The sequence below is a fragment of the Halomonas sp. MMSF_3323 genome (assembly GCF_030733595.1).
In the GTDB taxonomy this organism is placed as follows: domain Bacteria; phylum Pseudomonadota; class Gammaproteobacteria; order Pseudomonadales; family Halomonadaceae; genus Halomonas; species Halomonas litopenaei.
This window is the reverse complement of sequence record NZ_JASHIT010000037.1, coordinates 1-56,727: the sequence shown is the minus strand read 5'-3', so window position 1 is coordinate 56,727 and position 56,727 is coordinate 1. Positions and strand designations below refer to the sequence as shown.

Below are 56,727 nucleotides of genomic sequence, written 5' to 3'. Positions count from 1 at the left end.
CCTCGCCACCCCTCGGCGAGCCTCCAAGCCTGGGCGCTGACGTGGATCTCCCTTCGTCTATCTGCAACTGCCGAGCCCCATGTTTCACGTGAAACATGGCGGCTCGCATTCTTCGTATATCAACGTCCAAACAATAGCTTAGCGCGCGGGAAAACTCTTGCGACTTACCCGCCGGGGGAGGTCTCATGGTGCTCAATTATCGGCCTTTTCGTGATGACTACGAGTGCAATGTATAGAGCCCCCTTCAGTATCACAGAGCCCCCCGGACAGGTTCCCGCACGTTCCATATACCGCGACAACCAAGGCATCCAGTCTGAAGCGTGAGACTCCTCGAGTCCAAATAGCAGGAGGCGGAACACCTGACGTGGATAACAAGACGCAGGTAACAAGATCCAGGCAGCAAGACACAGATGGCAAGACGCGGATCGCAAGATGCGGATAGCCAGACACGGTCCCAGCCTTGGAATCTCAGGCCTGATGCCGTGATGTTTCACGTGAAACGTTGCGGAGGAGCGAGGCCACGGACGCAGCTCGATTATGGCTTGCCGTACGCTCTCGTCTGCTCCCCCTTCCCACCATCCCTTCCCCCCCCGTACCAACAGCTCCTTCCAACAACACCTCCATTCCTCCCTTTCTGATTCCCTCCTTCCATCCCCTTCTTTGAGATGACGCCAGGAGTATCGATACGCCGCCTTTTCGACCACTTCACATGTCAGCACGCAAGCCAGATACCTTCCTCCGAGTATCTGCCTGAAGCTCGGGTACTCCCCGTACTCGGCACGAATGCTGATATCGACCAGACATTTGATATCAAAGAGGCGTGAGTCCTGGCTTGAGCAGCTGACCTTATATCGCCAGATGTTTCACGTGAAACGTGCAGGCAGCGCCGCGATGTCCTCAAGCTCCTGCCCACCATACGATCGCCATGGTGACACCGCGCCTTCGTCTTTCCTCTACTGACATCCAGCTACGTCCACTGACTTCCATTGCCGACACACCGCGCCCACTCACCACCCACTCACCGCGTTCGCCAGCAGAATCGGACGACCACAGCCCATGGCGTGCGGTCAGATGTGTATCTGCTCATTCGCGATACACCCTCGCCGGATGGCAATAGAAGCCTGGTGCACCCCGCCCTCTCATAGCGGGCCTTTCAAGAAACCAGCCACCCAGCCATCCAACCATCCGGCCGCTGGCAAACTACTGATACTAAAAAAGAAAAAACCCCGATCCTGAAGATCGGGGTTTTGTCGCGTGATGTTTCACGTGAAACATCGAGGCCATGGGCCTGGGACTTCCTGCTGCACTAGATGTCCAGATTGGCCACCAGAGCGTTGCGCTCGATAAAGTCACGACGCGGTTCGACTTCATCACCCATCAGGGTGTTGAACATCATGTCGGCGGCAACGGCATCTTCGATGGAAACCCGCAGCATACGCCGCGTATTGGGATCCATGGTGGTTTCCCACAACTGCTCCGGGTTCATCTCGCCCAGGCCCTTGTAGCGCTGGATCGACAGACCACGCTGTGCCTCGTTCATCAGCCAATCCAGCGCCTCATAGAAGGTCTTGACCGGCTTCTTGCGCTCACCACGGGCGATATAGGCGCTCTCTTCCAGCAGCCCATCCAGTGTCTCACCGAGGCCAGCGATGGCGCGATAGTCGGCGCTGGTGAAGAAGTCCAGGCCCCAGACGTAGTCGGTGGTCACGCCATGGGCAATCAAGGTTACCGCCGGCAGGAAGAACCCGCGTTCATTGTCTTCCTGCAACGAGAAGGTGTAACGCGGTCCACCCTCGTAGGCCACCAGATCGTCCATTTCCTTCTGCAGGAACTCGATCCAGTTCTGCATGGTGCCGCGATCACGGAGGCTGTTTTCGCCGTCAAGATGTGCCGCATGGACGATCTTGCGCAGCACCTCGCTGGGATAGACCCGCGACAGACGATCGATGCGCTTCATCACATCACGGTACTGGTTCACCAGAGTCTCGAGCTGAGCCCCGCTGATTCCAGGCGCATCTTCACTGACGCACAACCGCGCCCCGTCCAGGGCGGTGGTGGTCAGGTAGTCGATCATCGCCTGCTCGTCCTTGAGGTAGAGCTCCTGCTTGCCACGCTTGATCTTGTACAGCGGCGGCTGGGCGATAAACACATGCCCGCGTTCGATCAACTCCGCCATCTGACGGAAGAAGAACGTCAGCAGCAGGGTCCGAATATGCGAACCGTCCACGTCCGCATCGGTCATTATGATGATCGAGTGATAGCGCAGCTTGTCCGGATTGAACTCCTCACGGCCAATGCCACAGCCCAGGGCAGTGATGAGCGTCCCGACTTCCGCAGACGACAGCATCTTGTCGAAGCGTGCCTTCTCGACGTTGAGTATCTTGCCCTTGAGCGGCAGGATAGCCTGGGTACGCCGATCACGCCCCTGCTTGGCACTACCCCCGGCCGAGTCACCCTCGACCAGGTAGAGTTCGGACAGACCGGGGTCCTTTTCCTGACAGTCGGCCAGTTTGCCGGGCAGCCCTGCGATGTCCAGGGCGCCCTTGCGGCGGGTCATATCGCGCGCCTTGCGCGCCGCCTCGCGGGCCCTGGCAGCGTCCAGCATCTTGTTGACGATGGCCTTGGCTTCGTTGGGCTTCTCTACCAGATACTCCGAGAAAGACCGCCCAAGCTCCTGTTCTACCGCAGTTTTTACCTCGGAAGAGACCAGCTTGTCCTTGGTCTGGGAGGAAAACTTCGGGTCCGGCACCTTGACCGAGATGATCGCGGTCAGGCCCTCACGGGCGTCGTCACCGGAGGTGTTCACCTTGGTCTTCTTCAGCAACCCTTCCGCTTCAATATAATGATTGAGCGTACGAGTCAGTGAAGCGCGGAAACCGGCCAGGTGGGTACCGCCATCCCGCTGAGGGATGTTGTTGGTGTAGCAGAAGATGTTCTCGGCGAAGGTATCGTTCCACTGCATCGCCACCTCGACCGCCACGCCATCTTCCCGCTCCACATTGAAGTGGAAGACGGGGTTGAGAACGGTCTTGTTGGTGTTGAGGTGGTCGACGAAGGCCTTCAGGCCACCTTCATAGTGAAACAGCTCTTCCTTGCCGCTACGCTCGTCCAGCAGGCGGATAGCCACACCAGAATTCAGAAACGACAGCTCACGCAGACGCTTGGCCAGAATATCGTAGTGAAACTCGATATTGGCGAAGGTCTCGGGAGACGGACGGAAGTGCACCCGCGAACCGGTCTGCTCGGTCTGCCCCACCACAGCCAGCGGCGACTCGGGGACACCGTGACGATAGATCTGCTCGTGGACCTTGCCGGCACGCCAGATGGTCAGCTTGAGCTCTTCAGACAGCGCATTGACCACCGAGACACCGACGCCGTGCAGGCCGCCAGATACCTTGTAGGAGTTGTCATCGAACTTACCGCCCGCGTGCAACACCGTCATGATCACTTCGGCCGCCGATACGCCTTCCTCTTCATGAATATCGGTCGGAATGCCACGGCCATTGTCACTGACGGTGATCGACTCATCCGGATGGATGATCACCCTGATCTCGCTACAGTGGCCGGCCAGCGCTTCGTCGATGGAGTTGTCCACCAGCTCGAACACCATGTGATGCAGGCCGGTACCATCATCGGTATCGCCGATGTACATCCCGGGCCGCTTGCGTACGGCATCCAGGCCTTTCAGTACCTTGATGCTCGATGAGTCGTAAGCATGTTCGCTCATTGACCACTCCGTCGTGAAGTCTGTCTGTCTATGGCCTGCAGCTGGCCGAAGCCGTCAGCGTCTTGTTTCACGTGAAACATTGCCATCGGCGTATCGGGTTGCCACAGGTCGGCCAGTACCTCGTGATCCACGCTGGTGATGAAGGCCTGGCAGCGCATCCGCTCCAGCCACTGGCAAAAGATCCTTCGGTGGTTCTGGTCCAGTTCGGCGGGCAGATCGTCGATCAAGTAGAGACAGGTCCTGCCTGTCATCTTCTCGAGTAACCGTCCCTGGGCAAGCTTCAGTGCGCTCACGACGAGTTTCTGTTGTCCTCGTGAAAGCACTTCGACCGCTGGTCGTTTGCCGAGTCGAATCGCCAGATCCGCTCGCTGGGGCCCCTGCTGGGTAAATCCCATCTGACGATCGGTGTCGCGTCCCTGCTCGAGCACCTCGGCCAGATCTCGCTGTCGATCCCAGCCACGGCTATAGCGCAGCGTCAGCGATGGCAGTGAAATCAGCCCTTCCAGCGTTTCCTCGAATACCGGAATAAAGGTATCGATCCATTCCCTGCGCAGGATGTCCATGCGCTCGCCCGAAAGCGCCAGCTCATGCTCCCACACTGACAGGGATTGAGGCTCCATTCTACCATGCCTGAGCAGGGCATTCCGATGTTTCAGGGCGCGACGGAAACGCTGCCAGGCCTGCAGAAAGTCATGTTTCACGTGAAACACTCCCCAATCCAGGAACTCCCTCCTGCCGGCGGGAGATCCCTCCAGCAGGCGGAAGGCGTCGGGGTTGATCAACTGCAGGGGCAGGGTCTCCACCAGACGAGACACCCTGTCGAGTCGTTCACCGCCAATGCGCAGCGTCAATTCGCGCTCCTGACGCAGGCGGCGCAAGCCGATCGATACAGGGGGATCACCGGCAAGGCGGCCATGCAGGACAAGGGCGTCAGCATCGTGGTGGAGCACCTGGGACAGCCGACGCGCCCGAAAGGACCGCCCCATGCCCAGCAGGTGGATACCTTCGAGCAGGCTGGTCTTGCCGCTGCCGTTGCTTCCAGTGATCAGGTTGATCCCGGAAGATGGTGAAATATCAAAGGCCTGCAAGTTTCGCAGGCCTTGAAACATCAAGCGGTCTAGCGCCATGGAAAGGCCTTGCTGGCAACGAATACCGTCACAGGCGCATCGGCATCACGACATAGAGGGCATCGCCGCCACCGGGTTCTTCCATCAGCGCACTGCTGTTGGGATCGCCCAGCGTCATCTGCACGCGATCCTCACCCACGGCGTTGAGCACGTCGATCAGATAGCCGACGTTGAAGCCGATCTCCATGGCCGGCCCGCTGTATTCGATGGCGATGTTTTCCTCGGCCTCTTCCTGCTCCGGGTTGTTGGCCATCACCCTCAGGTTGCCCTCTTCCAGATTCAGCCGCACCCCACGGTACTTCTCGTTGGAGAGGATGGCGGTACGCGACAGCACCTGACGCAACTCCGAACGTTCGGCGATGAAGACCTTGTCGCCGCCCTTGGGCACGACCCGCTCGTAGTCCGGGAACTTGCCGTCCACCAGCTTGGAGGTGAAGGTGAAGTCCCCGGTGTGAGCACGGATATGGGTAGAGCCCAGGGTCAGGCTGACAGGCTCTTCAGAATCGTCGAGCAGTCGCACCAGTTCGAGTACACCCTTGCGCGGAACGATCAGCTTCTGGGCCGACTCAATGTTGATCTCCACGGGGCGAGAGCTGACCGCCAGGCGGTGGCCGTCGGTAGCCACGGTGCGGACCAGGTTCGGGGCGAACTCCAGCAGCAGACCATTCAGATAGTAGCGAACGTCCTGCTGCGCCATGGCGAACGAGGTGGCGTCGATCAGCTGCTTGAGGGTCCCCCGCGGCAACGCCAGTTCGACACTGCTCTGACCATCTTCAATATTCGGAAACTCGGCGACCGGAAGCGTGGACAGGGTAAAGCGTGAACGGCCACTGCGCAGCACAGCCCGCCCGTCCTCGATGGACAGCTCCAGCTCGGACTGGTCTGGCAAGGACTTGCAGATGTCCATCAGCTTGCGCGCGGGCACCGTGATGGCGCCAGGCTCATCCACCTGGCTGGCCACGGTGCGGCCGACCAGTTCGACTTCCAGGTCGGTGCCGGTCAAGGCGACCTCGTCCTGTTCGACCTGGATCAGCACGTTGGAGAGCACCGGTAACGTCTGACGGCGCTCGACCACACCGGCCACCAGCGTCAGCGGGCGCAGCAGCGCTTCGCGGGAGATGGAAAATTTCATGTCGGCTCCACTTCTTGTCCGGGAGAGTGAGACGGTCACGCGGTTGATGACGTAGAGACGTTAACTGGTCAAAAGCCGCAACAGATTCTTGTAGTCTTCACGAATATCGGCGCTTTCTTCCTGCAGCGCCTGCACCTTGCGACAGGCATGTAGCACGGTGGTGTGGTCTCGGCCGCCGAAGGCGTCGCCGATTTCCGGAAGACTGTGATTGGTCAGTTCCTTGGCCAGGGCCATGGCGACCTGTCGCGGGCGCGCCACGGAGCGTGAACGCCGCTTGGACAGCAGGTCCGCCAGCTTGATCTTGTAGTACTCCGCCACGGTACGCTGGATGTTGTCCACGCCTACCTGCTTGTCCTGCAGAGCGAGCAGATCCTTGAGCGATTCGCGGATGAAGTCCTGGGTGATCGACTTGCCCATGAAGTGGGAATCGGCGATGACCTTCTTCAGCGCCCCTTCCAGTTCACGCACGTTGGAGCGAATCTTCTGGGCAATGAAGAAAGCCGCATCATGGGGTAGATCCACCTTGGCCTGGTCGGCCTTCTTCATCAGGATCGCCACCCGAGTCTCGAGCTCAGGCGGCTCTATCGCCACCGTCAGCCCCCAGCCAAAACGGGACTTGAGGCGCTCCTCGACGCCGCTGATTTCCTTCGGGTAGCGATCCGAGGTCAGGATCATCTGCTGGCCACCCTCAAGCAAGGCATTGAAGGTATGGAAGAACTCCTCCTGGGAGCGCTCCTTGCCGGCGAAGAACTGGATGTCATCGATCAACAGCGCGTCGACGCTGCGATAGAAGCGCTTGAAGTCATTGATGGCGTTGAGCTGAAGGGCCTTGACCATATCGGCGACGAAGCGCTCCGAGTGAAGATACACCACCCGAGCGTTCTCGCGACGCCCCGCCAGGGCATTGCCCACCGCATGCATCAGGTGGGTCTTACCGAGGCCGACGCCACCATACAGAAACAGCGGGTTGTAGGCTCCCCCTGGGTTCTCCGACACCTGGCGGGATGCCGCCCTGGCAAGCTGGTTGGACTTGCCCTCGACAAACGTCTCGAAGGTGAAGTTGGGATTCAGGCCACTGGAGTGCTTGAGACTGCCCTCGACCTGGACCTGACGTTCACCGCCAGGTGGACGCGTGACCGGCGCCTCACCGCCTTCGTCGCGCAGGCGGTCGACCTCGCGCTCATCCCCCACATCGCCGCGGGAGCTGGTGTGCACGGCCGCCGAGCGGGCCGGAGCGGCGGAGACAGGATCGCCGAGTTCGCGAGTCTGGGGTGGGGCCGGCGCAGCGCGACGACTGCCCACCGTCAGCATCACCTTGGGCGGCTTGGCCGGCGCCAACTCCCGCATCAGTTCACTGATACGCTTGGCGTACTTGTCACTGACCCAATCGCGCACAAAGCGGTTGGGTGCCAGCAGCCTGAGCTGATTGGACTCCCCTTCTTCCGCCTGCAGAGGGCGAATCCAGGTGTTGAACTGCTGCGAGCTCAGTTCATCCTGAAGGGTTTGTAGACACTGTTGCCAGAGAGCGAGCGACACGCGAGCTACCTTGGTTGAAGAACGACCGCACATTGTAGCCTTGTCACCACGAGTTATCCACACGAGAACGGCACCGAAACCTAGCTGTGGAAAACCCTTGTACGCCATTCGGAGTTGTGCTTGAACAACTTGCTGGCGAACTAGCCCCTGTGGACAATCTCATCATTGATCCACCGGAACCACACCGCTCCTCCCCGCGGTCTCAACGTTTTCTCCACACTTTTATATGCAACGCAACATGTTGAAATTTCATACGAGAACACGCTTATCCACAAATACTATCCCCAGTAGTAATAACAACATCAGTCAAGAACTTCTCTTTATTGTTATGTAGGCAGTGGGTCATGTCGCGAGGCCGGTCCTAGGTGGCTTGTTCACCCGCCGGTTCGGCTCGAGCAAGAGTTATCCCCAGCCGTCTGGTCCGGACTGGCAGGGGCGAACACCCTGAAACCTGCTTTCTGGCCCGCGAAAAGATTGCACCCAGGGCTTGAAATCACTAAAATATCCGGTCTTGAGCCGAATACCCCCGGGGGCCCGAGCGGATTCCGGGAGCCTCTGGATGTCTATCCGTTCCAAAAAACCACTGTGGGATTAACGAGTTATGAAGCGCACATTTCAACCGAGCGTTCTCAAGCGCAAGCGCGCGCACGGCTTCCGTGCTCGCATGGCCACCAAAAACGGCCGCGCCGTTCTGGCACGTCGCCGTGCCAAGGGCCGCAAGCGCCTGAGCGCCTAAGCGCAGGTCCTTCGTGGCCTGTCTGACCTTTCCCCGGCAATGCCGCTTGCTGACTGCCGGGGACTACCGCCAGGTGTTCGATGGGGCGGTCTACAAGGTTCACGGCAAGGGCCTGATGGCGTTGGCGATTCCCAATGACTTGGGACACCCTCGCCTGGGCCTGGTCTTCAGCAAGAAGAACGTACGCCGGGCCGTCGATCGCAATCGACTGAAACGACTGGCTCGTGAGTCCGTTCGGCATGCACAGCATCGACTTCCCGCCGTGGATATCGTCTTGCTGGCCAGGCGTGGCGTCAACGAGGTCGACAACGACACCGTGCTGCGCCAGCTGTTCGGCATGTGGCGTCGTCTCGAGCGCGAGGCCGAGAAGTCGACTCGTCCCTCGCGGACATCGACGACACCTCGCCACGCGAGTGACACCCGGGGTGACACTCGGTCACAGCCGAAGCAAAGCCGTAACTAGCAGCAAGAGGCTCTTCAATGCCGAACACACTTCGTCCGAGCATGAACGAGTCCCTCTTCCGGCCCCTTGACATCACCTCTCGCGACGCGGAACGTTTCCGTACGAATACTGGCCTGCCTCCGGCAGGCTTTCGTGTATCTCATGTAGGCGTCTCGCGTGGCGCCATCGGCATGTTCACTTCCCTTCGGGCAGACCCTTCATGGACGTAAAACGACTACTCCTGCTGATCCCCCTGGCGGTGCTCGCCTACCTGATCATGGTGCAGTGGAACCAGGACTACGGTCAGCCGCCCAGCACCCCGGATGCTCCGGCGATCACCAGCAACGCGACCTCAAACGGTGCCGACGCCTCCACGTCGGAAGGCCTGGCGGCACCCAGCTCGGCCAATGATGTCGGCAGCGAGCTGCCCGGCAGCAGCGAGCCCGCTGCCAACAGTCGAGATCTCATTGCGGTCATCACCGACGTCCTCGACGTGCGTATCGACCCCCAGGGTGGCGACATCGTCTACGCCGCCCTCCCCCAGCATCTGATGAGCCAGGATGGGGATCGGCCCTACGTGCTGCTGTCCAATAACAGCACTCTGAGCTACGTCGCTCGCTCTGGACTGCAGCTTGACGGCAACAGCGGTCGTATCGCCTTCTCGCCCGAGAAGACCGAGTACCGCCTGGCCGACGGCCAGGACAGCCTGCAGGTAGATATGACCGCCACCGTCAATGGCGTCGACATCGTCAAGCGTTTCACCTTCAGTCGTGACGACTACGCAGTCGACGTCAGCTACCTGCTTGCCAACGCTGGCGAGGAGCCGGTCAGCGCACGCTTCATCGGCCAACTGGCCCGCGACAACAACCCGGATCCGTCCACTGGCCCCAAGATGGGCATGCGCTCCTTCCTCGGCGCGGCGTACTCCTCACCGGAGAACCGCTACGAGAAGATCGACTTCGAGGACATCCAGGCAGGCAACTTCCAGAACCGCGAGGTCGAGGGCGGCTGGGTCGCGATCATCCAGCACTACTTCACCTCCGCCTGGGTACCGCCGCAGCAGCAGGACAACCTGTTCTACGCCGCCACCGACAGTCAGGACCGCAACGTTGCCGCCTTCGCCGGCCAGGCCCAGACCCTGGCGCCGGGAGCCGACGCCACCCTGGGTGCCACCCTCTACATGGGCCCCAAGGTGCAGGAGCGGCTTGAGGCCGTGGCACCGAACCTGGAGCTGACCGTCGACTTCGGCTGGCTGTGGTTCATCGCCAATCCGCTGTTCTGGCTGCTCGATCACATCCACGATCTGATCGGCAACTGGGGCTGGTCCATCGTCATCCTGACCATCATGGTCAAGGCTGCACTGTGGCCGCTGTCTGCCAAGGCCTACAAGTCCATGGCACGCATGCGCAAGCTGGGCCCGGAAATGCAGCGTCTCAAGGAACGCTTCGGCGACGACCGCCAGAAGATGTCCCAGGAGATGATGAAGTTCTACCAGAAGGAAAAGATCAATCCGCTGGGCGGCTGTCTGCCGATCCTGATACAGATGCCGGTATTCATCGCGCTGTACTGGATGCTGCTGGAGTCCGTGGAACTGCGTCACGCGCCCTTCATGCTGTGGATCCAGGACCTGTCGGTGAAGGACCCCTACTTCGTCCTGCCGATCCTGATGGGCGCCTCCATGTTCGTTCAGCAGATGCTCAACCCGACGCCTCCGGACCCGATGCAGGCGAAGATCATGAAGATGCTGCCGATCGTCTTCACCTTCTTCTTCCTGTGGTTCCCGGCCGGTCTGGTCATCTACTGGGTGTGCAACAACTGCATCTCGATCATTCAGCAGTACGTGATCACCCGCAAGATCGAGGAAGACCCCAGCGTCGGCAAGGGCATGAACACCAAGTAAGTCCTCATGCATGACGCTTCCAGACCCCCGCTTCGGCGGGGGTCTGGCGTTTCAGGGCCCGCACCTCTGGCAACAGCCGTTGGCCACACCAGCCGGACTGGCAAAGCCAGGCGCTGCGCCTGACAATACGCCCGATCATCAAGGAGTCTGACCATGACCACGCCTCTCTACACCCAGGACAGCATCTGCGCCCTCGCCACGCCGCCGGGTCGGGGCGGCGTCGGCATCATACGCGTCTCGGGGCCTGCCTGTGGCGCGATTGCCAGCGCCATGCTGGGCCAGGTACCGGACGCGCGCCAGGCCTTCTACGGACCGTTCAGGGGCGATAACGGGGTAATCGATGAAGGCATCGCGCTGTTTTTCGAAGGGCCACACTCCTTCACCGGCGAAGACGTGCTGGAACTTCAGGGTCACGGCGGCCCGGTGATCATGGACATGCTGCTCGAGCGCTGTGTGGCGCTGGGGGCGCGACTGGCCCGCCCGGGCGAGTTCTCCGAGCGCGCCTTTCTCAATGACAAGCTCGACCTGGCCCAGGCCGAGGCCATCGCCGACCTGATCGACGCCAGCTCCCGTGGCGCCGCCGAAAATGCCTTGCGCTCCTTGCAGGGCGAGTTCTCCACCCGCGTGCAGTCGCTGGTCCAGGGCCTGATCGAGCTGCGCATGTACGTCGAGGCGGCCATCGACTTCCCCGAGGAGGAGATCGACTTCCTCGCCGATGGCCATGTCGCGGCCAAGCTTGGCGCGCTCATGACGGAGCTCGCCGAGGTGCGTCGCAGTGCCGGCCAGGGCGCACTGATGCGCGAGGGCATGAGCGTGGTCATCGCCGGACGGCCCAATGCCGGCAAGTCGAGCCTGCTCAATGCGCTGACCGAACAGGACACGGCCATCGTCACCGATATCGAGGGCACCACCCGGGACGTGTTGCGAGAACATATCCATCTGGACGGCATGCCGCTGCACATCATCGACACCGCCGGCCTGCGCGATACCCCCGACGCGGTGGAAAAGATCGGCGTGGCCCGCGCCTGGAGCGAAATCGAGAAGGCCGACCGGGTCCTGCTGCTGGTGGACGCCACCACCACCGAGGCCACCGACCCCATGGCCATCTGGCCGGAATTCGTCGAGCGCCTGCCGGACGCCTCACGCTTGACCCTGGTGCGCAACAAGGTGGACCAGAGCGGTGAAGCACCGGGACTCGATTTATCCACAACACCTCCTACGCTGCGGCTCTCCGCCAGATCACGTCAGGGTGTGGATAACCTCAAGTCTCACCTCAAGGAGATCATGGGCTTTCAGTCCACCACCGAAGGCCGCTTCTCGGCTCGGCGTCGTCACCTGGACGCCCTTGACCGCGCTCGCGCGGCCCTCGACAACGGCCATGCACAACTCGAAGGCTATGGCGCGGGCGAGCTGCTGGCCGAGGACCTGCGTGATGCCCAGCAGGCGCTGGGGGAGATCACCGGCGAGTTCAGCGCCGACGATCTGTTGGGTGAGATCTTCGGCAGCTTCTGTATCGGCAAGTGAATGCCTGAAAATGCACAAAAGCCTTTAAAGCAGACGCTCCACCAATAGCGAGCACTTACCCACGTTCATGCGCCAGCGATCGCCTCGCCACCCCTTCAGAGATGGCGAAGCCACGCCTGGCGCCGACATGGGGCGCCTGAGGCGTCCGCCATCACTGGTGCCAGGCATCCGCCCCCCGGCCGGCCGGACCGAGGGTTCGTCCAGGGCATCTGTCATACCCGCTACACTGTGGGCAGTGCCCCCTTGCCCACAGGAGTCCCCATGAAAGCTCTTCCCCTGGTTGTCGCAATGGCGCTAGGCAGCGTCTCGCTTTCCGCCCTGGCGGACTGGCAGCTGTCCGGTGACGATTCACGCCTGTGGTTCGGCTCGGTGAAAAACCAGAGCATAGGTGAGACCCACCACCTGGACGGTCTGTCCGGCGGTATCGACGATAGCGGCAAGGTCACCATCGAGGTGGCCACAGAATCGCTGGACACGGGCATCGATATCCGTGACGAACGGATGCTCGAGCACCTGCTGGCCGCGGCCAGCTTCGCGATCTCGGCCCAGGTCGATACCTCCAGCTTCGATTCACTTGGCGTAGGCGAGACCCTGGCGACCAGTATCCCGGTCGATATCAGTCTCGGCTCGGCGTCGACCGAGCAGGAGGCCCAGGTACTGGTGGCAAGACTCGCCGACACACGCTGGCTGGTGGTATCGGATCAGCCGGTATGGCTAAGCGCAGAATCGCTGGGCTTCGAGGACGGCATCGCCGCCTTGCAGGAAATCGCCGGCCTCTCATCCATCGACCGAACCTCACCGGTGGGCTTTCGCTTGATGTTCGAGGCACCATGACCCGATTGACGTCTGGCCAGATCACCGACGACCAGGCGCTACTCTTCGACCCACCAGCGCTGCTCGTGGCGCGCTGCGTCACCGAGCAGCGGCAACCAGTCAGCGATGGCGGCCTGCATGCTGTCGCTGACACCCCAGGGCGGGTTGGCCACCAGCATCCCGCTGCCGTACATGCCGTGACTCGCCCCACCCGGGGGGTGCAGGATCACCTCGCTGCGCCATAGTTTGCGCACGCCGCTGGCTCTCAGCCTGTCCAACAGCTCCTGGTGGCGCCCGGCGGGCAGCAGTGGATACCACAACAGCAGCACCGCGTGGCGGACCTTGCCGAGGGCATGAATCATGGTCTCGGCGACCTCCTGGTACTCCGACTTGCGCTCGAAACTCGGGTCGACCAGCACGCACAGCCGCGGTGTCTTTACCGGGAGCAGTGACCTGAGCCCGGCCAGGCCGTCGCCATGCACGCGTCGAATATTCGCCTGCTGCCCTTCACCTGCCAGTGACTGCCGGGCCAGGTGACCGTGCTCACCCGGGTGCAACTCGAACAGGGTCAATCGGTCCTGATCACGCAGCCGATGACCCAGCCACCAGGGCGAGCCCGGGTAGTGGGTCAATTGCTGTGGCCGCGGCTGAACGGAGTCGATCGCCTCAAGCCAGGTCGTCAGCAGTGGGGTCTGCGCCCCCGCCTTGCCCGTCTCGGTGCGGCTGTCCCACAAGCGCTTGACGCCCGTCTGGTACTCCTTGAGCCGCGCGGTTTCTTCAGCCGCCAACGGATAGCTTCCTCGCCCGGCGTGAGTGTCTATAAACGTAATAGCGCTATTTTTACGTAATAGATGATCGATCGTGGCGTAAAGCCATAAGTGTTTATGAACGTCGGCGAAATTGCCGGCATGATAGACGTGCTGATAGGAAAGCATGGATGGTAGGACCTGGTCGTGGGGCGAAAAACGTTCGCCGAGTCGATGGCTTTACGATAACAGCAAGTAGGGGTCTGCGTGCAGACGTATGGACTCATGACAGACATTGGGCTTTGTCCGAGTAGGTACGCTGTACCCCCACGAACCCGAGCCGTTGAACATCATGGAGCCATCGCCAGTTATCGCTGTGACCAAGGTTGAGGCAGCAGCAGGGCTTGGGCGAGACCAGGCCAGACCAGGAGAAATCTAGCGAGTCCTGGAGAGATCTAGGCGCTGTCCGAAAAGTCGACGAGCGAAGGTTAGACAAGGCAAAAATCGGTGAGAAAGCGCAGTTTACGGGGTGTAAATGAGCATTTTGATCCGATTTTTAACGCCGTATTACCGAGCGCAGGCACTTTTCAGACAAGCCCTAGCGGGTCCTGGAGAGACCGGGCAGGAATGAAGAGAAAGGCAGGTATCGAAAAGGCCCGCGCCTCTGTCGAGAGGTGCGGGCCTTGCCGTTGCAGTCGCTGCAACGTCGCGACTTCAGCTACGGGCTATCGACGCAAGCGAGAGAACCCCATCGAGGTGGGCCTCCCTCATACAGGCAGCCGAGTCGCCTTACCCCTGCTGGCCGGTCGGCGTCAGGGTAATCTCGACGCGACGGTTCTGGGCACGACCTTCTTCGGTGTTGTTGCTGGCGATCGGCTGGTTTTCACCGTAGCCGCTCACATACAGACGACCGGAGGCGACACCCTGCCCCTGGAGGTAGCTACCCACCGACTGAGCACGACGCTCGGACAGACGCTGATTGTAGCTGGCGTCGCCGGTAGAGTCGGTGTGGCCGGCGATATTGACGCGGGTTTCCGGATACTGGGTCAGCACGTTGGCCACGTCGTTGAGGGCGCTAGTGGCGCCGCCGGTCAGGTCGGCGGAGTCGAAGCCGAAGGTCACGCTACTCGGCATGTTGAGCACGATGTTGTCACCCTGGCGCTCCACGTCGATCCCGGTACCCTGCATGCTCTGACGCAGCTGTTCTTCCTGGCGATCCATATAGACACCGATGCCACCGCCCACGGCGGCGCCCGCAGCGGCGCCAATCAAGGCACGGTCACGCTTGCTGGTGCTGCCGTCGCCACTGATGGCACCGGCAGCGGCACCGACGGCGGCACCCACAGCGGCGCCAATGCCGGTGTTGTTGCGATCGGTCTGGCCAGTGTAAGGATCCGTTGTGGAGCAGCCAGCCAGAATCACGGCGGCTGCCAGCGGGGCGATCAGTCGAGTCTTGCTGCTCATGGCGTCAACGTCTCCTTCCATGTGGTACATCATCCCTTTCAGTCTTCGCTGAACAGGGTCAAAAGGTCGTTCAAGAATAATAGACCTTGCGCAGAAGCTTGAACCCTGGCGGCGTCTTGCACAATAAGTCCCTTTTCACGCGCCTTGTCGATCTTTGGCGACAACTCTGCCACAGAGCGTCCTGTGTGTGCACACCAGGTATCCAGCGATACCCCGTCGACCAGTCTCAGTGCGTTCATCGCGAATTCCAGCGCCACCTCGTCGGGCTTCACCCGCCGGTGACCGGCCACGAAACCCCGTGGGTCCTGATGTCGCCGCAGGTAAGCCTCGGGCTGGCGAGTCTTCCAGCGACGCTCGATGTGGAAGCCCGACTCGCCCGGCTGGCTGATCTTGCCGTGGGCACCGGCGCCGATCCCCAGATAGTCGCCGAAGCGCCAGTAGTTGAGGTTGTGACGCGCCCGACGCCCGGGCTTCGAGTAGGCCGAGATCTCATAGCGTTGAAACCCTGCCGCCTCGAGACGCTCGTGGCCCAGGTCCTGGATATCCCACAGCACCTCTTCTTCCGGTAGCCGCGGTGGCTTGGCATGAAACTCGGTATTGGGCTCCAGCGTCAGCTGATACCAGGACAGGTGTTCCGGCGCCAGCGTGATGGCCCTCTCCAGGTCGGCAAGCGCGAGCTCCGGGGTCTGCCCCGGCAAGCCATGCATCAAGTCCAGATTGAGATTGTCGAATCCGGCTCGGCGAGCCTCATCGAAGGCGCGCTCGGCGTCCTCGCCGCCATGGATACGACCCAGCGCCGAGAGCTGTTCGTCGTGAAAACTCTGCACGCCAAGCGACAGCCGGTTGATGCCGGCACGGCGATAGTCGGCAAAGCGGCCACGCTCCAGCGTCCCCGGGTTGGCTTCCAGCGTAATTTCGATATCCGAGGCGAAAGGCACCAGCTGGCTCGCCGTATCCAGCAATCGGCGATAGAAATCTCCAGACATCAGACTCGGGGTGCCGCCGCCGATGAAGATGCTGACCAGCTCGCGTCCGTCGGCAAGCCTGGCATCGCTGCGCAGGTCGTCGATCAAAGCCGCCAGATAGGCCTGTTCGGGGAGTTCGGCGCCGCGCCCGACACCGTGGGAATTGAAGTCACAGTAGGGACACTTGCGCACGCACCAGGGCACATGGACATACAGCGCCAGCGGCGGAAGACGAGACACCATCACGAACTCGACCGACGCTCGAGTTCGAGCAGCAGTGCCGAGAGGGCGCGACCGCGATGACTCAGTCGGTTCTTCTCCGCCGCGCCGAGTTCGGCGGCGCTGGCGCCCTGATCCGGCAGCCAGAACAGTGGGTCATAGCCAAAGCCGCCCTCACCGCGCGGATGGGCCAGGATCTCGCCACGCCAGTCGGCCTGGACAATCAGTGGCACTGGATCCTCGGGATGCTCGAGCAGCACCAGCACGCACCAGTAGCTGGCACCACGACTCCCTTCGGGCACCTCGGCCATGGCCTCGAGCAACTTGTCGTTATTGCGACCGTCGTCCTTGGGTTCACCGGCAAAGCGGGCGGAATAGATACCGGGGCGACCATCGAGTGCATCCACGGCGAGCCCGGAGTCGTCGGCGAGCGCCGGCAGGCCGCTGATACGGCTGGCTTCCCTCGCCTTGAGCAGGGCATTTTCGACAAAGGTCAGTCCCGTTTCCTCGACCTCGGGAACGGCAAACTCCGACTGGGCGTGAACCTTGATGCCCAGTGGCGCCAGCAGCGCGCCCAGTTCCTTGAGCTTGCCGGCGTTTCCACTGGCCAGCACCAGTTCGGTAAGTTGACTCATGGCGTCGCTCTTGATGGGTAGTTCGATAGAAGACACGTCGGCACTATGCCGGCATGTTTGCCTATACTCTATCATGCGCGGTTTGAATGCCGTTTAAGCACAAAGTTGGAAAAAAGATTCAAAAAATACCGGGAAACTGTCCGAAAATTCGCTATTTTCTAGGACCAAGGTATGAAATATTTCGGTACAACCGTGTATCAAGCCTAACTTTACTGTGCAGTAGTTACAGAACCTTACAAAATGAATGAAATAGGCCCATAATGGTCACCACTTACTAGTCATACCCATCCCTGTCAGCAGGCGTCTGCGGGTGCACGGAGACACGACGATGAGCAACAACACAGGACAGATAGTGCTGGTGACTGACCACAACCCTCAGTCACTGCTCTTCATCAACTATATCAAGGACCAATTCCACTGCCCTGTCTCCATCGCCGCCCCCGCCGACACCATCGAGATCGATGACAGTCAGCAGGTGCTGGTACTGATGGACGCCGACCACGTCGACGACGCCGCCATGCAGCATTGGCAGGATGTCAGTGCACGCCACAGCGGCCTGTTGCTCACCGCCTTCAACCTGCGTGACGAAGAACATGCGCTGGAGGTGCTGTCCTTCATGCATCTGCGAGGGGTCTTCTATCGTCAGGACAGCCTCGACAGTATCTGCAAGGGCATCGCCAAGCTGTTCGAGACCGACGATCTGTGGATGTCGCGCTCACTGATGACTCGCCTGATCGAGTTCTCCCGCCGCCAGCAGCTCAATGCCTATCGACCGGCCTGTGGCCTGACCCAGCGCGAGATGGAGATCATCGGCCTGCTGGGCTCCGGCGCCTCCAACATGGAAATTGCCGAACGCCTGTGCGTCAGCGAACACACCGTAAAGTCTCACCTGTACAACGTGTTCAAGAAGATTCGCGTCAGCAATCGCCTGCAGGCGGTCAACTGGGCACGCCAGAATCTCGGCGCGCCGCCACCTCGACGCTCCACTGCGACACGCTAAGGCTCGACGACCGAGCCCTGGAACGACGGGGGCACAGACGCCTTTCGGCCGAGATCGAGCAACGGAATGAAGCGACTGCATCGACAACACAGGTGCAGCCAACAAGGACGCCGGCATCGCCGGCGTCCTTGTTGGTGGAGAAAGATACCTGGCTGCTCTCTTACAGCACGCGTATGTGCTCTTCGATCAGGCTGGCCAAGGTCTCCGCCGCGTTGTCGGCCGTGCTGTCCAGCCGCACCAGGTGCAGGCGTTCCTCGTCGGTGAAGTCTTCGAAGGCGTCCTGCTGCGCCGCCAGCACCGCCAGGCTCAACGATTCGTCTCGCTCATTGCGCACCGCACGTTTGCTGATGCGACGTCTTAGCGTCTCGTCGTCGGCCTCGAAGCTTACCAGCAGCACTGGCAGTCCCCGGGCCTCGGCCTGCCAGCGCAACAGCTCGCGCTGCTTGCGCTCGAGGAAGGTGCCGTCGACACAGACCATGTAACCGGCGTCCAGCAGAATCCCGGCGCAGGCGGCCAGGCGCTGGTAGGTCTTGTCGGTGGCCTCGCGGGTATAGATATCCACAGGCAGATCGTCACTACCCTGTTGTGGATTGAATCCATGCAGCACCAGGCGCTGAACATCAGAGCTCAGTCGCACCGCCCCCTGGCGTCCCACCAGGGTACGGGTGAAGCGGCTCTTGCCGCTGCCCGACACCCCGACGCCGATCACCAGCGGCGGAAAGCGGAACTCCGCGTGGCGCTCCGCCAGGGTCAGGTAGCGGCGGAAACTGTTCATGGTCTCGGCCATCAGCGACGGACGCTCCTGGCCGCTCACCTGGCGACGCTGCAGCGCACGGCGCATGCCCGCCATGGACTCGATGACCTGCAACAGTGACAGGATCCGTGCCAGCTCGTAGTCGCCACTGCGACGTAGATAGCCATCCAGAGCCTGATGGGAGAGCGTCATCTCGCCACGCAGTTCGAGTTCCACCCTGAGACTCGCCAGGTCATGGCCGGGATCTGCCATCTCGGGATAGTCGAAGGGCTTGGGATCCTGGGCGGCACTCTGGGCGACTACCAGACGCCCGTTGTCACACAGACGTACATCGGAGTACTCCATGTACCAACGGCTGGGACGCAGGCGATCCTTGCGCACCTCGATGATCGGAGCGAGACGATCGAATTCCTGATCCAGCCACACCTTGAGGGCGTCCAGGCGCTCGACGTCCTCGTCCCCGGTCAGCAGGGATCGACAGGCCGAGAACTCGGCCTCGCTGCGGTGCTTGAGCACCGTCAGCGGTTCCGGCAAATCGCTCTCCGGCGGCAACGGCTCGGCGTGAAACTCGGCCAGCGCGTCCAGCAGTTCTTCCAGGGTAAATGGCTCCAGCGCGGTGTCCGGCGAAGCGGCGTCATTGCCAGTCATGGTCGGCTCCTGTCAGGCCTGGGTCGTCATCTGGGCGAAGGCTTTCTCGGCAGCGTCCAGGGTCACCTGGATATCCTCCGGCGTGTGTGCACTGGACATGAAGCCAGCCTCGTAGGCCGACGGCGCCAGGTAGACTCCCTGCTCGAGCATGGCGGTGAAGAAACGGCGGAAGGCATCGGCGTCACAGGCGGTGGCCTGGGCAAAGTTCTCGACGCTGCTCTGGGCGGTGAAGAATACCCCGAACATCCCTCCCACGCGCTGGGTGATCATGTCGATACCAGCCTCGCGTGCCCGGCTTTCAAGCCCGTTGCACAGGGTCTCGACACGCTGCGCCAGGGCCTTGTGAAAGCCCGGCTCTTTCAGCTTGGTCAGCAGTGCCACCCCCGCCGCCATGGCCAGCGGATTACCGGCCAGGGTGCCGGCCTGGTACACCGGTCCCAGCGGCGATAGTTCGCTCATGATCTCGCGGCTGCCACCGAAGGCACCCACCGGCATGCCGCCACCGACGATCTTGCCGAGACAGGTCAGATCCGGGGTCACGCCAAAGTGTGCCTGGGCGCCGCCCAGGGCGACACGGAAACCGGTCATCACCTCGTCGAAGATCAGTACGCTCTGGTGGCGGTCACAGACCTGGCGCAGGGTCTTGAGGAAGTCGGCACTCGGCGGGATGCAGTTCATGTTGCCGGCCACCGGCTCGACGATGATGCAGGCGATCTGACTGCCGATCTCCTCGAAACAGCGCTCCACCTCGTCGATGTCATTGTAGGACAGCGTGATGGTATGTTCGGCCAGAGCGGCAGGCACCCCGGGAGAACTGGGCTCACCGTGAGTCAGCGCGCCGGACCCCGCCTTGACCAGCAGCGAATCGCTGTGACCATGGTAGTTGCCCTCGAACTTGACGATCTTGTCCCGCCCGGTGAAGCCACGGGCCAGGCGAATCGCCGACATGGTCGCCTCGGTGCCCGAGTTGGTCATGCGCACCATCTCGATGCTCGGAATGATCTCGCAGATCAGCTCCGCCATGGTGGTCTCGACCGCAGTCGGGGTACCGAAGGACAGGCCCTTGTCGAGGCGCTCGCGCACCGCGCCCAGCACGTCGGGATCGGCATGGCCGGTGATCATCGGTCCCCAGGAGCCCACGTAGTCGACGTAGCGCTTGCCTTCGACATCGAAAAGGTAGGCGCCCTTTGCGCTCTCCATGAACACCGGCGGACGATGCAGCCCCTTGAACGCGCGCACCGGTGAGTTGACGCCACCGGGAATGTGCCGACAGGCCTGTTCGAAGAGCTCAGCGGATGTGGTCATGGCAACCTCTTTGCCCAAAAGTGAAATTCAATCATCGATGCCACAGACATCGATTCAGCGCGACACCGCCTGTGGATAACCCTGTGGAGGGCATGGGATAACCCGGTGAATTGGGCGCCAATACCTTCCAACAGGGGCTGATCGGGGTCTCTCATGCCGACTGCCGTGTCGCCATCATACCTTGACCTCGTCCGGCGAAAAGCGCGGCGTCGGCATTTTCCACAGCCGGCGAGGCAACGACTGCCCCTGGCCGGGCGTCCAGCCATGGGCCAGCGCCTGCCAGGCAAACACCTGAGCCTGCTCACAAGCCTGCACCAGACTTTCTCCCGCCGCCAGTCGCGTAGCCACGGCAGCGGCCAGGGTACAACCGGAACCATGGAAGGTCGCCGGCAAGCGGGGCCAGGTCCACTGACGATCGCTGTCCGGAGTATGCAGGGTATGGGCGACACGCCCCTTGGCCGTCTGGCCCTGGGGATCATCGGTGCCGGTCACCAGCACCGCCTGACAGCCCTGGTGCATCAGACTGACACAGCGCTCGGTATCATCCTGGTAGTCGAGCCCGGCCAGGCGTGCCAGTTCGCCGCGATTGGGGGTCAGGATATCGACCCTCGGCAGCAGACGCTCGAAGTAGGCGTCGATCAGCTCCTGGGTCGCAAGCGGTGATCCGCCCCCCGCCTTAAGCACCGGATCGGCAACCACCGGCACACCGGGCCGGCGGCGCACCAAATCGACCACCGCGTCCAGCGCCTCGAGGTCGGCGATCAAACCGATCTTGATCGCCGCGATCGGCAGGCTCTCCAGCGCTGCGGCCGCCTGGCGAATGGTCGAGGCCGGCACCGGGTGCACCGCCTGGACGTCGACGAGGTCCTGTACCGTCAGTGCGGTAGGCACGGTCAGCGCCCAGCCTCCGCAGGCGGCCACGCTCTCGGCGTCGGCCACCAGGCCGGCACCGCCGGTCGGGTCATGCCCGGCCAGCACCAGCACCATCGGCAGGTGGGGCGAAGTCGAAGGACTCAGGCTATTCAAAAGGGTTTCACCACGGCCAGGATCACGATAGCCACCAGTGCCAGCACCGGCAGTTCATTGAACACACGAAAGAAGGTGGCACTGCGACGGCAACGATCCTCGGCCAGCTGCTTCAGGTAGATCAGGCAGACATGGTGATAGGCCACCAGCGCCACCACCAGCGCCAGCTTGGCGTGCAGCCAGCCCTGGCTCATCAGGGCCGGGTTCAACCACACCAGCAGGGCCCCCAGCAGCAATACCGCCACCATCGAAGGTGTCATGATGCCGCGATAGAGCTTGCGTTCCATCACCATGAAGGTATCCATGCTGGCGTACTCGCCCTTGTCCCGGGCCATGGCGTGGTACACGTAGAGCCGTGGCAGATAGAACATGGCGGCGAACCAGGTCACGATCGACATCAGGTGAAAGGCTTTTATCCACAGATACATGGCGACTCCTCAGGCTGTGGATGGATCAGACAGGCGGTAGTACCGCTCAATGGCATCCCGGGTGATGATACCGGAAATTCGCTTCTGCTTCGGTCGATAGCCGTGTTCCACGTAGAGTCCATCCACCTTGCTTTCGTTCAGCACGTTCAGCGCCTCGGTCAGGGTCGCCTGCAGGTGGATGGCCACCAGGTCCAGTCGCTGGCCGGGGATTTCCAGTAGGTCCAGCAACGCCTCCTTGTCTTCATCGGGGCTGGCCGCCGCTGGTGACACCGGCGGTGGCGAGCGATCGACGTTCTTGCCCGCGATAACATCCGCCTGGCCACCGGGGGCGCCCCCCTTGTCCATCAACACCTCCATGGCGGCATTGTCGTCGCTGGCTTCGCGTTGATCTTCCGGCGCCGCCTTGGGTTCCTGTTTCTCCCGCTGTCCCTGCTGCTGCTCCTGCTCCTGCTGCTCGAGCAGATAACGCGCCAGGTCGGCCGCCTTCAGCGCCAGGGTCGGCTTGTCGTCGGTGGAACGTTCGATGATGATCCACACCGGTTTGGCCTCGAGCAATGCCCGAGCCTGGGTCTCCGAGATCCGTCGCCTGGTGCGCACCAGGCTGCGCTCCATCACCGCCGGCACCGACACCCGCGACAACGCCTGCATCAACGGTTGCTGAAGGGGGTGCAGACCATGGCGCTTGACGCTGATAAAGAAGCCGTCACAGCGACACAGCTGGCGCGCGGTCAGGCAGGACACCACCACCGCCAGCATGCCCGGCAACAGAATATGCGGCATATGGGTCAGTTCGAGCAGCGCCATCAGCGCCGCCAGCGGCGCCTGCAGCACCGCCCCCATCATCGCCGCCATGCCGATCATCGCGAATAGCCCAGGGTCTGCCGCCTTGTCCGGCCACATCCAACCCCCGGCAATGCCGAACAGCGCCCCGGCGGCCGCGCCGACCACCAGCACCGGGCCGATGATGCTCACCGGCACCCCGCAGCCTACCGCGAAGGCAGTCAGCAGCAGCTTGCCCAGCACCAGCGCCATCAGAATATCCAGCGTCAAACGATTGAACAGCGCATCGGACAGGCTGTCGTAGCCGATGCCCTGGACCTGGGGGTAGCACCAGGCCAGTAGCGCCGCCAGGGCACCGACCAGTGCCAGGCGCCACCACAGCGGCAGACTGGCGATGCGCTCCGAGCGCGAGACATGGATGAACAGCCCCGCCAGCAGACCGATACCGAAGGCCATGGCAGCGATCCAGTAGATATTGAACAGCGAGCCCATCGACAGATCGGGAACCGCGAAGGCAGGATCGGCGCCATAGACCAGCTGGGAGACCAGGGCTCCCATGCAGGCCGCCAGGATGACCGGCATGAAGCCAACGATGGTGTATTCCATCATCACCACCTCCATGGCGAAGATGACCCCGGCGATGGGCGTATTGAAGGAGGCGGCGATACCTGCCGCGGTGCCGCAGGCCACCAGCACCCGCAGGCTGTTGTGGGGCAGGCGCAGCAGTTGGCCGAGGCCACTGGAGGCGGCGGCGCCCAGGTGGATCGCCGGGCCTTCGCGCCCGGCAGATAGCCCCCCGACCACCGACACCACCCCCACCCACCACTGGTTCAACCAGTTGCGCAGCGGAAAGCGGCCCTGGTGATAGGTCAGGCGTTCGATCACATGGCTGACGCCGATCTTGCGGGCAGCCAGTGGCTGACGCCACAGCAGCACACCAATCACCGTCACCGCGATGATCGGCAGCACCATGCGCAGGCCGGTAGACAACTGCTCGAAGGCTTCGGGATCGTCGTAGGGCATCACCAGCATGGCGCCGACCATCAACGCCAGCCGGAAGACCACCATCAGACTGCCGGTGATCAGCCCCGTCACCACCCCCAGCACGCACAGTTGCGGCAGGGCGTCGACGCTCGCCAGCTGGCGACGGAAGGCATCAAGACTGAGATCGGGCAGGCGCATGGAGGTGTGGGTCGCTTCCTTGAGAGCGAAGGGTCGAGTCCCTGACGCAAGATGAAAGGCAGGCTTACCTTAGGTGACTATCTCTTGTGTATCATAGAACGTGACTTGGCACCCAGGCCGCCGTCATCGTCGTCTCTCGGAACCCCCATCGCCTGGCCCGAGAATCTCCAGGCAGGCCTGTGGCCAGGCCATTCGGCTCGCCTTGCGGGCGGCCACATTTCCATGGCAATGCGCTGAAACAGCAAAGTGCAAAGGAGCGTTACGTGATCAAGGTTGGAATCGTCGGCGGCACCGGTTACACCGGCGTCGAACTGCTCAGGCTGCTGGCGCGCCACCCCGAGGTGGAGGTGGACGCGATCACCTCACGAAGCGAAGCCGGCCTCGGCGTGGCCGAACTCTATCCCAACCTGCGAGGTCACTACGACGAGCTGCGCTTTTCCGAGCCTGACCCGGAGCGCCTGGCGCGCTGCGATGCGGTGTTCTTCGCCACGCCCCACGGCGTCGCCCACGCGCTGGCCGGCGACCTGCTGGAGCGAGGCACCCGGGTGATCGATCTGTCAGCCGATTTCCGCCTGCGCGACGCCGGCGTCTGGGCCGACTGGTACGGCCAGCCTCACGGCGCCCCGGGTCTGCTCGAGGAAGCCGTCTACGGCCTGCCCGAGGTCAGCCGCGATCAGATTCGCCAGGCCCGCCTGATCGCCGTCCCCGGCTGCTATCCCACCGCGGTGCAGCTTGGCTTTCTGCCGCTGCTGGAAGCCGGGCTGATCGACGCCGACCACCTGATCGCCGACTGCAAGTCCGGCGTCACCGGTGCCGGCCGTGGCGCCAAGGTGCCCTCGCTGCTCGCCGAGGCCAGTGAATCGATGAAGGCCTACGGCGCCTCCGGCCATCGTCATCTGCCGGAAATTCGCCAGGGGCTCGGCGACGCCGCCGGGGGTGAGGTCGGGCTGACCTTCGTGCCCCACCTGACGCCGATGATCCGCGGCATCCATGCCACCCTGTACGGGCGCCTGACCGGCGACCCCGGTGATCTCCAGCGTCTGTTCGAAGACCGCTTCGCCAACGAGCCCTTCGTCGACGTGATGCCCGCCGGCAGCCACCCCGAGACCCGTAGCGTCAAGGGCGCCAACCTTTGCCGCATCGCCGTACATCGCCCCGGCAACAGCGACACCGTGGTGGTGCTGGCCGTCATCGACAACCTGGTCAAGGGTGCCTCCGGCCAGGCCATCCACGCCCTCAATCTGATGTTCGACTTCGACGAGACCGCTGGTCTCGACGCCCCGGCGATGATGCCCTGAGGTCTATCCCCCCGCTTGCTGCGGGGGGATGTCGACGTACCAGGCGCCTTACCTCCGAGGAAAAGTTGACCCTTTTACTCTGGCTTGGGGATAATGACCGATGCGGTCGACGTCGGCTGATCGGCGACATCGACCGCTTTGACCCTGTTTCTCGACCCCGGGAGCTCTCATGAGCGGTGCCGAATCCTTTGTCCCCACCCCGCTACTGCTGTCCGACAACGCCCAGCGCCGACTCAAGGCACTGATGGCCGAAGACGGCGCCAGCAACATCGCCCTGCGCGTCTATGTCACGGGAGGCGGCTGCTCGGGATTTCAGTACGGCTTCGACGTGGCCGACGGCGTCAACGACGACGACACCGAGATTTCCTTCGGCGATGTCTCGCTGGTGGTCGACCCGCTGTCCTACCAGTACCTGGTCGGCTCCACCATCGACTATGAGGAAGGCCTGGCCGGCGCACGCTTTCTGGTGCAGAACCCCAACGCCACCACCACCTGTGGTTGCGGCGCCTCCTTTATGGTGTAGCGACCTTGCTGCGCGTCAGCCGACGCGACAGCAACACGCCTTTCCAGATAGCGCTTGATGCAGCCCTTGATGCCACCCTCGACGCAGCCTCCCGGCTGCGTCTTGCATTGTGTTGTGGCGCCGCCAGCGTTGGCCCAGCGGATTCTCCCCCAACTTGACCCCTTCCCCGCAACTCGCCATGGTAGTTGAGGATTTCACAATAACGTCAACTGGGGAAAATCATGAAAACCGCCCTTACTTCTGCCGCTCTTACCTCCGCCCTGCTCACCTTCGGTGTCATCGGCAGCGCTCAGGCCGAGACCCTGAACGTGGCCACCGACCCGAGCTTCGTGCCGTTCGAGATGATGGACCAGGAATCCGGCGAAATGGTCGGCTTCGACATGGACATCATTGCCGAGCTGGCCGAGCGTGCCGGTTTCGAATACGAACTGCGCACCATGGACTTCAACGGCATCATTCCCGCCGTCCAGACCGGTAACGTCGACATCGCCATCGCCGGTATCACCATCACCGACGAACGTGCCGAGATCGTCGACTTCTCCGACCCCTACTACGACAGCGGTCTGAAGATCCTGGTCAACGCCGACGAAGAAGGCGTCAGCGAGATCGATGACCTGTCCGGTATGCGTATCGGCACCAAGATCGGCTCCACCAGCTATGACTTCCTCCAGGAAAACCTGGGCGAGGACGCCGAGATCACCCCCTATCCGGGCACCAGCGACATGTACATGGCCCTGCTCGGCGGCAGCGTCGATGCCGCCTTCTACGACGCCCCCAACGTCGGCTACTTCTCCCAGACCCGTGGCGAAGGCAAGGTCAAGGTCGTTGGTCCGCTGTACGAAGGCCAGCAGTACGGCATCGTCTTCGTCAAGGGCAGCGAGTGGGTAGAGCCGGTCAACGAGGCCCTGGCGGCGATGAAGGAAGACGGCACCTACGACGAGATCCACGCCAAGTGGTTTGGTTCCACCAGCGAGTGATCGCAGTCCATAGCGACCTGGGCAACCGACCTGGGATTCATGGGGGCCGGTACACGACCGGCCCCCTTGGTGTTACCCGGACGTCACCCCGAGGCACTGTCTCGACCCCGGCATCAAGGCCTTTCGCCTTGTCCTGATTTCACGTGCATGACGGAGACCCACTCGTGGACGTCAACTTCCAATTCGACTGGTCGGCGGCGCTGTCCTCCATCCCCCAGCTGCTGACCGGCATCCCCTATACCCTGCTGATTTCCTTCGGCGGTCTGGCCATCGGCTTTGTCATCGGCATCATCTTCGGCCTGTTGCGCATTTCCCCGAGCGCCTGGCTGCGTGTTCCCGCCGTGGCCTACATCGAAATCTTCCGCGGCACCCCGGTACTGGTACAGGTGCTGTTCATCTTCTATGGCCTGCCGAGCATCCTTGGTGGCCCCATCGATGCGGTCACCGCAGGTATCGCTGCCATCGCCGTCAACTCCGGCGCCTACATCTCGGAGATCGTGCGCGGTGGTGTGCAGTCCATCGAGCGCGGCCAGCGCGAGGCCGGCCTGTCGCTGGGCCTGTCCCGCCGCCAGACCTTCCGCTACATCATCTGGCCCCAGTCCTTCCGCCGCATGATCCCGGCGCTGGGCAACCAGGCCATCATCAGCATCAAGGACACCTCGCTGTTCGCCGTCATCGGCGTTGGCGAGCTGGTGCGCCAGGGCCAGATCTACATCGCCACCACCTTCACCGCCCTGGAGGTCTATCTGATGGTGGCGCTGCTCTATCTTGCCATCACCCTTTCCTTGTCCTTCGCCCTGCGCATGCTCGAGCGCAAGGGCCTGGTGGGCCAGTGAGGTGCAACATCCCATGGAAAATTCCGACATGAACCCAGCCTCTCACGCCCAGGGCGAGCCCATCGTCCGTATCGACAAACTCAACAAGCACTTCGGCTCGCTGCACGTGCTCAAGAACATCGACCTTGAGGTGGCCCAGGGCGAAGTGGTGGTCGTCATCGGCGCCAGTGGCTCCGGCAAGTCGACCCTCATCCGCTGCGTCAATGGCCTGGAAGAATTCCAGCAGGGCGCCCTCAGGGTCGACGGCAACGACCTCAAGCCCGACGGCAAGGCCAGCCAGGCGCTGCAGACCATCCGCACCGAGGTCGGCATGGTGTTCCAGCAGTTCAACCTGTTCCCTCACCTCAGCGTGCGTGACAACGTCACCCTGGCCCCGATGAAGGTGCGCGGCGAAAGCCGTGACAAGGCCGAGGCCACCGCGGAACGGCTGCTCGATCGGGTCGGCATCAAGGACCAGGCCGACAAGTACCCGACCCAGCTCTCCGGCGGTCAGCAGCAGCGCGTGGCGCTGGCCCGCGCACTGGCCATGGAGCCCCGTCTGATGCTGTTCGACGAGCCCACCTCGGCGCTGGACCCGGAGATGATCGGTGAGGTGCTCGACGCCATGCGTGAGCTCGCCAGAGAAGGCATGACGATGATGATCGTGACCCACGAGATGGGCTTCGCCCGGGAGGTCGCCGACCGCGTGATCTACATCCACAAGGGTGAGATCGTCGAGCAGGGCAAGCCCGAAGAAGTCTTCGACAATCCGCAGAATGAACGTACCCAGAGCTTCCTGGCGCGAGTGCTCAAGCACTGAAAAAACCGCCCGTTCGAGCCTCTCAAACGCCCTGTCGAGTGATCGACAGGGCGTTTTTTTGGCTTTTTGGGGCTGTGGACAAGATTTTTCACATTTGGCTGCGAAGCCCACTGCCACGGGGGCTGTGGGCAAGTCGGCGAGTTGTTCACCGTCGCGGTGACAACCGCCCCCGAGCTCGGTGGATAACTGGTGGAAGCCGAGCCCTGTGGGCAAGTCGTGATTGTGTCCACAGGCAGATAACACGCCATCAAACGCTGGTACGTCCCTTGTTCAACAAAGGATCAACATTGTACCTATTTGTTTTTTGTAGATTTAAATGGTTTTTCCACAGAAAGTGTCCACACCAGTAGTTACAACCACTACAGAACTTCCTTTCTTATTCTTTTATTTTTTTATAGGTAGGTAAGTGAAGCTCCTGCCTGACAGACGGGGTGTGGAAAACCCTGACGTTTACCCACAGGAGGGTTTATACTGGCCGGCTATTTTTCGTACGAACCCAATATCCAGACCGCTGGCGCGCTGCGCCGAACGAGGTGAACCTTGGAGTATCCCGACCGCTTTGACGTCATCGTCATCGGCGGTGGCCATGCTGGAACGGAAGCTGCCCTGGCCTCTGCCCGCATGGGTTGCCAGACCCTGCTGTTGACCCACAACATCGAGACCCTGGGCCAGATGTCCTGCAATCCCGCCATCGGCGGGATCGGCAAGAGTCATCTGGTCAAGGAAATCGACGCCCTCGGCGGCGCCATGGGATTGGCGACGGACCTGGGCGGGATCCAGTTTCGCGTGCTCAACGCCCGCAAGGGCCCCGCGGTACGGGCGACCCGTGCCCAGGCCGATCGTGTGCGCTACAAGGCCGCGATTCGTGGCATGCTGGAAAACCAGCCGAACCTGACGCTGTTCCAGCAGGCCGCCGGCGACCTGATCGTCGACCAGGACACCGTGCGCGGCGTGGTCACCGAGACCGGACTGCGATTCCTGGCCGAAACCGTGGTGCTGTGCACCGGCACCTTCCTCGGCGGGGTGATCCACATCGGGCTGGACAACAGCCGTGGTGGTCGTGCCGGGGATCCGCCCTCCAATGCCCTGGCCGAGCGTCTGCGCGCCTTGCCGTTTCGGGTCGATCGCCTGAAGACCGGCACCCCGCCGCGCATCGATGCCAAGAGCGTCGACTTCTCGCGTCTCGAGGAGCAGCCGGGCGACAGTCCGACTCCGGTGATGTCCTACCTGGGATCGCGGGACATGCATCCGCGCCAGGTCAGCTGCCACATCGCCCATACCAACGAGCGCACCCACGAGATCATCTTCGACAATCTCGATCGCTCGCCGATGTTCTCCGGGGTGATCGAAGGGGTCGGGCCGCGCTACTGCCCGTCCATCGAAGACAAGGTCCACCGCTTCGCCGACAAGACCAGCCACCAGGTGTTCGTCGAGCCGGAGGGTCTGGATACCCATGAGCTATACCCAAATGGTATTTCGACCTCCTTGCCCTTCGACGTGCAGCTCAAGGTGGTGCGCTCCATCGAAGGTCTCGAGCGGGCCCATATCACCCGTCCGGGCTACGCCATCGAGTACGACTTCTTCGATCCGCGGGACCTGAAGCACTCGCTGGAAACCAAATTTATCCACAACCTGTTCTTCGCCGGCCAGATCAACGGCACCACCGGCTACGAGGAAGCGGGGGCCCAGGGCCTGCTCGCCGGGCTCAACGCCGCGCGTCGCGCCAAGGCGCTCGACGCCTGGTGTCCGCGCCGCGACGAGGCCTACCTCGGGGTGCTGGTGGATGACCTGATCACCCTGGGCACCAAGGAGCCCTACCGGATGTTCACCTCCCGCGCCGAGTACCGGCTGTTGCTGCGTGAGGACAACGCCGACATGCGCCTGACCGAACACGGTCGCGCACTGGGGCTGGTGGACGATGAGCGCTGGGCGCGGTTCAGCGACAAGCGTGAAGCGGTGGAGCGCGAGAGCGCCCGGCTCAAGGCGACCTGGGTGCAGCCCGGGACCGATGCCGCCGCCGACATCGAGCGAATCACCGGCAAGCCGCTGGCCCGCGAGTACAGCCTGATGGACCTGCTCAAGCGCCCGGAACTCGGCTATGCCGACGTGGCTGCAGCCAAGGGTGAGCCGGTGAGCGACGAGACGGTCGCCGAACAGGTCCAGATCCAGGCCAAGTACCAGGGCTACATCGATCGTCAGCAGGACGAGATCGACAAGCTCAAGCGTCACGAGTCCATGGCCCTGCCGACCGATCTCGACTACAGCCGAGTCGAGGGGCTGTCCCACGAGATTCGCCAGAAGCTCGCCGAGGCGCGCCCGGAGACCCTGGCCCAGGCCGGGCGGATCAGCGGGGTGACCCCGGCGGCGGTATCGATCCTGCTGATTCACCTCAAGAAACGCCGGTTGCTCGATGATCGCGAGGTGGCCAGCGGATGAGTCAGGCGATGTCCCCGGCCCTGCAGCAGCGACTGCACGAGCGCTTGAGCGAGGGCCTTGCCGCCCTCGAGATTACGGCCACCGCCGTCCAGCTTGACCAGCTGCTGGCCCTGGTGGGTCTGTTGCACAAGTGGAACCGGGCCTATAACCTCACGGCGGTACGCGATCCGCTGGACATGGTCTCTCGCCACGTGCTCGACAGCGCCGCGGTGCTGCCCTGGGTCAAGGGCCCACGGGTGCTCGACGTGGGTGCGGGGCCTGGCCTGCCCGGCCTGGTGCTGGCGATCCTCAACCCCGAGCTCGACGTCAGCCTGCTCGACAGCAACGGCAAGAAGGTACGCTTTCAGCGTCAGGCGGTGATGGAACTTGGGCTCGCCCGGGTGACCCCGATCCAGGCGCGAGTGGAAGCCTATACCCCGGCCGACGGCGGGTTCGATCAACTGATCTCGCGGGCCTTTGCCAGCCTCGAGGACTTCGTCGAGCTGACCCGGCCGCTGCTGGCGCCCCACGGCCAGTGGCTGGCGATGAAGGGACCGGCGGTGGACGGCGAGCTTGAACGCCTGGAGGACGACGTGCGCTGTGTCTCGCGCCATGCGTTGAGGGTGCCGTACGAGTCAGCGGGTCGAGAACTGGTTATGCTGGAACCCGAGGCCGGGGGCCGCTAGGCTCGGGCTTGGGGTTCGGTTTTCACGATTTTGCCGCCACCAGCCACCCGAGAATTTCCACGCAAGGATGACGTCGTGACCAAAATCATCGCCTTGACCAACCAGAAGGGTGGGGTCGGCAAGACCACCTCTGCCGTCAACCTGGCCGCCAGTCTGGCGTCGCTGGATCGCCGCGTACTGCTGGTCGATCTCGATCCCCAGGGCCACGCCACCATGGGCAGTGGTGTCGACAAGCACAGCCTCGAGGGCAGCGTGCTCGACGTCATCCTGGGCGACAAGCGCCCGGTGGAGGTCATCCTCGACTGCCCCGAGGCGGGCTACGCCTTGCTGCCCGGCAATGGCGACCTGACCGCCGCCGAGGTCGAGCTGCTCGATCGTGGTGAAGGCCGCGAGCGGGCGCTGGCCAAGGCGCTGGACGAAGTCGCCGGCGAGTACGACGTGGTGATGATCGACTGCCCACCGTCGCTGAACATGCTCACCGTCAATGCGCTGACCGCCGCCGATGGGGTACTGATACCGCTGCAGTGCGAGTTCTATGCCCTGGAAGGCCTGTCGGCGCTGCTCGACACCGTCGAGCAGATCAAGGACAGCGTGAACCCGGGCCTCGAGATCTTCGGGATCCTGCGCACCATGTTCGATGCCCGCAACAGCCTGACCCGGGACGTCAGCAAGCAGCTGCGGGACTACTTCGGCGATGCCCTGCTCAAGACCACCATTCCACGCAACGTGCGGGTTGCCGAGGCGCCGAGTCACGGCCTGCCGGTCACCAAGTACGCACGCTTCTCGCGGGGCAGCCAGGCCCACCGGGTGCTGGCCAAGGAACTGATTCGTCGGCTGTCGCTGTAGCCCCGGCCAGGGTGGCAAGGGCCAGCAGTGTCGAATTTTTGAGCGTGCTGTGATGAGGATGAATCGATGACGCGCAAACGCGCCCTGGGACGAGGACTGGATGCGCTGATCGGGGCCGGTGCCCGCCGCCGCGAGAGCCTCGATCTGCCCGAGGTGGATGCCGAGCTGACGACCGACGGCGACGAAGACGCCACGGTGGTGCCGCCTCCCGCGCCGGAGGAACGTCTGGAGCGCCTGCCGCTGGGCCAGCTCAGCCGTGGACGCTACCAGCCAAGGCGCGATATCCAGCCCGAAGCGCTGGAGGAGCTGGCCGACTCGATCCGCGCCCAGGGCGTGATGCAGCCCATCGTGGTGCGTCCGATCGGTCCCGACCGCTATGAAATCATCGCCGGTGAACGCCGCTGGCGGGCCTCCCAGCTGGCCGAACTGGACGTCATCCCGGCGGTGATCCGCGAGGTGACCGACGAGGTGGCCCTGGCGCTGGCACTGATCGAGAACATCCAGCGCGAGAACCTCAACCCGGTGGAGGAAGCGCTGGCGCTCAAGCGTCTGCTCGACGAATTCGAACTGACCCAGCAGCAGGTCGCCGACGCCGTGGGCCGTTCGCGTACCCAGGTGACCAACCTGCTGCGCCTGCTGGCGCTGGACCCCGAGGTGCAGACGCTGCTCGAACGCGGTGACCTGGACATGGGCCATGCCCGCGCCCTGTTGACCCTGCCGGCGGCCAAGCAGCGCAAGGCGGCCCATGAGGTGGTCAACAAGGACCTGACCGTGCGCGCCACCGAGGCGCTGGTCAAGCAACTGGCCAATGGCAAGCCAAAGGCCGCCAAGACTGCGCCGAATCAGGACGTGGCCCGGCTGGAGACCCGTCTGGCAGATCTGCTCGGCGCCCCGGTCAAGATCAGCCACGGCAAGGCCGGCAAGGGCAAGGTCACCATCCAGTACTCGAGCCTCGACGAGCTCGACGGCATCCTGGGCCACATCCGCTGAGTGGCGACGACCAGAGACAGCGACCGGGTTGCGCGTATCAGCGCAGTAAACCACTTAGGTCGCTAATCACTTTAGCGGCCTTTTCTCCGCATTTGGTCGTAAGCCAGCGCGAAGTGACGACAAATCGTCACGTCTTTGGTTGAAGCCGTTAGGGGGCTTCCCTATAATCGCGCCGGAGTCTGCCGGTGGTCTGTCGCCGGCGATCACGATGGATGACGAGTTCGCGCCAAGAGGCGCGTCGGGAGAAACACTTGGCGGCCAGGATCCAACGACCCCAGGTGCAGCGCCTGCTGATGGCACAGCTCGCTGTGCTGGCGCTGACCAGCGTTGCGGCGGCTGGCATCGACGGTATCTCCGGCGCTTCCTCGGCGGCCCTGGGCGGGCTGGTGGCCTTTTTGCCCAATGTGTTCTTTGCCTGGTGTGTGTTCCGGGCGCAGGGCGCACGCTACTCCAAGGCCATCGTCAACAATTTCTATCGTGCGGAAGCCGGCAAGTTCGGTTTGACGGCGGCGCTGTTCACCCTGGTGTTCATCGCAGTGCCTCCCTCAAACCCGACTTTTTTCTTTGGCGCTTATGTGGTGACGCTGTTCGTTCATTGGCTGGGGCCCTGGCTGGTGAAACGACCGTCGCACACCTGACAACGAGGCAGACATGGCAGGCACGAATCCGACTCCGACGGAATATATCCAGCACCACCTGCAGAACCTGACCTTCGGGCTGCACCCGGACAATGGCTGGTCGATCGCCCATTCCGCCCAGGAAGCTTCCGACATGGGCTTCTGGGCCGTTCACCTCGATACCCTCGGCTGGTCCGTCGGTCTCGGTCTGATCTTCCTGTGGCTGTTCAAGAAGGCGGCCAACACCGCTACCACCGGCGTGCCTGGTGCGCTGCAGAACTTTGTCGAGCTGATGGTCGAGTTCGTCGACAACTCGGTCAAGGACACCTTCCACGGCAAGAGCAAGCTGATCGCGCCGCTGGCGCTGACCATCTTCTGCTGGGTCTTCCTGATGAACCTGATGGACCTGGTGCCGGTGGACTTCCTGCCGCTGCTGGCGGCCAAGATCGGCGCCCTGTTCGGCGCGGACCCGGCCCACGTCTACTTCAAGGTGGTGCCGACCACCGACGTCAATGCCACCCTCGGCATGGCGCTGTCCGTGTTCGGCCTGATCATCTTCTACACCATTCGTGCCAAGGGCTTCTCCGGCTTCATCGGTGAGCTTACCCTGCACCCGTTCAACTCACCCAACAAGCTGGTCCAGGCGCTGTTCATCCCGGTCAACTTCCTGCTCGAGACCGTGACCCTGATCGCCAAGCCGATCTCCCTGGCCCTGCGACTGTTCGGCAACCTCTACGCCGGTGAGCTGATCTTCATCCTGATCGCGATGATCGGCCTGTGGCAGCTGCCGCTGCACTTCACCTGGGCGGTGTTCCATATCCTGGTCATCACCCTGCAGGCCTTCATCTTCATGATGCTGACCATCGTCTACATGAGCATGGCGGTGGAGAAGCACTGACGGTTTCGCTTCAACCCTAAACCCTTAACCCTAACCCACTGATAAACCTTAGTTTCAACTAAAAACTGGAGAGACCACCATGGAAGCACAAGTTCTGGGTATGACCGCCATCGCCGTGTCCCTGCTGATCGGCCTGGGTGCACTCGGCACCGCCATCGGCTTCGGTATCCTCGGCGGCAAGTTCCTGGAAGGCGCTGCACGTCAGCCGGAAATGGTTCCGATGCTGCAGGTCAAGATGTTCATCGTCGCCGGCCTGCTGGACGCCGTGACCATGATCGGTGTTGGTATCGCGCTGTTCTTCACCTTCGCTAACCCGTTTGTCGGTTAATGTCCGACCGCTCGTCCCGAGCCGTCGATCCGTTAACCCCAAACCCGTAACGCGAGAGGTGCTGGCGTGAACCTGAACCTTACCCTAGTCGGCCAGGCTATCGCCTTTGCGTTCTTCGTCTGGTTCTGCATGAAGTTTATATGGCCGCCGGTCATGCAAGCTCTGCAGGAACGCCAGAAGAAGATCGCCGATGGTCTGGATGCTGCCAGCCGTGCGGCGCGTGATCTCGAGGTGGCCGAGAAAGAGGCCGACGAGACCCTGCGCAAGAGCAAGCAAGAGGCGGCCGAGATCCTGGAACAGGCCCAGAAACAGGCCAACCAGAAGCTCGAGCAGGCACGCGAAGACGCCCGCCTTGAAGGCGAGCGCATGATTGCCAAGGCCAAGTCCGAGATCGAGCAGGAAGTGGCACGCGCGAAGGAAGACCTGCGCGCACAGGTGTCCCGTCTGGCGGTCCTGGGCGCTGAGCGAATCCTGGAGTCCTCCATCGACGAGAAGCAGCACGCTGCCATCGTCGACAAACTCGCCAAAGAGCTCTGAGGAGGTGCCCCATGGCGGAAACGTCAACTATCGCTCGCCCGTACGCCAAGGCTGCCTTTGAGCACGCCGTGGCCAAGGACGCGCTCGACGAATGGTCCGGCATGCTGGCCAGGGTCGCGCAGGTCGTCGGCGACGACGACATGCGCGCCCGGGTGCTCGGCAATCCCAAGCTGTCCAGCGCACAGAAGGCTGATGTTGTCGTCGACGTCTGTGGTGACGCCGTCAATGACGACCTCAAGAACTTCGTTCGCCTGGTCGGCCAGAAGGGTCGCCTGGCGGCGCTCGGCGCCATCGCCGAGCAGTTCGAGGTGCTCAAGGCCCAGCAGGAAAAGCGGGTAGAGGTGGAAATTGTTTCCGCCTTCCCGCTGGCCGAAGCCCAGGAACAATCGCTCGCGAGTGCACTGGCCAAGCGTCTGAACCGCGAAATCTCCATTACCACTCAGGTGGACAAGACGCTCCTGGGCGGCGTGATCCTGCGTGCCGGCGACACCGTCATCGACGGTTCGGTACGTGGTCGATTGAACCGCCTCCAGGAAGCCCTTTCCGCCTGAGTCTGAGGGACATGGCATGCAGCAACTGAATCCTTCCGAGATCAGCGACATCATCAAGCAGCGTATCGAGAAGCTTGACGTCGCATCCGAAGCCCGTAATCAGGGCACGATCGTCAGCGTATCTGACGGTATCGTGCAGATTCACGGCCTCGCCGACGCAATGTTCGGTGAGATGATCGAATTCCCCGGCGGCATCTTCGGGATGACCCTGAACCTCGAGCGCGACAACGTCGGTGCCGTGGTTCTGGGTGATTACCTGCAGCTGGAAGAGGGCATGACTGCCCAGTGTACCGGTCGCATCCTCGAGGTGCCGGTGGGTCCCGAACTGCGCGGCCGTGTGGTCGACGCCCTCGGTAACCCCATCGACGGCAAGGGCGACCTGGGCACCAAGGAAACCGACGCGGTCGAGAAGGTCGCACCTGGCGTCATCACTCGTCAGTCCGTCGACGAGCCGATCCAGACCGGTTTCAAGTCCATCGATGCCATGGTGCCGATCGGCCGCGGTCAGCGTGAGCTGATCATCGGCGACCGTCAGATCGGTAAGTCGGCGATCGCCATCGATGCGATCATCAACCAGAAAGGCACCGGCGTCACCTGTGTCTACGTGGCCATCGGTCAGAAGCAGTCGACCATCGCCAACGTGGTGCGCAAGCTCGAAGAGCACGGCGCCATGGAGCACACCATCGTGGTCGCCGCCGGCGCCGCCGATCCGGCCCCGATGCAGTTCCTCGCCGCCTACTCCGGCTGCACCATGGGCGAGTACTTCCGCGACCGCGGTGAAGACGCGCTGATCGTCTATGACGATCTGTCCAAGCAGGCCGTGGCCTACCGCCAGGTGTCCCTGCTGCTGCGTCGTCCGCCGGGCCGTGAAGCCTTCCCTGGCGACGTCTTCTACCTCCACTCCCGTCTGCTCGAGCGTGCCGCGCGTGTCAACGCCGACTACGTCGAGAAGTTCACCAACGGTGAAGTGAAGGGCAAGACCGGCTCGCTGACCGCACTGCCGATCATCGAGACCCAGGCCGGCGACGTGTCTGCCTTCGTTCCGACCAACGTGATCTCGATCACCGACGGTCAGATCTTCCTCGAGACCGACCTGTTCAACTCAGGCATCCGCCCGGCCATCAACGCCGGTCTGTCGGTGTCTCGTGTGGGTGGCTCGGCACAGACCAAGATCATCAAGAAGCTCGGCGGCAGCGTGCGTCTGGCTCTGGCCCAGTACCGCGAGCTCGCGGCCTTCTCCCAGTTCGCCTCCGACCTGGACGAAGCCACCCGCAAGCAGCTCGAGCACGGTCAGCGCGTCACCGAGCTGATGAAGCAGAAGCAGTACTCGCCGATGTCGGTTGCCGAGATGGCGATCTCCCTGTTTGCCGCCAACGAAGGCTTCCTGGACGACGTCGACGTCAACAAGGTGCTGGACTTCGAACATGCACTCCACGAGTACATGAAGTCCGAGCACGGCGAGTTGCTCGACAAGATCAACGAGTCTGGCGACTACAACGACGAGATCAAGGACGGCCTGAAGCAGGGTCTCGAGAAGTTCAAGTCCTCTCAGAGCTGGTAAGCGTCCACTGGCCCGCCGCAAGGCGGGCCAGATGGTCGAACAGGATTCTGAGGGTCACCGAACAAGGGTAGATCGCCATGGCAGTCGGAAAAGAGATTCGCACGCAGATTGCGAGCATCAAGAACACGCAGAAGATCACCAATGCGATGCAGATGGTGGCGGCGTCGAAGATGCGCAAGACCCAGGAACGGATGTCGGCGAGCAAGCCTTACGCCGAACAGATCCGTCACGTGGTGGGTCATCTCGCCCAGGCCAACCCGGAATACAAGCATCCGTGGATGGAAGAGCGTGAGGCCAAGCGCGTCGGTTACATCGTCGTCTCCAGCGATCGTGGTCTCTGTGGCGGCTTGAACGTCAACCTGTTCAAGGCGACGGTCAAGGACGCTCAGGCGTGGCACGAGAAGGGCGCCGAGCTCGACTTCTGTGCCCTCGGCAGCAAGGCCAGCAGCTTCTTCCGCAAGTATGGGGGAAGCCTGGTCGCCGCCAAGAGTGGCCTGGGGGAAACGCCGAGTCTTGATGATCTGATCGGCAGCGTGAAGGTGATGCTGGATGCCTACGATGAAGGCAAGCTGGATCGTCTTTACGTGGTGCACAACGAATTCGTCAATACCATGACCCAGAAGCCGGTCGTCCGTCAGCTGCTACCGCTGACCGAGGACACCGCAAAGGTCGAGGAAGACGACGAGAACAAGCGTCCCAGCAGCTGGGACTACCTGTATGAGCCGGATGCCAAGGCGCTGCTCGACAGCCTGCTCGTGCGCTACGTTGAAGCGCAGGTGTATCAGGCGGTGGTCGAGAACACAGCGTGCGAGCAGGCGGCACGCATGGTTGCCATGAAGAGCGCGACCGACAACGCGGGCAATCTGATCGACGATCTGGAGCTGGTGTACAACAAGGCCCGTCAGGCGGCCATTACCCAGGAAATCTCCGAGATCGTTGGCGGTGCCGCCGCTGTTTAAGGCATGCAGGTTTCATTTGCAGGTATTAGAGAGGAACCAAGATGAGCGGACGTATCGTACAAATCATCGGCGCGGTGATTGACGTAGAGTTTCCGCGGGACGATGTTCCCAAGGTCTACGACGCGCTGAAGGTCACCGAAAAGGAGACCATCCTCGAAGTCCAGCAGCAGCTGGGCGACGGCGTGGTGCGCTGCATCGCCATGGGCTCGACCGAAGGGCTCAAGCGCGGCATGAACACCGATAACACCGGCGCGGCCATCTCCGTCCCGGTCGGCCAGGAAACCCTGGGCCGCATCATGAACGTGCTCGGCGAGCCGATCGATGAGGCCGGTGAGATCGGCGAGCAGGAGCGCATGCCGATCCACCGCGAGGCTCCGGGCTACGCCGACCAGGCGGCCACCAACGAGCTGCTCGAGACCGGCATCAAGGTCATCGACCTGGTGTGCCCGTTCGCCAAGGGCGGCAAGGTCGGTCTGTTCGGCGGTGCCGGTGTCGGCAAGACCGTCAACATGATGGAGCTGATCCGTAACATCGCCACCGAGCACAGCGGTTACTCCGTGTTCGCCGGTGTCGGTGAGCGTACTCGTGAAGGTAACGACTTCTACCACGAGATGCAGGAGTCCAACGTTCTCGACAAGGTGGCACTGGTCTACGGCCAGATGAACGAGCCGCCCGGGAACCGCCTGCGTGTGGCCCTGACCGGTCTGACCATCGCCGAGAAGTTCCGTGACGAAGGTCGTGACGTACTGTTGTTCGTCGACAACATCTACCGTTACACCCTGGCCGGTACCGAGGTGTCCGCACTGCTGGGCCGTATGCCGTCCGCGGTGGGTTACCAGCCGACCCTGGCCGAGGAGATGGGCGTTCTGCAGGAGCGTATCACCTCCACCAAGACCGGCTCGATCACCTCCGTGCAGGCCGTCTACGTGCCCGCGGATGACTTGACCGACCCGTCTCCGGCGACCACCTTCTCGCACCTGGACGCCACCGTGGTACTGGCGCGTTCCATCGCCGAGCTGGGTATCTATCCGGCCATCGACCCGCTGGACTCCACCTCTCGCCAGCTTGATCCGCTGGTGGTGGGCGACGAGCACTACAACGTCGCGCGCGGTGTTCAGGGCGTGCTCCAGCGCTACAAGGAGCTCAAGGACATCATCGCCATCCTGGGTATGGACGAGCTGTCCGACGAAGACAAGCAGATCGTGGCACGTGCGCGTAAGATCCAGCGCTTCCTGTCACAGCCGTTCTTCGTTGCCGAGGTGTTCACCGGCTCTCCCGGCAAGTACGTGTCGCTGAAGGAGACCATCCGTGGTTTCCAGGGCATCCTGGACGGCGAGTACGACGAGCTGCCCGAGCAGGCCTTCTACATGGTCGGCACCATCGACGAGGCCGTCGAGAAAGCCAACCAGATGAAGTAATCCCTCTAACCGGGAGACGTCATCATGACGAAAACCATCCAATGCGAGATCGTCAGTGCCGAAGCCTCGGTCTACTCCGGTAGTGCCGAGCAGGTGGTGGCGGCTGGCATCCTGGGGGATCTTGGCATCCTGGCCGGCCACACGCCGCTGCTGACCGAGCTGGCTCCGGGCCCTGTGCGGGTGCTCAACGAAGGCAGCGAGGAGCACTTCTACGTCTCCGGCGGCTTTATCGAAGTGCAGCCCGAGAAGGTGATCGTGCTGGCCGACACGGCGGTTCGCGCATCCGATCTGGATGAAGCGGCCGCCGAAGAGGCCCGCAAGCAGGCCATCAAGGCCATGGAGGACAAGTCGGCGGAGCTGGATTACACCCGCGCCGCGGCGGAACTCTCCGAGGCCTTGGCCCAGCTGCGTACCATCCAGCAGCTGCGCAGGAAGGCCGGCAAGGGCTAAGTTCCCTGGCGCCGATGCCCCACGCCCCCCGAATGGCTGACATTCGGGGGGCGTTTTCGTTGGTGATGACGGCAGCGAACCGCGACTGACGCTGCTTCGTTGCTTGCCTTGTGTCTAATGTTCATCCAGACATGGCATCATGTCGCCTTTTCGAGCAGCCCCGATAGGTCGTCTCTTGGGGACACTGCGCCTCAGCGATTTGCGGCAAGGACGCCGGCCATGAGGAGACGCCCATGAATCTGACCCCCAGCCTGGATGCGCACAAGCAGGTGCTGCTGCGTGCCCTCGATCCCCGCGACAGCAAGACGCTGGAAGCCCGCCTGCCCGAGATTCGCTCGGCGGATCTGGCCGAGATCCTCGAGCGAATGATCGAGGATGAGGACCGCCTGGACAGCGCCGTGGCGCTGTTGGCCTGCCTGCCGGTGGGGCGCCAGGCCAGCGTGTTTGGTCACCTGCCGTTCGAGGCCCAGGATGCCATGGCGTCGCGCATCGAGGACGCCTGGCTGTCGCGGATCCTCGACAAGATGGGCTCGGACGAACGTGCCGACCTGTTCAAGGTGCTGGGAGATGATCGCAAGGAGGCGCTGTTACGGCGCATGGCGCGGCGCGAGCGCGAGGCGCTCAAGCGCCTGGCGAGCTACGAAGAGGGCACCGCCGGCGCCCTGATGACCGCCGACTATGTGGCGATCCCGATGGGGCTCACCGTGTCCCGGGCGATGATGCGGGTGCGCCAGACCGCACCCGACGCCGAGACCGTCTACCAGCTGTACGTGGTGGACGAGCACGGCCGCCTGGCCGGCACCATGTCACTGAGACAGCTGATGGTGGCACGGCCCCAGGCGATCATCGACGAGCTGATGATCCACGACGTCATCAGCATCGGTGTGGACGCCGAGCAGGAAGAGGTCGCCCGGGTGGTGGCACGCTACGACCTGCTGGCGTTGCCGGTGACGGACACCGACGAGCGACTGGTCGGCATCGTCACCCACGACGACGCCATGGACGTGGTCGAGTCCGAGGCCACCGAGGACATCCACAAGGGCATGTCGATCGGTCAGCTGGAAGGTGGCGTGTCCCGGGTGCCGCTGTGGAGCCTGTATCGCAAGCGAGTGATCTGGCTGGTATTGCTGGTGTTCGGCAACCTCTTCTCGGGAGCCGGCATCGCCCACTTCGAGGACACCATCGCCGCCCAGGTGACCCTGGTGTTCTTTCTGCCGCTGTTGATCGGCAGCGGTGGCAATGCCGGCGCCCAGGCCGCCACCCTGATGGTGCGAGGCATGGCCACCGGTGACGTCGGCATCAAGGACTGGAGCAAGCTGCTCGGCCGAGAACTGCTGGTGGCAGGCTCGCTGGGACTGACCATGGCCCTGGCGGTGGCCCCCATCGGGGTCATTAGAGGTGGTGAGGCGGTGGCCTTGGTGGTGGCCATCAGCATGATCTGCATCGTCTTGTTCGGCAGCCTGCTCGGCATGTGCCTGCCGTTCGTGCTCGATCGGCTGGGCTGGGATCCGGCCACCGCCTCGGCACCGCTGGTCACCACCCTGATCGACGCCTCCGGGGTGGTCATCTACTTTTCCATCGCCACGCTGGTACTGATGGGAACTTGATCGACCGCAGCGGGGGCGGCCAGGGGCCCCCTGACAGCGGACAAGAACGCCCGTGGAGTGTATGCTCTTGCGGGCGTTTTGCCTGTTACCCCTCGCTTACGGGTCACTCCATGGATTGGCTACAGATTGTCGTTCTCTCCCTGATTCAGGGAATCACCGAATTTCTTCCGGTATCGAGCTCCGCCCACCTGATACTGGTCCCCGTGTTCAGCGACTGGCCGGACCAGGGACTGGCCTTCGACGTGGCCCTGCACCTGGGTAGCCTTGGCGCGGTGGTCATCTATTTCCGCGACGAGATCCTGCGCATGCTGTCGAGCTGGTGTGCCAGCGTCGCCGGTCGCGGCACCGATCAGGACGCTCGGCTGGCCTGGTGGGTGATCCTCGCCACCGTTCCGGTGGGGCTGGCCGGACTGCTGTTCAAGGACGTCATCGAGCAGTATGCCCGCTCGCCCATGGTGCTGGCGTTCGGTCTGATCTTCTTCGGCCTGCTGCTGGGGCTGGCCGACTGGCGCTTCAGGGGTTCGCGCAGCGAGTATCAGCTGCGCTGGAGCGATGCCCTATGGATCGGCATTGGCCAGGCGCTGGCGCTGATCCCAGGCACTTCGCGCTCCGGCATCACCATCACCGTGGCACTGATGCTGGGCATGGGGCGCGAAGCCGCGGCCCGCTTCTCGTTTCTGCTGTCGATTCCGGTGATCGTGCTGGCGGGAGGGCTCGAAGCCTGCGAGCTGATTCAGACGGGTGTCGATGTGCACTGGGGTGACATGGCGCTCGGCACGCTGCTGGCCGGCGTCAGCGCCTACCTGTGCATCCATTTCTTCCTGTCGTTCATCAAGCGCATCGGCATGCAGCCCTTCGTCGTCTATCGCCTGCTGCTTGGTATCGCCCTGATCTGGCTGTTTGGCTGATATATCTGAAGAGACCCCTCATGACTGGATTCAAGACCGCTCGGCGTGGATGGCTGACAACCTGGCTGGCGCCCCTCCTGATGGCACTGCTGGTGTCCGGTTGCAGCGAAGAGACCACTACCCGTTCGCCGATCACCCTGGAAGGCGACATCTTCGGCACCTTCTACCAGATCACCCTGGCCGACCCGCTGACACGCGAGCAGGTCGAGGAGATCGAGCAGGGCGTACTCGACGAGATGCACGCGGTCGACGCCTCCATGTCGACCTGGCGCGAGGATTCGGAGCTGTCCGCCTTCAATCAGTCACCGCTGGGGCAATGGCAGCCGATCTCCGACGAATTCATGGAGGTGCTGGCCATCAGCCAGTCGGTCAACCAGCAGAGCCACGGCGCCTTCGACGTCACCGTCGGTAGCCTGGTCAATCTGTGGAGCTTTGGCCCCGAGGCCCGGCCCCGGGAAATCCCCGAGGAAAACGTACTCGAGCAGCGCCTGACCCAGGTCGGCATGGACGCGCTCGAGATCGACACCGCCGAGGCCCAGGCCCGTCGCCTGCGTGACGTCTACATCGATCTGTCCGGGGTGGCCAAGGGGTTCGCCACCGACGAGGTGGCGGCCTATCTGGATCGTCAGGGTATCGCCAACTACCTGGTCAATCTTGGCGGAGAGGTCAAGGTCAAGGGACGGCGTGACGGCGGCAAGGGGCTGTGGCGCATCGGTATCGAGGTGCCCGAGAACGGCGCGCCCAAGGCTCAGCACGTGGTCGGCCTCGATGATGTCTCGGTGGCGACTTCCGGTGACTACCGTCACTACTTCGAGGCCGATGGCAAGCGCTACTCCCATACCATCGACCCCCGCACAGGGCGCCCCATCACCCATCGGCTGGCCTCGGTGACGGTGGTGCATCCGTCCAATGCCTGGGCCGACGCCTGGGCCACCGCGCTGAGCGTGATGGGCGAAGAGGAAGGCATGCAGGCCGCCATCGACCAGGAGTTGCCGGTGGTGATGCTGGTGCGTCAGGGTGAGGGCTGGGAAAGTCGGGTCAGCCCCGCCTTTGTGACGCGCTTTGGGCAGGAGATGGTCGATACCCTGGGGCTGACGGTGGTGACGGATGTCGACACCCCGCTAGAATAGTAGCGCTGGCCTCTCACGACGGATCACTGAAACCGTTGGTCGGTTCGCTACTGTTGCGATATTTGCTTCGATCTTTTGTTTTAGACAAGGAGTCACGATGAGCCTCGATGTGGTGATTCTCGCCGCCGGACAGGGCACCCGCATGCGCTCGAGCCTGCCCAAGGTGCTGCATACCCTGGCGGGCAAGCCGATGGTCCGTCATGTGGTCGATACCGCCCGGGGTCTCGATGCGGATCGCACCCACGTGGTCATCGGGCACGGTGGCGAGCGGGTTCGCGATGCCCTGGCCGACACCGAGGTTCGCTTTTCCCATCAGGCCGAGCAGAAGGGTACCGGTCACGCCGTCGCGCAGGCGCTGGGCCAGCTTGGCGATGGCAAGGTGCTGGTGCTCTACGGTGACGTGCCGCTGATCCGTCGGCAAACGCTGGCGGCCTTGCTGGAGCAGGTGGACGAGCGCCACATGGGACTTCTGACCGTTACCCTGGACGACCCGGCGGGATACGGCCGCATCGTGCGTGACGACCAAGGCAAGGTGGTGGCCATCGTCGAGCAGAAGGATGCCTCTGAAAGCGAGCTTGCGATCACCGAGTGCAACACCGGCATCATGGCCATGACCAGCGCCCAGCTGAAGCGCTGGTTGCCTGAGCTGTCGTCGGACAACGCCCAGGGCGAGTACTACCTGACCGATGTGATCGCCATGGCCGCCGCCGAGGGCATTGAGGTGGCCACCGCCCAGCCGGCACGGCCGATGGAGGTCGAAGGCGTCAACAATCGCGCCCAGATGGCGCGTCTCGAGCGAGCATACCAGCGTGACATCGCCGAGGCGCTGATGGAAAAGGGCGTGGCCCTGGCCGACCCAGACCGTCTCGACGTGCGTGGCAAGCTGACTTGCGGGCACGACGTCTTCATCGACGTGGGTTGTGTGTTCGAAGGCGAGGTGGAGCTCGGCGAAGGTGTGCGCATCGGCCCCTACTCGGTGGTACGCAACAGCCATGTTGGCGCCGAAAGCGTCATCGAGGCCCACAGCATCGTCGACGGTGCAGTATTGGCCGGGCTGAACCAGATCGGTCCCTTCGCCCGGCTGCGTCCTGGCTCGCGCCTGGCGGTCAAGGCCAAGGTCGGTAACTTTGTCGAAACCAAGAACGCCGAAGTGGGCGAGGGCAGCAAGATCAACCACCTGAGCTACGTGGGTGACGCCCGCCTGGGACGCGAGGTCAATATCGGCGCCGGCACCATCACCTGCAACTATGACGGTGCCAACAAGCACCGCACCGAGATCGGTGACGCCGCCTTCATCGGGTCCAATTCGGCGCTGGTAGCCCCGGTCAGTGTCGGCGAGGGCGCCACCGTCGGTGCCGGCTCCACCATCAGCCGCGACGTCGCCGATCATAGCCTGGCGGTGACGAGGTCCCGCCAGATCGCCAAGGCCAACTGGCCGCGGCCGACCAAGGACGAGGATTGACGGACGCTTCCGCCCGATTCTGCCGTTGCGGCCCCCTCTCGATTGCTGGTCAGCGGTAGCCAATAACGAATCTCTCAAGGAGTGACCCCTATGTGTGGCATCGTCGCCGCGGTGGCCCAGCGCAACGTACAGAACATTCTGCTCGAAGGCCTCAAGCGCCTCGAGTACCGCGGCTATGACAGTGCCGGCATGGCGGTGCGCAGCCCCGAGGGAGAACTGGTGCGCCAGCGCGCGGTGGGCAAGGTGGCCGCGCTCGAGGCGCGACTGGAGGATTCGGCGCTGCCGGGGCTCAGCGGTATTGCTCACACCCGCTGGGCGACCCACGGTCGCCCCAGCGAGCCCAACGCCCATCCCCACCAGTCGCGTGATCGCCTGGCGGTGGTGCATAACGGCATCATCGAGAATCACGAGCAGCTGCGTCGGGAACTCACCGATCAGGGCTATGTGTTCGAGTCCGAGACCGATACCGAGGTGATCGCCCACCTGCTGGAGCGTGAGTCTCGCCTCGACGGTGATCTGCTCAGCGCCTTCCAGCGGGTCGTCGCCGGCCTCGATGGCGCCTACGCCCTGGGGGTCATGGCGGTGGACGAGCCCGATGTGGTGGTCGGCGCGCGCAAGGGCAGCCCGCTGGTGGTCGGCGTCGGCATCGGTGAGGCCTTCCTGGCGTCTGACCCGCTGGCGCTGCTGCCGGTGACCGATCGCTTCATCTATCTGCGTGAAGGCGACGTGGTGCGCCTGTCCGCCAATGGTCGCATCGAGATCTTCGATGCCGAGGGGACCGCCGTCGAGCGTGAGGTCCAGACCTTCGAGCATGGTGACGGCGCCGCCAGCAAGGGCGAGTACCGCCACTTCATGCTCAAGGAGATCCACGAACAGCCGGCGGTGATCGCCGCGGCGCTGGAAGGCCGCCTGGGCGACCGCTCGGTGCTGGTGGAAAGCTTCGGCCCCGATGCCGAGGGACTGTTCCAGCAGGTCCGCCAGATCCATATCGTGGCCTGCGGCACCAGCTATCACGCCGGCATGGTGGCGCGCTACTGGCTCGAGCGCTACACCGGCATCCCGGTGCAGGTGGAGGTCGCCTCCGAGTATCGCTACCGCCAGGTGGTGGTGCCCCAGGGCACCCTGTTCGTGACCCTGTCCCAGTCCGGCGAGACCGCCGACACCCTGGCCGCGCTGCGGTTTGCCATGGAGCAGGACAACTACCTGGGCAGCCTGGGTATCTGCAACGTACCGGGCAGCTCGCTGGTGCGCGAGGCCGACCTGAGCCTGATGACCCAGGCCGGCCCCGAGATCGGTGTGGCCTCCACCAAGGCCTTCACCACCCAGTTGACCGCGCTGATGCTGTTCGCCCTGGCGCTTGGCCGGGTGCGGGGCATGGACGAGGACGAGCAGGCCGAGATCGTCGCCGCTCTGCGGACCCTGCCGGCGCTGTGCAGCCAGGTGCTGGGCCTGGACGAGGCCATCGAGCGGCTATCCATGGCCTTCGCCGAGAAGCACCATGCGCTGTTCCTGGGACGTGGCGCCCACTTCCCCATCGCCCAGGAAGGCGCCTTGAAGCTCAAGGAAATTTCCTACATTCACGCCGAGGCCTACCCGGCGGGCGAGCTCAAGCACGGCCCTCTGGCGCTGGTGGACAGCGAGATGCCGGTGATCTCGGTGGCGCCCAACGACGAATTGCTCGACAAGCTCAAGTCCAACCTGCAGGAGGTCAAGGCTCGAGGCGGCGAGTTGTACGTGTTCGCCGACGAGAATGTCGGCCTGAACGCCAGCGAGGGCATCCAGGTGCTGCACCTGCCCCACGTCCACGAGGCACTGGCGCCGATCCTCTACACCCTGCCGCTGCAGCTATTGTCGTACCACGTGGCGGTGCTCAAGGGGACCGATGTCGATCAGCCGCGCAATCTGGCCAAGTCGGTGACGGTGGAGTAGACATACCGTCGGGCGATAGTATGGCAGCGGTCGCAGACTCGGCGTGACGGAAGGGAAATCTTCCCATCAACTCCAGAGAAGGTGTTGATGCAGTCCGTTCTTGTTCTTGGAGGCTAAAGAGAGTGCGGTGACACCCCGGTGTCCCGCGCTCTTTTTGCTTGGGAATGGGGGCCACTTCAGTTCAGGGATGGAGAGCAAGTCACCGATCAATCAGACAGGACTGCCGCCAAATAGCCCGGCACCGGATTTGACGATATCTCGTTGCGTTCTCGGTGGTGATGATTCTGATGTGCTATACAGTGATCAAGGCGTTGAACGGAAAGCGGCGTCGCTTTCGTTGATATTTCCACGCGTTATTTGCGGTCCCCCCTGTTGTGCTGACCTGCACGGGGTAGAGGGTTTCAGGGGAGGGCTGCTGTTTCCGGTGCACATATTGACGCCGAGAGCTCAATCTTTCCGCTACTGGTAAGGGAGCCTCAGCTCTCATCGCTTGTCCTGTCACACGCAACAGCTGACGTGTGCGAGACTCACTCGGCCAGTGTGTTTCCATCCACAGGAGCATCATTCATGAGTACTCAAAGCGAGCAGGCTCCAACCCCGGTTTCGGACGACATGCAGACGGACTATACCGTCGGGCAGGACAACTTCGAGGGCAGCCTGGGGCCTATCGGCTTCGATATACATAACCGGGTCTTCGCCATCTCGGCGCTGGCCTCGATTGTCTTCATCGTGCTGACGCTGCTGTTCCCCGAGCGAGCCGGTAATCTATTTCAGTCCATTGTCAGCTTCTCCACCGGCACCCTCGACAGCTACTTCATGATCGTGGTGGACGGCTTCATCCTGTTCTGTCTGGCACTGGTCGTGCTGCCATACGGCAAGGTCCGCCTGGGCGGCCCCGACGCCACGCCGGAGTATGGCTACCTGTCCTGGTTTGCGATGCTGTTCGCGGCCGGCATTGGCATCGGCCTGCTGTTCTTCGGCGTGCTGGAACCGGTCTATCACGCCAACGTCTCCTCGCCGCTAGGCACGCCCTCGCCCTTCGGCAGCGACGGGGAACTGAACGCTGAGGCCATCGCCGACGCCACCGCCATGGGGCTGGCCGGCACCTATCTGCACTGGGGCATCCACGGCTGGGCCGTCTACGTGGTGATGGCGCTGGCGCTGTCCATCTTTACCTACAACAAGGGCCTGCCCTTCTCCATCCGTTCGGCGTTCTTCCCGCTGCTGGGTGACCGCGTCTGGGGCTGGTGGGGCCACGTCATCGACATCCTGGCGGTATTCTCGACCCTGTTTGGCCTGGCCACCTCGCTCGGCCTCGGCGCTCAGCAGGCCAACGCCGGCATGAACTTCGTCTTCGGCCTGGACGTCAGCATCACCACTCAGGTGGTCGTGATCGCAGCCGTCACCGCAGTGGCGCTGGTTTCGGTGTGGCGCGGTCTGGAAGGTGGCGTGAAGCGGCTTTCCGAGATCAACATGGGAATGGCCGTGCTGTTCTTCTTCTTCGTGCTGTTCGCCGGCCCGACCCTGGCAGCGCTCGCCGGCTTCTGGGCCGGCCTTGAGACCTACGTGACGAAGTTCATCCCGCTGTCGGCCCCCTTCGGCCGCGAGGACGACGCCTATCGCCAATCCTGGACCATCTTCTACTGGGCCTGGTGGATCAGCTGGGCGCCTTTCGTCGGCATGTTTATCGCCCGCGTCTCCCGGGGGCGCACGGTGCGTGAGTTCGTGATCTGTGTGCTGGTGATCCCGAGTCTGTTCATCTTCATCTGGATGGGCGTGTTCGGCGCCACCGCCCTCGACCAGCTATATGCCAATCCGGCCGGTAGCCTGGTCAAGGAATACGTGATCGACAGCTACAGCCCCGAGCTGTCGCTGTTCGCCATGCTCAACGAGCTGCCGCTGTCGGGCCTGATGTCGACCCTGGGCATTATCCTGGCGCTGATCTTCTTCGTCACCTCGTCGGATTCCGGCTCGCTGGTGATCGATACCATCACCGCCGGTGGCAAGATCGATGCACCGCGCCCTCAGCGCATGTTCTGGGCCACGGTGGAAGGCCTGATTGCCATCGTACTGCTGATCGGCGGCGGACTCTCGGCGCTCCAGGCCGGAGTCACGGCCACCGCGATCCCCTTCTCGGTGGTGATGATTGTGATGTGCTACACCATCATCAAGGCGCTGAACGGCGAGCTTCGTCAGTTACGCCGTCGGGGTGGCTGAGTCCTCTCATCATGCGAAATCTGTCGGCTTTCTTTGGTTGTAGATGCTCTATCTGCTGGCACAACAACGTCGACTGACCCCGTTTTGCTGCATCCAGCTTTGCCCGGCCTCACGAGGTCGGGCTTGTTCCCTTCCTGTTGTGTAGTGCTGAGGGAAGCGTAGGCTCAAGTGTCGCCGCAGATCCAGGAGGTGCGGTCGAGGACAACGCGATATTCCGTCTACCGGGGTATGGCTCCCCCTAGCTCGATAGATCAATGTTCAAGTCATTGATGGTAATGAACACAGTTTTTCTAGATAGGCGCTAGAAGCGTGACGCGATCGGTGCCGGCAGCCCAAATCCACATGAAGTGACGAAGAGCTCTTTCCAGAGTGATGTCGGCCGAGAGGTATCGCCGACGGCGCGACGAGTCAGCGTCATAGCTGCGAGGCCAAAGGTATCCTGGCGCAGCGCCGGGAAGTCTTGAGGCGACAAAGCAGCTTTATCCGGAGTGTTGGTCCTGGGACATCGGAAACCTCGGCCTGCCAGAGGTAGTGCACCTGAATCCCGAGAGGAATGCGGCGCCCCTGGCGGCAGGGTGTTAAAGAGTCAGAATCATTTCAAGTGTCATCTGTGTTGACAGGCTCCGCGCTGCCGGTCCGAGAACCAGATCACAAAAACAGCACGTTGATGCAGTGGTATTTTCTTGAGGTCGGCCAGGCGCCGCTTCTACTGCCTATCGATATATGCTGTACCGGTACTTGATAAAGAAGAAAGCTCGTAATTTTCCATATTTTCCGGTTCTAGCATTATGAATTTGTAAGATATATTTCTATTGTTTTGCTAATTCGGACGCTTCTTTTTCGTGCTTCATTGGGCACAATATCAAACACCGTTCTCTAACCTTCATTCCTATATTCGTTAGTTAAGCGCTTGGTTATACGTGGTCGCCATTCCTGCGAGTGGTTTGCCGGCCATGCCTGGGTCTCCGAGCGTGCAGGCGTCGGTGATTCAGTTCAGCGACAGCCGCCATGACGACCGCCACGACAACGATAATGAAGGGGGACGGCGATGAGCGGATTACGATCCACAAGCGCCTTGCTGACGGGAACGGGCCTTTGTCTGCTGATGCCGATCGCGGCCGAGGCGCAGACGTCGATGCAGGAACTCAATGACCTGAAGGCCCAGATCGAACAGCTCAAGGCCCAACAGCAGGCGGCCATGCAACTGGTTGAACAGCAGCAGGCCCAGATCGATAACCTGATCAACCAGCAGGCCAGCATGCAGCAGGACGTCGCCGACGTCAGCGAGAACGTGGTCAAGCGCACCGACAGTGGCGACTTCCTGGTGGGAGATACCACGGTGTCCTTTGGCGGCTACATCAAGGCTCAGGCGGCGTTCTCCGACAATGGACTCAGCGACGGCAAGGCCAACGAGACGGTGACGGCGGGGCTGTTGCGCGCCACCGACGATGACGCCGACAACCGCGTCAGTTTCAGTGCGCGGGAAACGCGTCTGAGCTTCGGTACCAGTACACCGCTCGGTGGCGATACCATGAAGACCTATATCGAGACGGACTTCTATGGCGCCGACGACGAAGCCAACGAATTTGTTTCTCACTCCTACGCGCCGCGGCTGCGCCACGCCTACCTGAGCTGGGGCAACTGGCTGGCCGGGCAGTACTGGTCAACCTTCATGGATCTCAAGGGGCTTGGCGAGATCGACGCCTTCAGTACCCATACCGGCTCGATCTTCGTGCGCCAGCCACAGCTTCGCTATACCTATCCGCTGGATTGGGGCAGCCTGCAGTTCGCGGTGGAGAATCCCGAGGACGGCGACGACGACCAGGACACCCCGGACATGGTGGCCCGGGTCAATGTGGACCAGGAGTGGGGGCATGTTTCAGCGGCCACCGTGGTCAGGCGCTTCAGCCTGGATGACGCCGAGGACGACGACAGTCGCTGGGGGGCCGGTTACAGCCTGACCGGACGATTCCCGGTGTTCGAAAAAGACGACCTCATGCTGCAGGCCAACTATGGCAACCTGGGACGCTACATGGCGCTAGGCGCCTACCCCAACGCCAAGGTGGAGGACGGCCAGATCAAGATGGTGGAGTCCTGGGGCGCCTCGGCCATCTATCGTCACTACTGGACCGACACGCTGCGCTCGAACATCGCCTACTCGGCGACTGAACTCGACAGCAACGGTACCGGCGATGACACCGACAGCTACGACAGCTTCTTTCTCAACCTGATGTGGTCGCCCTTTGCCAACACCACGCTGTCGGCGGAGTACCAGCGCTACGACCTGGATGAGGTGGATGGCGATACCTTCGACCTGGACAGGGTTCAGTTCTCCGCCAAGTACGACTTCTAGTAGGCTGAAAATCCCCTGTGTCCGTCGGCTTTTCGGACAGAGTCCCGGCTGAGGGCAACAAGCTCCGGCGCTCGGCGCCGCTTGAAGCTTGTCAGCATCTTCCCGTTCGGCAACACCGGGCGGGGCGATGCTATGCTGGCGCCCCTGAAACCGTCGAGTCTGCCTTCTTGAACGATCGATCAGCGCAACCGCCCATGTACATTGGTCTGCCGATGTGGGCCAATCCAGACTGGCGTGGTGGTCTCTACCCACCCCACGCCGGGCGCGAGGGTTGGCTCGATGACTACGCCGCCGTATTCAACGCCGTCGAGGGAAATACCACCTTCTACAGCGGGGCGCCCAGGCCACGGACGGTGGAAGGCTGGTCCCGCCAAGCGCCACCGGGCTTTCGCTTCTGCTTCAAGCTGCCCCAGGCGCTGACACATGCAAAACGATTGCGCCAGGTCGAGACCGATGTGGGTGACTTCGTCGAGGCCCTGTGGCCACTGAAGGACCGCCTCGGGCCGGTCATGATTCAGCTCCCCAGGGACTTTGGTCCTGAGGAGGTGCCTGCTCTGGAGAAGGTTCTAAGAGATTGGCCACAAGACGTACCCTGCGCAGTAGAACTGCGCCACAGTGAATTTTTCCACAAGGGGAGCGCCGAGAGAGATATCAACGCCCTGTTGATAAGTCATGGCGCCGATCGCGTGATGCTGGATGTCAGGCCGTTGTTTTCCGGACCGCCTGAGGCCCATTCGGGATTGATCCAGGCTCGTGCGGAAAAGCCAAGACGCCCACTACACGTGCTCTCTACAGCAAAATTTCCTGTGATACGTTTCATTGGCCATCTTGACAGCGCCATCAACGAGCACTATTTCACCCCCTGGATAGACCAGCTCGCCTTGTGGATAAAACAGGGGAAAACCCCTTTTCTTTTTGTGCATACGGCGGATAATCGCGAGGCCCCGGAACAGGCCAGAAACCTGTACGCCAGAGTCGCCGATAGAATGGGGTGGCAGGCATTGCCCGGGTTTCCGGGAGATCGACAGAATCAGCTGCTTTGACCATTGTTGGCTGGCGTTTGTTATTGTCATACGCTAGTTTTGTCGGCTGTTCGTCACTTGCCACGGGCCAGAGACGGTCGCCTCCTTATCCTTGGATGGTGACTCGCCTGGACCCACCGGTCTCGACCAGCGCGAACCCTGCGCTGGGGAAGAGTGTTGTGCCGGCAGTGATCCTGCTGACATCCGTCAGACCCCTTGTACATCGGTGGATCCGTGACCCGGACCATCGAGGACGTGGCGACTACAAACACAACGCCGTCATTGCATCCGATCGATCGATGACGACACGTATCCGAAGGGTGATTTATGTCCAAAACGACACACGCGCAGTGGTCATCGCGCTTTTCCTTTATCCTCGCCGCCACCGGTTCCGCTGTCGGGCTTGGTAATATCTGGAAGTTTCCCTACATGGTGGGCGAGAGCGGTGGTGCCGCCTTCGTGCTCGTCTACCTGCTGTGCATCGGCCTGATCGGCCTGCCGATCCTGGTCACCGAGTGGATGATCGGTCGGCGTGGGCAAAGCAACCCGGTCAATGCCATGGCCAGCGTCGCGGCCAAGGCCGGTCAGCCCAAGGTCTGGGCCCTGGTCGGCGTCGCCGGGGTCATCGGTGCCTTCCTGATCCTGTCGTTCTACAGCGTGATCGGTGGCTGGTCGCTGTACTACACCCTCGGTAGCGTGACCGGTGACTTCAGCGGCCAGGACGCCGATGGTATCGGCGCCTTGTTCAGCGGCATGCTGGCAAGCCCCGGTCTGCTGCTGCTGTGGCACTCCATCTTCATGCTGCTGGTCATCGGTATCGTTGCTCGCGGCGTGACCAAGGGCCTGGAAGGCGCGGTCAACGTGTTGATGCCGGCCCTGGCGCTGCTGCTGGTGGTGCTGGTGGGTTACGGCATGACCACCGGCCACTTCGGTGAGGCGTTGAACTATCTGTTCAACCCGGACTGGTCAGCACTCAATGGTGAGGTGGTACTGGCGGCGCTGGGACACGCCTTCTTCACCCTGTCACTGGGCATGGGCATCATGATCGCCTACGGCTCCTACCTCGGCGAGAAGGTCGACCTGATCAAGACCGCACGCACCGTGGTGATCATGGATACCGTGATCGCACTCGGCGCGGGCCTGGCGATCTTCCCGATCGTGTTTGCCAACCAGCTCGACCTGGCCTCCGGCCCGAGCCTGATCTTCGTCACCCTGCCGCTGGCCTTTGGCAATATGGGCGGTGGCCTGATCCTGGGGCTGATGTTCTTCCTGCTGCTGACCTTCGCCGCCCTGACCTCGGCCATTTCGCTGCTCGAGCCGGTGGTCGAGTTTGTCGAAGAGCGCACGCCGCTGTCGCGTTCCGCGTCGGCGGTGGTCTCCGGCATCGGCGCCTGGGCGCTGGGTATCGCCGCTCTGCTGTCCTTCAACGTGTGGAGTGACCCGGTACTGTTTGGTCTCGGGGTGTTCGACCTGCTGGACAAGCTGACCAGCAAGTTCATGCTGCCGTTGACCGGCCTGGGTGCCATCCTGTTTGCGGGCTGGTTCCTCAACCGCAAAGGCGTGGCCGAAGACCTCGGTCTGTCCGGTGGCAAGGAAACGTTGTGGGTGTTGTTGACCCGCTTCGTGGCGCCCATCGGTGTGGCGGTGGTGTTCATCTCCAGCCTGTAACAGGCGCCATTGCTGCACGCCAGACCAGAGACCCGGCCTTGTGCCGGGTCTCTGCGTTGATAGGCAATGCCAGACGATCCATCGGAACCGGGCGGCAGGGCAAGACTGCCCGTACAGAGTGACCAGAGGCGGAGGTCAACGAGGTGGCAGTGGGGCCTCAGCGGGAGTCCAACGACCGTCAGTGCTTGTTCATTGATGCCTGCAGCCAAAGACATGCATTTGGGAGAGCATGCCAGGAGGGACGCTTGACGGTGCCTCTGACGCGCCTGGGGCTTTCAGGCGACAGACACCTGATGGCGAGTCTCGTCGGTGCGATTCTCGCAAGGGATGGGCCGGCCGTCGCTCGAGCCAGCGGCCAGGCCCCGAATATGGTACAGACCCGCGTTGTTGGCGGTCTGGCGCACGTCTGGCCGGCGGCCACGCGTGCTGGTTCAGTCTACCGGGTCAGTGCATTTCGTCGTCGTTGCCGTCTTCCGGCAGTTCGGCGATGTCTTCGGATAGACGCTTGAATTCCCGATGAAGCTCGATGCCGCGGCGGGCTCGCAGGTTGCGTTGGGCCGCGGTGCGGGAGCGCCTTTCGTGTTCGGCGACTTCCATGCTCATGAAGATGTCGAGGAGTTCACTCTTGACGGAGGATAACCTTTCGACATTACGCATGATCGATTCTCCTATGCAGTGAATGTGCCGGCATCCAGGACGCTGCGCGACACTGCCCTTTTACTATACCCCAGTTGACAAAAAGATGACGGTGTGGACGTCAATCCTGCAACGTTCTGCCAACGCTAGAAAAAAATCCATCCGGTTGCGCAGGGGCGGCCTGGGGGCTCAATGCATGACGCAGCACAGGGCGCATTTGACGCCGTCATGGGGCATACTGGAACCAGGCCGGATCGATAGCGACGGGCATTGCGCCCTGCCAGCTCCGGGTCCTCCCAGCCAGTCAAAGGAGTAGAGGGTGAGTCGCGCGCTGTTTGATGAAATGCGACGTCGCATGGAGCACTTCCGTCGGTCGGAGCAGAAGGTCGCACGCTTCGTATTGCGCAACCCCGACGAAGTTATCCACATGCGTATCGTCGATCTGGCCACCGAGGCCAAGGTCAGCGAGCCCACGGTGGTACGCTTCTGCCGGGCCCTGGGCTGCAACGGCTTTCAGGACTTCAAGTTGAAGTTGGCGCAGATGCTGGCGTCGGGCAGCCAGTTCGCGCAGTTCTCGATGAATGACAGCGACTCCGTGGCCGAGTTTTCCCACAGCATCTTCGATTCCACGGTGGGAACCCTGCTGTCGATCAGGGACCGGCTCGACAACGAGGCGTTGAACAAGACGATCAACGCCCTGGCCATGGCCAATCGCGTCGAGTTCTACGGCTACGGAGCCTCCGGTGCGGTGGCCTTCGACGCTCAGCACAAGTTTTTCAGGCTGCAGATTTCCACCGCCGCCTACGCCGATCCGCACATGCAGAACATGTCGGCGGTGACCCTCAAGGAAGGCGACGTGGTGGTGGCGATCTCGCAGACCGGCCGCACCCGGGCACTGGTGGCCAGCGTCAAGCTGGCACGGGAGGCGGGCGCCACCGTGGTCGGTCTCTGTCCCAGCGGCTCCCCCCTGGCGGACGAGGTCGACCTGCCGCTGTACATCGATGTGCCCGAAGACAC

At 62.5% G+C, this 56,727-nt stretch carries 48 protein-coding genes; 34 read left to right on the top strand and 14 right to left on the bottom strand.

Translation table 11 applies throughout. The features are described from left to right. Positions 1–1,306: 1,306 nt before the first annotated feature. From gyrB to dnaA, 4 genes are read right to left on the bottom strand one after another with little or no spacing between them, the layout of a single operon-like run. Positions 1,307–3,727 carry a DNA topoisomerase (ATP-hydrolyzing) subunit B gene (gene gyrB / locus RBB39_RS17560; protein WP_045995091.1) on the bottom strand — a complete coding sequence of 807 codons (2,421 nt, stop codon included), beginning with the start codon at positions 3,725–3,727 and terminating at the stop codon, positions 1,307–1,309. Beyond that, positions 3,724–4,854, bottom strand: coding sequence for a DNA replication/repair protein RecF (gene recF, locus RBB39_RS17555; protein WP_045995090.1), 1,131 nt, complete (start codon positions 4,852–4,854; stop codon positions 3,724–3,726). The genes gyrB and recF overlap by 4 nt, the downstream gene beginning before the upstream one ends. A 28-nt stretch (positions 4,855–4,882) precedes the next feature. After that, positions 4,883–5,986, bottom strand: coding sequence for a DNA polymerase III subunit beta (dnaN, locus tag RBB39_RS17550; RefSeq protein WP_045995089.1), 1,104 nt, complete (start codon positions 5,984–5,986; stop codon positions 4,883–4,885). 60 nt (positions 5,987–6,046) lie between these two features. Then, positions 6,047–7,522, bottom strand: a complete 1,476-nt coding sequence (dnaA, locus tag RBB39_RS17545) for a chromosomal replication initiator protein DnaA (RefSeq protein WP_045995088.1) — start codon at positions 7,520–7,522, stop codon at positions 6,047–6,049. Positions 7,523–8,123: 601 nt separating this feature from the next. Here dnaA and rpmH point away from each other — a divergent pair. The 5 genes from rpmH to RBB39_RS17520 all read left to right on the top strand — a co-directional run bounded on the left by rpmH (position 8,124) and on the right by RBB39_RS17520 (position 12,958). After that, positions 8,124–8,258 (top strand): 50S ribosomal protein L34, encoded by a 135-nt coding sequence (gene rpmH, locus RBB39_RS17540; RefSeq protein ID WP_008959105.1) that lies wholly within the window; start codon positions 8,124–8,126, stop codon positions 8,256–8,258. 13 nt (positions 8,259–8,271) lie between these two features. Continuing rightward, entirely contained in the window at positions 8,272–8,721 is a 450-nt protein-coding gene (gene rnpA / locus RBB39_RS17535) for a ribonuclease P protein component (RefSeq protein WP_083970680.1), read from the top strand. 199 nt (positions 8,722–8,920) lie between these two features. Then, on the top strand, positions 8,921–10,600 hold the full coding sequence (gene yidC / locus RBB39_RS17530; RefSeq protein WP_045995087.1) for a membrane protein insertase YidC: 1,680 nt from the start codon (positions 8,921–8,923) through the stop codon (positions 10,598–10,600). A 153-nt stretch (positions 10,601–10,753) separates the two neighbouring features. Next, entirely contained in the window at positions 10,754–12,124 is a 1,371-nt protein-coding gene (gene mnmE, locus RBB39_RS17525; protein ID WP_045995086.1) for a tRNA uridine-5-carboxymethylaminomethyl(34) synthesis GTPase MnmE, read from the top strand. Positions 12,125–12,385: 261 nt separating this feature from the next. After that, a complete protein-coding gene (locus RBB39_RS17520; RefSeq protein WP_124804526.1) occupies positions 12,386–12,958 on the top strand; it encodes a YceI family protein in 573 nt (190 codons plus the stop codon). Positions 12,959–12,996: 38 nt separating this feature from the next. Here RBB39_RS17520 and RBB39_RS17515 read toward each other — a convergent pair whose 3' ends face one another. From RBB39_RS17515 to rdgB, 4 genes are all read right to left on the bottom strand, one after another. Continuing rightward, the gene (locus RBB39_RS17515; RefSeq protein ID WP_045995085.1) at positions 12,997–13,872 is read right to left on the bottom strand and encodes a 23S rRNA (adenine(2030)-N(6))-methyltransferase RlmJ; all 876 of its coding nucleotides are present in this window, start codon (positions 13,870–13,872) and stop codon (positions 12,997–12,999) included. Positions 13,873–14,472: 600 nt separating this feature from the next. After that, complete coding sequence (locus RBB39_RS17510) at positions 14,473–15,147, bottom strand: OmpA family protein (protein ID WP_045992732.1); 675 nt, start codon at positions 15,145–15,147, stop codon at positions 14,473–14,475. Positions 15,148–15,185: 38 nt separating this feature from the next. Beyond that, entirely contained in the window at positions 15,186–16,355 is a 1,170-nt protein-coding gene (hemW, locus tag RBB39_RS17505) for a radical SAM family heme chaperone HemW (RefSeq protein ID WP_045992731.1), read from the bottom strand. Continuing rightward, positions 16,355–16,966 (bottom strand): RdgB/HAM1 family non-canonical purine NTP pyrophosphatase, encoded by a 612-nt coding sequence (gene rdgB, locus RBB39_RS17500; RefSeq protein ID WP_045992730.1) that lies wholly within the window; start codon positions 16,964–16,966, stop codon positions 16,355–16,357. The genes hemW and rdgB overlap by 1 nt, the downstream gene beginning before the upstream one ends. Positions 16,967–17,294: 328 nt before the next feature. On the opposite strand from rdgB, the gene RBB39_RS17495 reads away from it, so the two are divergent. Then, complete coding sequence (locus RBB39_RS17495) at positions 17,295–17,966, top strand: LuxR C-terminal-related transcriptional regulator (RefSeq protein ID WP_045992729.1); 672 nt, start codon at positions 17,295–17,297, stop codon at positions 17,964–17,966. Positions 17,967–18,126: 160 nt separating this feature from the next. Here the strand turns inward: RBB39_RS17495 and RBB39_RS17490 are convergent, their stop codons facing one another. From RBB39_RS17490 to RBB39_RS17470, 5 genes are all read right to left on the bottom strand, one after another. Next, a complete protein-coding gene (locus tag RBB39_RS17490) occupies positions 18,127–19,368 on the bottom strand; it encodes a bifunctional aminoglycoside phosphotransferase/ATP-binding protein (RefSeq protein WP_045992728.1) in 1,242 nt (413 codons plus the stop codon). A 12-nt stretch (positions 19,369–19,380) separates the two neighbouring features. Further along, positions 19,381–20,673: a glutamate-1-semialdehyde 2,1-aminomutase gene (hemL, locus tag RBB39_RS17485; RefSeq protein ID WP_045992727.1), complete on the bottom strand. Its 1,293-nt coding sequence runs from the start codon at positions 20,671–20,673 to the stop codon at positions 19,381–19,383. 174 nt (positions 20,674–20,847) lie between these two features. Beyond that, complete coding sequence (locus tag RBB39_RS17480) at positions 20,848–21,660, bottom strand: hydroxymethylpyrimidine/phosphomethylpyrimidine kinase (protein WP_045992726.1); 813 nt, start codon at positions 21,658–21,660, stop codon at positions 20,848–20,850. Positions 21,661–21,695: 35 nt separating this feature from the next. Further along, entirely contained in the window at positions 21,696–22,127 is a 432-nt protein-coding gene (gene hemJ / locus RBB39_RS17475; RefSeq protein WP_045992725.1) for a protoporphyrinogen oxidase HemJ, read from the bottom strand. Positions 22,128–22,136: 9 nt separating this feature from the next. Continuing rightward, a complete protein-coding gene (locus RBB39_RS17470) occupies positions 22,137–24,089 on the bottom strand; it encodes a chloride channel protein (protein WP_045992724.1) in 1,953 nt (650 codons plus the stop codon). A gap of 263 nt (positions 24,090–24,352) precedes the next feature. Between RBB39_RS17470 and argC the strand changes: the two genes are divergently transcribed. The 27 genes from argC to RBB39_RS17335 all read left to right on the top strand — a co-directional run bounded on the left by argC (position 24,353) and on the right by RBB39_RS17335 (position 55,074). Next, complete coding sequence (gene argC / locus RBB39_RS17465) at positions 24,353–25,387, top strand: N-acetyl-gamma-glutamyl-phosphate reductase (protein WP_045992723.1); 1,035 nt, start codon at positions 24,353–24,355, stop codon at positions 25,385–25,387. Between the two features lie 169 nt (positions 25,388–25,556). Next, positions 25,557–25,910 (top strand): iron-sulfur cluster insertion protein ErpA, encoded by a 354-nt coding sequence (erpA, locus tag RBB39_RS17460; protein ID WP_045992722.1) that lies wholly within the window; start codon positions 25,557–25,559, stop codon positions 25,908–25,910. Positions 25,911–26,131: 221 nt separating this feature from the next. Then, positions 26,132–26,887 carry a transporter substrate-binding domain-containing protein gene (locus RBB39_RS17455; protein WP_045992721.1) on the top strand — a complete coding sequence of 252 codons (756 nt, stop codon included), beginning with the start codon at positions 26,132–26,134 and terminating at the stop codon, positions 26,885–26,887. 164 nt (positions 26,888–27,051) lie between these two features. Next, positions 27,052–27,723 carry an amino acid ABC transporter permease gene (locus RBB39_RS17450; RefSeq protein ID WP_045992720.1) on the top strand — a complete coding sequence of 224 codons (672 nt, stop codon included), beginning with the start codon at positions 27,052–27,054 and terminating at the stop codon, positions 27,721–27,723. Positions 27,724–27,751: 28 nt separating this feature from the next. Then, entirely contained in the window at positions 27,752–28,522 is a 771-nt protein-coding gene (locus tag RBB39_RS17445; RefSeq protein ID WP_045992719.1) for an amino acid ABC transporter ATP-binding protein, read from the top strand. A 540-nt stretch (positions 28,523–29,062) separates the two neighbouring features. After that, complete coding sequence (mnmG, locus tag RBB39_RS17440; protein ID WP_045992718.1) at positions 29,063–30,958, top strand: tRNA uridine-5-carboxymethylaminomethyl(34) synthesis enzyme MnmG; 1,896 nt, start codon at positions 29,063–29,065, stop codon at positions 30,956–30,958. Beyond that, positions 30,955–31,623, top strand: a complete 669-nt coding sequence (gene rsmG, locus RBB39_RS17435; protein ID WP_045992717.1) for a 16S rRNA (guanine(527)-N(7))-methyltransferase RsmG — start codon at positions 30,955–30,957, stop codon at positions 31,621–31,623. Before mnmG ends, rsmG begins: the two co-directional genes overlap by 4 nt. Positions 31,624–31,698: 75 nt before the next feature. Then, positions 31,699–32,469: a ParA family protein gene (locus RBB39_RS17430; RefSeq protein ID WP_045992716.1), complete on the top strand. Its 771-nt coding sequence runs from the start codon at positions 31,699–31,701 to the stop codon at positions 32,467–32,469. A gap of 66 nt (positions 32,470–32,535) precedes the next feature. Next, a complete protein-coding gene (locus tag RBB39_RS17425) occupies positions 32,536–33,459 on the top strand; it encodes a ParB/RepB/Spo0J family partition protein (RefSeq protein ID WP_045992715.1) in 924 nt (307 codons plus the stop codon). A 278-nt stretch (positions 33,460–33,737) separates the two neighbouring features. Next, a complete protein-coding gene (locus RBB39_RS17420) occupies positions 33,738–34,097 on the top strand; it encodes an ATP synthase subunit I (protein ID WP_231498561.1) in 360 nt (119 codons plus the stop codon). Between the two features lie 13 nt (positions 34,098–34,110). Beyond that, a complete protein-coding gene (gene atpB / locus RBB39_RS17415) occupies positions 34,111–34,974 on the top strand; it encodes a F0F1 ATP synthase subunit A (RefSeq protein ID WP_045992713.1) in 864 nt (287 codons plus the stop codon). A 79-nt stretch (positions 34,975–35,053) separates the two neighbouring features. Next, a complete protein-coding gene (gene atpE, locus RBB39_RS17410; protein ID WP_045992712.1) occupies positions 35,054–35,302 on the top strand; it encodes a F0F1 ATP synthase subunit C in 249 nt (82 codons plus the stop codon). A gap of 66 nt (positions 35,303–35,368) precedes the next feature. Next, on the top strand, positions 35,369–35,839 hold the full coding sequence (locus RBB39_RS17405) for a F0F1 ATP synthase subunit B (RefSeq protein ID WP_045992711.1): 471 nt from the start codon (positions 35,369–35,371) through the stop codon (positions 35,837–35,839). Positions 35,840–35,850: 11 nt separating this feature from the next. Beyond that, positions 35,851–36,390 (top strand): F0F1 ATP synthase subunit delta, encoded by a 540-nt coding sequence (locus RBB39_RS17400; RefSeq protein ID WP_045992710.1) that lies wholly within the window; start codon positions 35,851–35,853, stop codon positions 36,388–36,390. A 16-nt stretch (positions 36,391–36,406) separates the two neighbouring features. Further along, entirely contained in the window at positions 36,407–37,951 is a 1,545-nt protein-coding gene (gene atpA / locus RBB39_RS17395; protein ID WP_045992709.1) for a F0F1 ATP synthase subunit alpha, read from the top strand. A gap of 77 nt (positions 37,952–38,028) precedes the next feature. Then, entirely contained in the window at positions 38,029–38,910 is an 882-nt protein-coding gene (gene atpG / locus RBB39_RS17390) for a F0F1 ATP synthase subunit gamma (RefSeq protein ID WP_045992708.1), read from the top strand. 41 nt (positions 38,911–38,951) lie between these two features. After that, on the top strand, positions 38,952–40,328 hold the full coding sequence (gene atpD, locus RBB39_RS17385; protein WP_045992707.1) for a F0F1 ATP synthase subunit beta: 1,377 nt from the start codon (positions 38,952–38,954) through the stop codon (positions 40,326–40,328). Between the two features lie 24 nt (positions 40,329–40,352). Further along, entirely contained in the window at positions 40,353–40,778 is a 426-nt protein-coding gene (locus tag RBB39_RS17380) for a F0F1 ATP synthase subunit epsilon (protein WP_045992706.1), read from the top strand. 233 nt (positions 40,779–41,011) lie between these two features. Continuing rightward, positions 41,012–42,385, top strand: a complete 1,374-nt coding sequence (mgtE, locus tag RBB39_RS17375; protein ID WP_045992705.1) for a magnesium transporter — start codon at positions 41,012–41,014, stop codon at positions 42,383–42,385. 110 nt (positions 42,386–42,495) lie between these two features. Beyond that, positions 42,496–43,293, top strand: coding sequence for an undecaprenyl-diphosphate phosphatase (locus RBB39_RS17370; protein ID WP_045992704.1), 798 nt, complete (start codon positions 42,496–42,498; stop codon positions 43,291–43,293). Positions 43,294–43,313: 20 nt separating this feature from the next. Continuing rightward, positions 43,314–44,423 carry an FAD:protein FMN transferase gene (locus RBB39_RS17365; protein ID WP_253028353.1) on the top strand — a complete coding sequence of 370 codons (1,110 nt, stop codon included), beginning with the start codon at positions 43,314–43,316 and terminating at the stop codon, positions 44,421–44,423. A gap of 97 nt (positions 44,424–44,520) precedes the next feature. Then, a complete protein-coding gene (gene glmU, locus RBB39_RS17360; RefSeq protein WP_045992702.1) occupies positions 44,521–45,885 on the top strand; it encodes a bifunctional UDP-N-acetylglucosamine diphosphorylase/glucosamine-1-phosphate N-acetyltransferase GlmU in 1,365 nt (454 codons plus the stop codon). A 90-nt stretch (positions 45,886–45,975) separates the two neighbouring features. Beyond that, positions 45,976–47,814 carry a glutamine--fructose-6-phosphate transaminase (isomerizing) gene (gene glmS / locus RBB39_RS17355; protein ID WP_045992701.1) on the top strand — a complete coding sequence of 613 codons (1,839 nt, stop codon included), beginning with the start codon at positions 45,976–45,978 and terminating at the stop codon, positions 47,812–47,814. Positions 47,815–48,381: 567 nt separating this feature from the next. Continuing rightward, positions 48,382–50,031: a BCCT family transporter gene (locus RBB39_RS17350; RefSeq protein WP_108131965.1), complete on the top strand. Its 1,650-nt coding sequence runs from the start codon at positions 48,382–48,384 to the stop codon at positions 50,029–50,031. A gap of 1,048 nt (positions 50,032–51,079) precedes the next feature. Next, positions 51,080–52,384 (top strand): DcaP family trimeric outer membrane transporter, encoded by a 1,305-nt coding sequence (locus RBB39_RS17345; RefSeq protein ID WP_253028354.1) that lies wholly within the window; start codon positions 51,080–51,082, stop codon positions 52,382–52,384. 194 nt (positions 52,385–52,578) lie between these two features. After that, positions 52,579–53,427, top strand: coding sequence for a DUF72 domain-containing protein (locus RBB39_RS17340; RefSeq protein ID WP_045994478.1), 849 nt, complete (start codon positions 52,579–52,581; stop codon positions 53,425–53,427). 306 nt (positions 53,428–53,733) lie between these two features. Then, entirely contained in the window at positions 53,734–55,074 is a 1,341-nt protein-coding gene (locus tag RBB39_RS17335) for a sodium-dependent transporter (protein WP_045994479.1), read from the top strand. A 444-nt stretch (positions 55,075–55,518) separates the two neighbouring features. Here the strand turns inward: RBB39_RS17335 and RBB39_RS17330 are convergent, their stop codons facing one another. Further along, the gene (locus RBB39_RS17330) at positions 55,519–55,731 is read right to left on the bottom strand and encodes a PA3496 family putative envelope integrity protein (protein WP_045994480.1); all 213 of its coding nucleotides are present in this window, start codon (positions 55,729–55,731) and stop codon (positions 55,519–55,521) included. 298 nt (positions 55,732–56,029) lie between these two features. On the opposite strand from RBB39_RS17330, the gene RBB39_RS17325 reads away from it, so the two are divergent. Further along, the coding region (locus tag RBB39_RS17325; protein WP_306169234.1) for an SIS domain-containing protein at positions 56,030–56,727 on the top strand (698 nt) is incomplete at its 3' end.

Bases quoted from the DNA above. Each gene is read 5' to 3' on its own strand.
- gyrB (WP_045995091.1), bottom strand. From the start codon at position 3,727: ATGAGCGAACATGCTTACGACTCATCGAGCATCAAGGTACTGAAAGGC.
- recF (WP_045995090.1), bottom strand. From the start codon at position 4,854: ATGGCGCTAGACCGCTTGATGTTTCAAGGCCTGCGAAACTTGCAGGCC.
- dnaN (WP_045995089.1), bottom strand. From the start codon at position 5,986: ATGAAATTTTCCATCTCCCGCGAAGCGCTGCTGCGCCCGCTGACGCTG.
- rpmH (WP_008959105.1), top strand. From the start codon at position 8,124: ATGAAGCGCACATTTCAACCGAGCGTTCTCAAGCGCAAGCGCGCGCAC.
- yidC (WP_045995087.1), top strand. From the start codon at position 8,921: ATGGACGTAAAACGACTACTCCTGCTGATCCCCCTGGCGGTGCTCGCC.
- mnmE (WP_045995086.1), top strand. From the start codon at position 10,754: ATGACCACGCCTCTCTACACCCAGGACAGCATCTGCGCCCTCGCCACG.
- RBB39_RS17520 (WP_124804526.1), top strand. From the start codon at position 12,386: ATGAAAGCTCTTCCCCTGGTTGTCGCAATGGCGCTAGGCAGCGTCTCG.
- RBB39_RS17515 (WP_045995085.1), bottom strand. From the start codon at position 13,872: ATGCTTTCCTATCAGCACGTCTATCATGCCGGCAATTTCGCCGACGTT.
- RBB39_RS17510 (WP_045992732.1), bottom strand. From the start codon at position 15,147: ATGAGCAGCAAGACTCGACTGATCGCCCCGCTGGCAGCCGCCGTGATT.
- hemW (WP_045992731.1), bottom strand. From the start codon at position 16,355: ATGGTGTCTCGTCTTCCGCCGCTGGCGCTGTATGTCCATGTGCCCTGG.
- rdgB (WP_045992730.1), bottom strand. From the start codon at position 16,966: ATGAGTCAACTTACCGAACTGGTGCTGGCCAGTGGAAACGCCGGCAAG.
- RBB39_RS17495 (WP_045992729.1), top strand. From the start codon at position 17,295: ATGAGCAACAACACAGGACAGATAGTGCTGGTGACTGACCACAACCCT.
- RBB39_RS17490 (WP_045992728.1), bottom strand. From the start codon at position 19,368: ATGACTGGCAATGACGCCGCTTCGCCGGACACCGCGCTGGAGCCATTT.
- hemL (WP_045992727.1), bottom strand. From the start codon at position 20,673: ATGACCACATCCGCTGAGCTCTTCGAACAGGCCTGTCGGCACATTCCC.
- RBB39_RS17480 (WP_045992726.1), bottom strand. From the start codon at position 21,660: ATGGTGCTGGTGCTGGCCGGGCATGACCCGACCGGCGGTGCCGGCCTG.
- hemJ (WP_045992725.1), bottom strand. From the start codon at position 22,127: ATGTATCTGTGGATAAAAGCCTTTCACCTGATGTCGATCGTGACCTGG.
- RBB39_RS17470 (WP_045992724.1), bottom strand. From the start codon at position 24,089: ATGCGCCTGCCCGATCTCAGTCTTGATGCCTTCCGTCGCCAGCTGGCG.
- erpA (WP_045992722.1), top strand. From the start codon at position 25,557: ATGAGCGGTGCCGAATCCTTTGTCCCCACCCCGCTACTGCTGTCCGAC.
- RBB39_RS17455 (WP_045992721.1), top strand. From the start codon at position 26,132: ATGAAAACCGCCCTTACTTCTGCCGCTCTTACCTCCGCCCTGCTCACC.
- RBB39_RS17445 (WP_045992719.1), top strand. From the start codon at position 27,752: ATGAACCCAGCCTCTCACGCCCAGGGCGAGCCCATCGTCCGTATCGAC.
- rsmG (WP_045992717.1), top strand. From the start codon at position 30,955: ATGAGTCAGGCGATGTCCCCGGCCCTGCAGCAGCGACTGCACGAGCGC.
- RBB39_RS17425 (WP_045992715.1), top strand. From the start codon at position 32,536: ATGACGCGCAAACGCGCCCTGGGACGAGGACTGGATGCGCTGATCGGG.
- atpB (WP_045992713.1), top strand. From the start codon at position 34,111: ATGGCAGGCACGAATCCGACTCCGACGGAATATATCCAGCACCACCTG.
- atpE (WP_045992712.1), top strand. From the start codon at position 35,054: ATGGAAGCACAAGTTCTGGGTATGACCGCCATCGCCGTGTCCCTGCTG.
- RBB39_RS17400 (WP_045992710.1), top strand. From the start codon at position 35,851: ATGGCGGAAACGTCAACTATCGCTCGCCCGTACGCCAAGGCTGCCTTT.
- atpA (WP_045992709.1), top strand. From the start codon at position 36,407: ATGCAGCAACTGAATCCTTCCGAGATCAGCGACATCATCAAGCAGCGT.
- atpG (WP_045992708.1), top strand. From the start codon at position 38,029: ATGGCAGTCGGAAAAGAGATTCGCACGCAGATTGCGAGCATCAAGAAC.
- atpD (WP_045992707.1), top strand. From the start codon at position 38,952: ATGAGCGGACGTATCGTACAAATCATCGGCGCGGTGATTGACGTAGAG.
- RBB39_RS17380 (WP_045992706.1), top strand. From the start codon at position 40,353: ATGACGAAAACCATCCAATGCGAGATCGTCAGTGCCGAAGCCTCGGTC.
- mgtE (WP_045992705.1), top strand. From the start codon at position 41,012: ATGAATCTGACCCCCAGCCTGGATGCGCACAAGCAGGTGCTGCTGCGT.
- RBB39_RS17370 (WP_045992704.1), top strand. From the start codon at position 42,496: ATGGATTGGCTACAGATTGTCGTTCTCTCCCTGATTCAGGGAATCACC.
- RBB39_RS17365 (WP_253028353.1), top strand. From the start codon at position 43,314: ATGACTGGATTCAAGACCGCTCGGCGTGGATGGCTGACAACCTGGCTG.
- glmU (WP_045992702.1), top strand. From the start codon at position 44,521: ATGAGCCTCGATGTGGTGATTCTCGCCGCCGGACAGGGCACCCGCATG.
- glmS (WP_045992701.1), top strand. From the start codon at position 45,976: ATGTGTGGCATCGTCGCCGCGGTGGCCCAGCGCAACGTACAGAACATT.
- RBB39_RS17350 (WP_108131965.1), top strand. From the start codon at position 48,382: ATGAGTACTCAAAGCGAGCAGGCTCCAACCCCGGTTTCGGACGACATG.
- RBB39_RS17345 (WP_253028354.1), top strand. From the start codon at position 51,080: ATGAGCGGATTACGATCCACAAGCGCCTTGCTGACGGGAACGGGCCTT.
- RBB39_RS17340 (WP_045994478.1), top strand. From the start codon at position 52,579: ATGTACATTGGTCTGCCGATGTGGGCCAATCCAGACTGGCGTGGTGGT.
- RBB39_RS17335 (WP_045994479.1), top strand. From the start codon at position 53,734: ATGTCCAAAACGACACACGCGCAGTGGTCATCGCGCTTTTCCTTTATC.
- RBB39_RS17330 (WP_045994480.1), bottom strand. From the start codon at position 55,731: ATGCGTAATGTCGAAAGGTTATCCTCCGTCAAGAGTGAACTCCTCGAC.